Raw genomic sequence first — 56,786 nt, forward strand, 5'->3', positions numbered from 1 at the left:
GAGCCATGGCCTGTTCGTTTTTGGAAACTACATTTTTATCTGCCAGCAACTTGACATTTTTTAGTTCAATCTCTTCTGCTTTGACTTCTGCCTGAGCTTTCAGCAATTCAGCTTCATATATTTTCGGCATGATCTTAAACAACAACTGACCGGCTTTGACAGACTGGCCTTCATCTACATAAATATTTTGCAGGTAACCTTTTTCCTGCGCCCGGATCTCAATGTTGCGGACAGAACGGATCTGCGAAACGTATTCCTTGGTAAAGGAAGTATCCGTTTTTAAAGGGTTGGTAGTGGTAAATTTGCTGTCTTCTTTCTTCTCTTCTTTTTTTGAGGTACAGCTGGCAAGGTTCAGCAAGGCAATAGCAGCCGTGAACACGATTATTTTCTTCATGATATCAAATGGAAATTAAGTGAATAAATGAAAAACATCGGTTGGAGTGGCTGGAACAGCCATCATCATACCTGCGGATCAATCCGGGAGGTAGGTGTAATCAAATTTTTGTTAACCGATGTATCGTGTTGCTCAGATTCTTAAGACTCTTTGTCTGATGTAAATCGGAGATGTGTCACCGCAAAAGGGTGGAAAAGAGTTAAAATGTTTGTGGTAATCTTCCAGAATCAAAACGGGGAAGAAGCTCAGGTACCACTTATCTAATAAAAGACAGCTGTGATTTGCCAATCCATTCTGAACGTCATCTCCATTAAGGTGCTCCTCATCTAAGTCGGCCTCCTCAATTTCAGTAATATCCAGATCTGTAGTTGCAAAATTCAAAGGTTCGCTCTTAACAAGCGTATGGTGATGTGAAGAATGGCTAAAATCTTTATGGTGTGTTCCTGTACGGAAATCACTCCCATTGCACAGCAAGTGGGAAAACAGAAAGACGAAAAATATAACTATTCTCATTCGGGCGCAAAAGTAATCAAAGTATTGAAAGAAAAAAATCGAGGTTTTACAATTCTTAGCCGCAATTCAAATGCGAAAGCACTGGCGAGGGCAATACCTGATATAATTTCAATATTAAACGTTTCAAATCAGAAAATATGACCAATTTTGAACAAAAAAATTTCCGACAGCCATGTATCATATCAAAATAACTGACTTAAAACCATCCGAAAACTGCTCAAGAATCGGCGGACTTGCACACATTGATATGGAGGCCTACCCTATTTGTCCGGTTAATCAAAAACCGATGCTGCTCCTCATGTCACTAAAGAAAGACATTTTTGACAGTGGTTATGCTGTCAATCACCTGCTGGAAGACGAGAACTATTGCATCAGCGTTTTCTTGTCCGGAAATTCCGGTCCGGATGCAAATATTCCGTTCATGTATACCGTTAACAAGCCAGCAGAAGCGGAGAAACTAAAGAATGGTACAGTACGTGTCATTTTGCATAAGGATACCGGTATTGGCGTAGCGCAGGAAGATTCTCCAATTCCACTTCCGGCACAGCGCATCATACTGAGCAAATTCTCAGAAGAGGAAGAAAAGAATGACAATCCGGGAAGTCGAAAATGGGACAAAGGTTCCAGGTTAGCCCTATCTAAATTTGGTGCCCAGGTTCCTTATTGGGTACAGGAACCAATCAATATAGACCCTGAAATTATGAAAAACTTCGTTCCTGTTTTTAAAGGTTTTTTTGGGCCGGAGTTTACTTTGCAAATCGAAAATCAGTTGATCTCTGAAGTCAGTAAAACTCATGAGGGTCTACTTGGAAGCAATGGCATGGGTTATTTGTACCTGCCTACAAGTGTCAGAAACTTCATTAAAAAATATCAGGGACCGGTTGAGATCGGAAACTTCTTTATACAAAGCAGTGGGATATCATCATAAATGATCTTTAGTTTGCTAAATCTTGAGGTGATTTAGTTCATTCCTGATGGCTTCGATTTCATGCTTTAGTCTGATTTTTGCATCGTTAAGCTTTTCCAGATAAGACTTATGATCATCTGCATTTTGCAACATACTGATATGCCATTCCAAAGAATTTTCCAGAACCTCTATCAGCATCTTTTTATTATCCGGAAGCTCATTGGTCACATATCCTTTTGCCTCATAAAATGATTGTAAGATCTTCCATTCCTTTATATTTTTCTTTGGAGGAGTTTCAAAAGACATCGGCACTTTTATCATGTTAGCCCCACATTCCGGACAGATTACTTTCTTATCAAAATATTCGTATTGTAAGTATTGTATAATATCCACCGGAATCTCTTTTTTTGGCTTTACAAAGTAAAACCCATTTAATAAAAGAGACAATTCTCCTTTTCGTTCTGCCACATCCTTTGGATTGGGTTGTTTAAAGTTCTTTCTGCAAGCAAAACAGATATAATGTAGTTTGTATCTAGGTCCTTTTAATATAGAATATCCCATTATTCATTTTTTTCGATTCTATCCTGGTGTCTGCAAGTTACATTTTTGATTTAATTAAATATCCCCGAGATATTGAACTGCGTAACTCAGCCAATCCCCTGCTTTTCATCCTTTAGGGTTTCTTGTTTCGGTTGAAAAAATGCCACATCAACTCATTGACATTGACATCAGCGGTTGTCTTTCCCAGGGGGAAACCTATATTAAAAGGATCACTTCCCGGCCAGGTATGTCCCCCATCCTGAACCCTGACCAGCATTACTCCAGTCCCCTGAGCTCCAACTTCAGTGATCAGTACCGAAGTCCCATCCTTCTTATCTGTATCCATCAACTTTTCTTTTTTCAGATCCGGAGAAAGATGATTATGTGAAACCCAGTAGTTAAAAGTTTCCTGTGCAGAACTATAAGCACCAGTTTTTCCTTCATATTTAACAATCTGGTCTGCGGTGCCTGACACCTGCATTACCGCAATTTTTTTGTCCGAACGGTTAAAATATCTCACTGAATCTGGCAATGGGCCTCCTACGGAAGCAATGGCAGCAAAAGTCTCCGGCATTTCGGCTGCAAGACGGTGGCAAAAAAAACCTCCTCTGGATAAACCAGTAGCAAATACCGCTTTGTTGTTGATGTTATAATGCTGCTTTAAAGTGTCATTCAGTGCCCTAATGAAGCCTACATCATCGGTTCCATTTAAATATGACATCTCAAAACCTACATTCCAGTCGGCATTAATTCCGGCCGGGTAAACGACAATAAAATTAAGTCGATCAGCCAGTGCATTCATTCCGGAATAGAACATTTGTTCTGTAGCGGTCATTCCTCCTCCATGAAAATTATAGATAAGGGGATATGTTTTTTTTGCATCGTATGTCTTCGGCGGATACACGATATACTTTCTTTTTGCCTGTTTAAATTTAAAGGATTTCATCTGAGCACTTACAGTGTTCAGGGTGATCACGGCAATGAATGCCAAAAGAATGGTCTGTTTCATTTTTATGTTTTTTTGGTAAAACAAGCTTAAAATGAATAACAGGTCTTCTTATATGATCATTTCGTCAGTTAAAATGATGATTTTGTTAGTGGTATTTTAAACCGGTTCGGTTTTAACTGATTCCATTTTAAATTTTTCGGACGCTTTGCGAAAGGCTGAGGGGGTAACTCCTTTTACCTTCTTAAATGCGCTGTTAAAACTACTCAGGCTTGAAAAGCCAGATTCATAGGCGATAAATGAAATGTTATAATGCTGAAAACCTGGATCTGAAAACAAGGTACAGGCATGGGCAATTCGGTATTGATTGATGAAATGATTAAAATTAGATTGGTAACGGAGGTTAATTGCCATGGATATTTTTTGAGTGCTGACTTTTAAACGGCTACTTAATTTAGTCAGACTGAGATCGGCGTCTTTATACAACTCCTCATCAACCACCAGCTTCTTTATCTTTTCAAAGATTTCTTCAGTTTCAGTCTCGCTCAATGGTGTGGTCTGATATTTTGCAGCAGATGGACCATCCAAATATTTTTTCCTGATATATATCCATGTGATTCCATAGGCGATTACAGAATACAATACCGGCCCGATGATGTAAGGGATTTGTTCTTCCATGATATTCAGTACATACACCAGCCAGATCGCGGTTAATGCGTAGCACAAAAGAAGTAACCACTGTAGCTCCAAAGTGTTGCCGGTTTCTTTTTTAACCTGTTGTATGTATCGGTAACTCAACAACAGGTAACACAAATAATGGCCATAGTAGAGACAAAACATAAGGACAAACACCCAGGTTGGCGTCGTTTTAACCCATTCCCTGCTGACCATTACCGCAGCAGACAATGCGAATAAAAATGGAAGGAGATGTAAGGAAAAATGTTTTTTCAATTGAAAAGACTTATTCAAAACGGAACAGCAATAACAGTAAAAAAGGGGGCCAATGAGGAGTAAAGCAGCAAGACCAATAAAGATAAGTTGGAAATCAATCTGCTCAGCAAATTCAAGAATAACGGATTTACCAATGCGAAATGAGAGTACAAAGAGAATAACGCTAAGAATTCTATTGGAAATGCGCTTACCTTTTGAAGATGTCCATAGGTAAATGCCAAGGAAAAAACCATGTAAGACACCGAGTCCACTAATTAAAACAAGAAACAAGTTTGTAATCGACATCATATAAACTCAATGATAATTCTCTGCTCAAATTTAAGATTTCGGTTCTATAAACATCGCTATCTTAAAAAATCTTAAATTTCATTAACTTTAACCATTGATTAGCCTCCTGGAAGCAGGAAACACCGAATTTCGCTGTCGGTTTTATCACAACAATATGCAAAATTAGAATGTAGACTTTTTCGGGAAGCTTTAGCTGATGAACGAATTATCGGAACCCAACTTACCTTAGAAAAAATAAACATGACCGATATTCAACTAAACAACAAACTTTATTCCGTTGAAGCGCTATCACACATTACACAGCAACTCATTGACTGGGATTTTCAACCGGTAACAGGTATAGGTCTCTATACAAAGATAGAGCGGTATGCTCATCTTGAAATAAAATTATACCTGTCAGATTCTTACGATAGCAGGGTAATATGGAACACAGATGAAACCTACTTCCCTTATGACATCAGGATCGGCAAAGCCATTGAGAAATATCTTTTGTTCTTCACCAATTACTTGTCGGCTTTAAAAGGTAAAAGCGTCCAACTGATTTTTGAAATCACCGACGGGACTTATCACCTGGTAGACTCAGACGACAAAACTTATGGGTATGCTGTTTTATATGCCCTGGTTGACTGTTTTGACAAAACATATTACAAACCGGATGAGCTTAAGATAGCGCGAATAGCGGGGATAAAAGCGGAGGCCAGGGCATTTTTCAAATCCCAAGGCACGCGCTTCACTGTTGAAGAACTACGTAGATCATTAGAAAACATTGCACTAACCAGAAGTGTAAAAGAACTGATCCATGACCTATCCCATGAAGAACTCAGTCTTTATCTCGAAACCTGTGATCAATACCGGTTAAATCTGCGCATAAAGCCTAAATTATCAGAAGAAAAGATTGCCTGGTTTAAAGCGCACAAAGTGATAGTTGGATATAATTGTACATTATCCTATATCGGTCTCTGGCATATTGCAGTTGCCAGCAGAAATGCTTATTTTTTTGCTCGTTATTTTGGTCTGTATAACGATCCTGAATTAAAGAAATATATGGACATGTACAAACCATAACAGGCATCCGGATAAAACAATATTTACCTATGAATCTGACCGCACAAATCGCAAAACATTTCAGAGAAGTTCATTTTGGCGGAAACTGGACTTGCTCAAACCTTAAAGACAATTTAGCAGCGCTCAGCTGGCAACAGGCAACCACTAAAATTCAGTCGCTGAATACCATCGCTGCTCTGGTATACCATGTAAACTATTATGTAAGTGCAGTGCTAAAAGTATTACAGGGAGAAACCCTAAATGCCAGGGATGAATATAGTTTTAATCACCCTCCTATCCATTCTCAGGAAGATTGGGAGGCATTACGGGTGAAAGCATTAACCGATGCGGAGCACTTTGCCCGGTTAATTGAACAATTGCCTGAAAGTAAGCTTTGGGAGAATTTCGAGGAAGAGAAGTATGGAATTTATTATAGAAATCTCCATGGAATAATCGAACATACCCATTATCATTTGGGGCAGATTGCCCTGATCAAAAAGATGCTGACTGCTTAGCTATTCCTCCAAATATTCCTGATGGGCAAAACTAACAATTCTCGTTGCTTTCCATTTCCCATTGATATTTTGCCAAAGCGTCATAAATTTAGCTTCACTGCTTAACTCCTCCTGTCCGCCTTTCTTTGTGGCATAAAAACGATGGATCCCTGTTTCTACAGCTCCATAACCTCTAATCGGGCTTACTTCCATGCTTCCCGCAACAAGCTCTCTTCTGACCTTTCTGTCGCTTTTGAAAGCCTCTTCAAAAGAATCCATGTTCTGCTTATAATGCGTTAATCCACCCTGATCGTGATAAAATTCAATATCCTGAGAAAAGATCTCCTTTAAGGTCTTCAGGTTACGCTCATTAAAAGCATCAAACATCACACTGTCCAGGTGGGCAACTTTTTTATACAATTCCTTTGAAACAGGAGGTAATTTATTTACTTGTGCCATGGTACTGAATGACATAAAGCCAAACAAAACCAGGAAAGTAATTTTCAAATCATAAAAGCTGTTCTTTTTCATACGTGCATATGGTCTAAGTTTATGCCAGAAGCAACTCATTAAACAAGTCACTAAAAACCAACAAGTTAATTTTAAAAAATAGAAATATCCTGTTCAATAACGGACAGTACCCGTACAATCCTGAACATCATCATCGGCCATGCAGGCATTGAGTTTTCGAGCAACCTGATCACAAAGAAACAGATCCTCAGTCATGAACGAACAGATTCAGTTCAACTATTCCTGAAATATCACAAAGTATCAAAAAATTCAGCAAATAACAGGTCATATACCACGAACGTTAATCTCTTCTCTTACTTTATATCCTGGTATCGTATATTGAGGACATTCACAACATAACTGATATGAAATTTCCACAGTTCATTAAATATGGTTCCCTTCTGATGTTCTCTCTTTTTGTTTTTTCTGTACATGCTCAGGAAGCCCCTATCGATATCAATCAGAATTTAGACAATTACCTTATCAGGCGTACTTATGAGGATACTGCAAATTTCAAATCAAAAGACATCTATGCTGTTCGCTATTATAAGTCCGATAAAAAGGGAAAATTACCTGCACTGGTTTCTTATACGGAATACTTACCAGATGGCAGGATAAGGACTAAAAAATATAAAAACACCCAGGGAAACATCATAGAAAGTTATCATTATGACCAGTACTTTGATAAACTGCTTTTAACAGAACGCAATGAAAACAATAAGCTCAGTCAGTACAATCATTTGTTCTATGATAAAAAGGGAAACTTAACTGAGGAATTCGGATATAAAATTTATGGAGGGAAACGCTTTGAATATGAATCTTATTCGAAGTATAAAATTCAGTATTTAAAGAACGAAACCAAAGTTGAAATCATTGATTACGACAATGATTTTCGGATCAGCCCCGGTAAAAAATATTCCTTTTTTCCTGGTTATATCACTAAATATTCGCCACAATACCAATATAAACGGGAGACATTTAAACCCATCAACGGTACCTTAAGAAGAACAGAAGCTAAAGGTTTTATATTTGACGACCGGAATGTTGATTATACCTATGACAAAAATGGTTTTATCACCTCCGAAATATGGTACAAACCGGCAAGCCAGCTGGAAAATAAAACCGAATACTTTTATTCAGCAGATTACAGGGAAAGAATAGAACAGCAATATCACATGCGGGGGACGGAAAAGTCTTTAAAAACGACCAGAAAATATGACGAGTTGGGTAATTTAGTGTTCGACCAATCCATTGAGTACACTGGTAACCCAACAGGAATTGACCATTACGAATACCGCTATGATGAGAGGGGAAACTGGACGGAAAAGACCAGTTATTACCAGCCTTGTGAACATAAAGTCTTAGGAAAGAAGATGTTTATCTCTTTTGAAAGACGTGAGATTCAATATTACAAACCTGAACAGCATCCGGCAACACTCAGCCTCCGGACCTTTCCAAAAAAGGCAAGAGATCTAAAACCTAAAATCCCTGAACTGGCAGCTGAAAAGGAAAAAACAAGAAAGAAATCTGATCCCGAACAATAAAAAAACGCCCATGATACCATGGGCGTTTCTAAAGTATCATGTACTTAGCTAAAAATTGTTCGTAGCTAAACTTTTCCTTAACTAAAAGCGGCAAATGCCGTACTGAAATCTCCGATCAGGTCATCAATATCTTCAATACCTACCGACAAGCGGATCATTGAATCAGGAATGCCCATTTCATCGCGTTTCTCCTTACCCAACTCAAAGAAAATCGTTTGTGCAACCGGAATTGCCAGGGTACGTGTATCGCCAAGGTTGCTTGATTTGATCACCAATTTCAATTCATTGAGGAATTTCAGACAATCTACCCCATCTACCAGGGTAAAACTCATTAATCCACCAAATCTCAAAAACAAGCGGGAAGCAAGTTCATGCTGAGGATGGCTTTTCAAGCCAGGATAATACACCTGACTAACCAAGGGATGATTTTCAAGGAATTCCGACAACACTGCTGCATTGTTACAGGCACGGTCTAACCTTAAGGCAATCGTTTCTGAACCCACTGAAATACTATGCGCTGCTTCCGGGGAAAGTGTTCCTCCCCCATCTCTCAAACCTCTTTTTCTGATTTGAGTGATGCCCTGCATTTCCGGACGGATTTGTTCTCTGATAATTGGAGCAATATTTGGAAATCCAAGCCAGTTAAATAAACCAGTATCAGTTATACTGCCGCCTAATGCGTTTCCATGACCACCAATATATTTCGTTAGTGAGTTGATCACCAAACTTGCTTTTACCGCTACCGGGCGAAACAAATAAGGAGAAGTCATGGTATTATCTACCATATAAATGAGTTTCTTTTCTTCGCAAAAATCACCAATTGCAGCAAGGTCTGAGACCTGGGTTGCAGGATTTGCAATGGTTTCCACAAAAACCATTTTCGTATTTTCGCGGTATGCATTTTTAATCTGCTCCACATCTGTAGAATCTACAAAGGAAATCTCAAGTCCCAGGTCTATATACGTCTGCATCACACTTCTGGTATTCCCAAAAAGGTAAGAGCTGGCAATGATATGGTCGGACGACTTTAGTAAAGCCAGTATGGTAGAAGTAATCGCAGCCATTCCTGTCGAAAAAGAAACAGTGGCAAGTCCCTGCTCCATTTGTGTCACTTTATTTTCAAGCGCAGTGGTGGTTGGGTTCCCCTGACGCGAATAAGCATATCCTTTAGTCTTGTTCTGAAAAACATCTACCAGTCCCTGCACATCATCGTAGCCCCAGGTTACGGCATTATGAACTGGTTGGTGTATGGCTCCGAATTCTGGCTTCAAAAGACGGTCTGAATGAAGAATGGTCGTTGTAAATCCTTTTTTATTAGTCATTTCAATAGATTAAAGAGGCGAACTTCTGCATTTTATTTTAAAAAAAAGACGATTTACCTTTATTTAGCTTCGTTTTTTTGCTGAAGGAGATGTCCACGCCTTGCTTCAAAATCCTGCTGCTCCACAGGAAGCAGAGCCTGACTGAACAACAGGCTCAGTTCGGCTGAATGTTCAGCTGGTTTTTGTCTGGCAAGATCAAAGTGGTTGAACCTTGTCCAACACAAAGCTTTCAGCCTGGTTTGCTTTTCATCATACATCCGCATTTCAACAACCAGTGCCCTGGAATCATAGGAAATGAGCTGGGATTCAATCGTAATGCTTTCCATTGCAGCCGCTGGCCGGAAGTAAGCAATCTGATGAGAAGAGATCACCCAGCCTAGTTTTTCTGTGGCAATCAAACCAAATACGTCCAGTCCGTAATCGTCAAGCAATTGATCTTCCCTCGCATTGATAAAGTAATCAAGGTACTTCGCGTTGTTAAGGTGATTAAAAGGATCGCAGTCCTGGAACCTTACTTTTCTGGTGTTAGCTAGTATTTTTTTCATATCTCTTGTCTTGCATACCGATCGGTATGCTGGTGTATAAAAAATTTTAAGTGATGGTTATTTCTTTTAAAAGTTGAGCGATCAAGTCCATCATATTCGCCACATAGCATGGATCTTTGTGTATCACAGACATGAACACACCTCCTTCTATCATGCAATAAATGTTCTTTCCCAGTGCGACAGCATCAGCATCTTCTTTGATTTCTCCCTGTTCTATTCCCAGTCTGATCATGTCTATGAGACCATTTTCCAGTTTCAGAATGATCTTCTTTACCGCCTCAAAAAGCTCCGGGTTATTGTTATTGGCATCTGTGGCCATATTCAGGATCGGACATCCCCCCTCTTCAACGATCAGGCTATAGTAATCCCGGTAATAGCTGATCAGCATCTCCAGTTTTTCAACTGCACGGTCATGGCTTTTCATTCGCTCTGCCAGCGGATCGATCACCTTTTTTACGTTTAACCTGAATGCCTGGATGGCAAGGTCCTGTTTATTCCTGAAATGGAAATAGAGCGCACCTTTAGTCAACCCGCTGGCCTCAGTCAGATCGCTCAATGCAGTCCCGGAATATCCTTTTTTATTGAATATCGGGGCCACCTTTTCAAGGATAAAAGAATGTGTTACTGTCGAATCTCTTTGCAATGTTCCGGTGATTTGGAATAAAGATAATAAAAATACCGATCGGTATGTTACTCTTTTATGATCTTTTTTTGTTGTGGGAACTCAATGAAGTCTTCGCTTTGAAACAATTATTCCATCTTCATCAGCATACACAAAATGCCCGGGAATAAAATCAATATTGGCGAAGTTGACAATTACCCCAACATCCCCTTCATTTTTCTTGCCACTTTTTAAAGGGATAACATCCAAAGCTTTCAGTCCTACAGGTAATTTAGAAACGGCCACACTATCTCTGATGCATCCGTAGATAACAATTCCGTTCCAATGGTTGCTTATGGCCAACTCCGCAATGTTATCACCCATTAAGGCACATTTTTTGGAACCACCACCATCAACTACAAGAACTTTTCCCATCCCTTCTTTCTCCAGTGTTTGTCTTACAAACGGATTATTTTCAAGGCATTTCACAGTTACGATTTCACCATGAAACGCTTTTGTTCCTCCAAAATCCTTTAAACCAATGGGTAAAGCCACACTAATTTCATCACTAAATTTATCGCAAAGGTCTGTGGTTTCAATTTTCATATTTTACATTATTTATTATTTTAATAACTACTTATCTCCTATTAAGTTTTGGATATTATTTATTAGGCTCCCATAAACAGCTGCGATTTTTTACCTTAGCAATCAGGTAGGCATGATGCAGTCCAAAATGATAAACATCTCTTCCTGAAAAATATGAGCATCTTAACCATCGCAATTATCCCCATCCTTTTACTGACCTTAGGACTCTGTTATTACGTATTTAAAAAGAACAGCCTTACTACCTCAGACAGAGAGGCACTTAGAAATGTATCTTTACCAATAGCTCCGGCCGAAGGTTACGCTGTCACTTTATCCTGTATGAATATCAAGGGCATCTATCTGCTTATCGCTGCTGTCCTTTGGACCATCACTTTAGTCCTCGGCCTGCTTGCAATTGCTCACTCGGAGACCATACCTTTTGCCCCCCGCCTAATGGGATTGCTGGATCATTTAACTGATATTGAAGCCCTGAAGTACAGCCCCATAATTTTCATACTGATCTTTCTGTACCTATACTATCACAGAAAGGTGGTTGAATGGGAAAATGGATTGCTGATCTCTTTCCGCCCGACAGAGATTGAAGCCTTTGAAATCAAGAGATTACACAAAGCACTGACCTATATCTACCTGCGGTCAAAGGATAAAACATGGGTGCTCACACCAAGGACTTCCGAAGAAATGAGGAGGTTCAGAGATCTGAGAATCATGGCAGAGCAGACCGGCAGGAACGAGCTTAAAGTAGAGAAATTAAGACAAAACCTGCTTAGATCAGGTGCAAGAGAAGAAAAGCTTAGCGGGATTTCATTGCACCTGATGATTGCAGGGTTGGCTTTGCTGCTTTGTTTGGTCGTTACAGTGGTGATGCATCTTTAATGATTGATCAGCAGGTCATGCTCAACATGGATCTGTTTTAAAAAGTACGCATCATGAGACACCACCAGCAGTGTCCCCTCATATTCATTAACCGCAGCAGTTAAGATTTCTATATTTTGGATATCCAGGTTATTGGTTGGTTCGTCCAGAATAATGAGGTCTGGCGCCTGGTTGCCAATGGTTAAAGAACATAACATCAGACGCATTTTCTCTCCCCCACTCAATGCCCGGCAGGGTTTATCCCAATCTTCCTTTGTAAACAGAAACCGGTTCAAGCGGATCTTTATTTCATGTTCCTGTAAAGCGCCGGAGTTAAACTGCTCTGCCTGTTCATAAACCTTCAACTCAGGATTGATCAAAGAATAATCCTGGTCCATATAAATGGCTTTAACCCCGGCCGAACGTTCCATCCTTCCGGATTGAGGCTCGAGCTGGCCTAAAATCATTTTTATCAGTGTGGTTTTACCAGAACCATTTTCTCCTCTAATGGCCATTCGCGCTCCACTGCTGACCTGAAAACTAAGGCCCTCCTTCCATAGCGGCTTTGAATCATAGCCAAAATTTAGGTCGCGGGCATCAATCAATATTTTTCCCTTATGAAGCCCGGAATGGTTAAAGTCCATTTTCATTTTGTCAATATCAGACCGTTCTTTCCGCAGCTGACCAAGCTCATGGGAGATCGAATCGATCTTTTCTGCATGAACCCCTTTCATCTTTGAAGTACTCTTCTCTGCATTGTTTCTGAGTGTATTCATAAAAATGGCAGGAACACCGGCCTTCTCCTGCTTTTTCTTTCCGCGTGCATCCAGCTTTTGCTGTCTTTCCAGAGCATCCTTCTCTACTTCCTTTGCTTTACGAAGGGCTTTTTCTTTACTTTTCAGCGCCTGATTTAAGGCCTCAGCTGCTATCGTTTTTTGTGCGGTATAGAAATCGTAATTGCCCCCATAAACGGTAATACCATGCTGTCCGAGTTCAAAAACAACGCTTAAATGGTTCAATAAGGTCCTGTCGTGACTAACCACCACAAAAGTTTTTCTGGCAGACAGGATATCGTTATATAATCGTTCCCTGCTCCAGGCATCTAAATGATTACTGGGTTCATCCAGTAACACGATTTCCGGCTGGTGTATCCGGATTCCGGCCAGAAAAACCTTCGTTTTTTGTCCGCCACTAAGGTTTTCCATTTTCTGATCCAGCCGCAGTCCATCCAGTTTCCAATGGGCAAAGGCTTCCTGACAACGCTCTTCAATTGCCCAATCGTTATCAAGGAGCGCGAGATTTTCATCCGTCAGCTGTCCATCCAGGATTTCTTTCAGTGATTTCAGCTTATCCTGAACCTGCAGGGCCTCTGCAACAGTATAATCATTAAATTGACCAAAAATCTGAGGCACATAATATGGCTTTGAACCCGTTTTCACAGTTCCTTTTGAAACCTGTAAATTTCCGGCCATAATATTCAGAAGGCTGGATTTTCCAGCACCATTATTGCCAATTAAGGCGATTTTATCATATTTATTGATCACCAGATTTAAATCAGCATACAATAAATCTCTGTTGGGATGTAAGTAGGTAATATCTTGAAGAATAATCATAATTCCTTTCTTTTGAGGTGAATAACTATAGAAACCCATTAGCTGGCTTCCATTATTTTCCGGAAAGAAATCTGATCTTACATGAGGTACTGTTGTTTTAAATTACGCTACAAAGATAAAAATAATGGTGTAAATTCAGCGATTTAAATCTGACTCCCCATTTCCATGTTATATCACCTGTCTGAGTACTTACGTCAACATTATGAAATCCCTGGTATAGGTTTATTCCAATACATTACCTTCAGAACTGCACTGGCCATTATTTTATCCCTTGTAATTACTACGGTTTACGGCAGAAGAATGATCAATTATCTGCAGAATAAACAGGTAGGTGAAACGATCAGAAACCTTGGTCTTGAAGGACAGATGCAGAAACAGGGAACCCCTACTATGGGCGGACTGATTATTTTGCTGGGCATATTGGCACCTACCCTATTACTGGCCAATTTAACCAATATCTATGTCATCCTTATGATCGTCACCACTGTCTGGATGGGCGCAGTTGGTTTTCTGGACGATTATATCAAAGTATTTAAGAAAAACAAGGAAGGACTGGCCGGAAGGTTTAAAATTGTGGGCCAGGTGGGGCTGGGTCTGATCATTGGCTGTACCATGTATTTCCATCCCAATATCGTTGTACGGCAAACGGTTCCTGAGGGAAAAGGCACCGCATCTTCGGTTCCGATGATCCTGCGGCAAAAAGGGAATAGTTATTATTATTCTCAGGATGTGAAATCCACAAAAACCAATGTTCCTTTTTACAAGCAGAACGAGTTTGATTATGCGAAAGTTCTGAAATTTACCGGAGAGGGATACGAAAAGTATGCATTACCCGTTTTTCTATTGTTTACCGTGCTTCTCATTACCTTTGTTTCCAATGGGGCAAACCTCACCGACGGGATTGATGGCCTGGCAACAGGCACTTCTGCAATCATAGGCATTACCTTAGGTTTACTGGCTTATGTTTCCGGAAATACCGTGATTGCTGACTATTTAAACATCATGTACATTCCTAATTCCGGAGAACTGATGATTTTTGCCGGAGCTTTCGTGGGTGCATGTGTGGGCTTTCTCTGGTATAATTCTTATCCTGCGCAGATTTTTATGGGCGATACCGGAAGTCTGGCCATTGGTGGCATCATTGGTGCTTTCGCGATCATGATCCGCAAGGAATGGCTGATTCCGCTCTTGTGTGGCGTCTTTTTAATCGAGATCATTTCGGTGGTCATGCAGGTGAGCTATTTTAAGTATACAAAGAAAAAGTTTGGAGAAGGCAAGAGGATATTTTTGCTGGCTCCCCTCCACCACCACTATCAAAAGAAAGGATACCATGAGGCAAAAATTGTTATCCGCTTTTGGATCATCAGTATTTTGCTGGCCATTATCACCATCATTACTTTAAAAGTCCGGTAATGCTAAGGAAACCAGTCGTCCTTAAGAAAAACAAATCATCCTCAGAAAATGGAAATACAATCAATCTATCAGGAAACCATAAAATTCGCAACCGCTAAACATTTAAGCCAAAACCAAACCATTCCCGGGACAAATCTCCCATATGTTGTTCACCTGAGCAATGTGGCAATGGAGATTTTAATTGCTTCGCAACACAGTCCTGGCTTTAAGCTGGACTTTGCCATAAAACTCGCCCTGCTTCACGATACACTGGAAGATACCGATACCACATTTGAAGAAATTTCTAATGTATTTGGCCTGGATGTAGCAGAGGGTGTTCTGGCCTTAACAAAGGACAGCAAGTTGCCCAAAGCAGAAAAAATGCCGGATAGCCTTGCACGGATTAAGAACCTGCAAAAGGAAGTATGGGCTGTAAAACTGGCAGACAGGATCACCAATCTGCAGGTACCGCCAAGCCATTGGGACACCGCAAAAAAAACTGCATACAGGAATGAAGCCATTCGCTTGTCAGAAGAACTGAAAGGTGGAAACGGCTACCTCGAAAACAGATTGCAGGAAAAAATAGTGGCTTACGAAAAATACATTTCCATTCCAACCTGATGATTTTATGCTCACGTAGACCCATTGTAGATGCCTGTTTTCCACTAATTTCTTAAGGTCATCGTAAATTGCCGTCATAAACCTATGATGTCATGATAATTAGAATTACCCAAATCGAAGGACCCATCTTTGAAGAAGAGCTGAACTATATGGTCCCTCCTGAAGGGCAGTCATCCGGCAGCCTCACTTTTGTGCTTTATCAATTTCATTCCAGAACTTTTTTTGGCGAAAGCACTTACAATAAAGTTAACCCGGTCTTCTTTATCGCTGGCAGCAAGCATAAAGTCCCCAGACAGAAGTGGACAAAGGAAATGGTTGAGTATGCTCAGATGAGAGAAAACACGATCCCCAGGATTCCTAAAAAAGTACATTACAACTTTTTCGGAAAAGCCTTATTTACCTTGCTATTTGCAGTCCTTCTCTTTTTAGGATTTCAGGTGTTCCGAAGTATTTCTACGCTTAAAAAAGAAAAAACAGAAGAAGCGGTACTACTTAGTGATCCGAAAGAAAATGATGTTTATTATGGAAACCTTACTGAGTTTGCCAGTAATGGCACATTAGAAAGAACGGGATGGACCTGGATGAAGGTAGTTAAAATAGAAGGCAACGATTACCTCGTTTCTCTTGGAAAAGAGATCAGCGAGGGCCTTAAACCAGACAGCAGCCCCTCTGCTGGTTTTGAAACAGAAACCTACCGGTTAAAACTGAAAAAAGGACAGCAATTGAGCTTTAAATCGGTCGACAATAACTTTAGTTTTTCAGCAATGAAAAAGCAATAAACCAGGAAAAGCTGCCTTAAACCGGGCAGCTTTTCCTCGTCAAAAATTGATCGGCTTATTTCATTTTATTGAAAACGTACCTGGCAATTTTCCATGCTCCATTTTCTTTCTGCAAGACAAACAGCTCCCTGTTTTCTTCTTCTCCCTTAACACCTGTGGCATGGATCAATTGTGTTCCTCTGGAAACTGTTCTGGCAAAAGCATAATCTTCGCTGACCACAACGATTTCATCGATCTGAAACTTAATGTTCAACTGAAGGTTTTTGAACACGAATTCATAGGCACCTTTCAATTGTGCCTGACCAATAGCTGAAGGACCTCCCTGCGGCATAAATACGCCATCCTGAGTATATAAAGGCAATACCTTGTTCACATCTGATACATTTAAGGCGTCCTGATAGTTAAAAAGTAGTTTTTCGATTGCTGTTTTTGCTGTTTCCATGTTGATAGTTTTTTTAGAATTGTGATTTAATTGTTTTTTGTCCTGAGCGTTGGCATTGGTTAAACCTGTTGTAATCAGCAGGCTTAACACTAAAATTGATTGCTTAATCATGTCTTTATTTATTTTATATCGTGATGACGATTTTGCCATTGGCCTTATTGCTGTCCATCAGTTCATGGGCTTCCGCAATCTGATCAAAAGTAAAAGTGGCCGTTCTTAAAGAAGCCATTTTACCGGATGCGACCTGTTCGGCAATCAGGTTTAAGGGCGTTTCTGTTAATGGATAAGCTTTGGTACCCAGAAGTCCGCTTAATGAAAAACTGAGTTTCACGGATTGTCCCAACTGGCTCATGAGGTTTAAATTTTGCAGTACAGGCGCACCACTCAACAAGCCAATAACCGTTACCTGCCCAAAGGCTTTTACTCCCGCAACAGTATCCAGAATGCCATCGCTACCAACAATATCCAAAGCATTGTCTGCCCCATCCGGAAGGATTTTCCGCACCTCTTCTGAGACATTCCCATTGTCAACAATCACATAATCCACACCTAACTGTTTCAGACGAAAAGACTTGTTGGCATCTCTTGTGGTGGCAATGACCTTTACTCCTTTAAATTTTGCATAGAGGATTGCGGCTGCTCCTGCGGCGCTGGTTCCACCTTTAATCAATAAGGTTTCTCCCGCAGTTACTTTTAAGACCTTATCCAGAACAAGCGCAGCAGTACCAAAAGATTCCGGAATTGCGGCCAGCTCTTCATAAGAAATATCGCTATTGATGGCCAGAACATTATCGGCCGGAGAGACTACATATTCCGCATAGCTGCCCTGGCGGTTCATGCCCAGTCCGCCCATCATGGTGATTACTTTCTGACCGGGTTCAAATCTACCGGATTTATCTTCTACCACTTCACCGGCAGCCTCGATTCCTAAAACAGTTGGAGCAGCAACAGGCCCCATGATTCCCTGTCTTTTATAGGATTCCATTTTGTTTAATCCGAAGGCTTTGATTTTTATTTTTACGGTACCTTCTGTAGTTTGAGGTTCTGCAATTTCCCTGATGGTCAGGACTTCCGGTCCGCCGTTTTTTTCTAATATGATTGCTTTCATTTTATGATGTTTTAATGATTAATTGATTACATCACAAAGGTGGGGCAGCCGCTCCGGACTACCCTATAAGCTATCGTAAGAAAGAACCTTAACCTAGATTAAGGTTTTTACTTCGAAACCAGGTCTTTCCTTATTTTACTGAGAAATTCGGGGGTAATTCCAAGGTAAGAAGCAATTTGGGTATTGGGAAGTCTTTGGGACAGTTCGGGATATTGTTCCAGAAACTTAAGATAACGCTCCGTTGCACTCTCACAAAAAGATTGCAGCAAGCGGTTTTGAAGTTCTACAAATTTGTTTTCAATAATGACCCTGAAGTTCCGGTCAAATTTTGGATTATTGACATACAGGAAAAGAAGATCAGGTCTTTTGATTTGAAGGATGTGAGCCGGCTCAATCGCTTCTATATATAATTCACTGGGTTTTTCGGCGTGGAAACTTCCAATATCTGTAGCCCAGTCGTTCTCAGTCACAAACTGAATGTTGTGCTCCCCTCCTTTTTCATCTACTTTGTAGATTTTAAAACAACCGCGCACTACAAAATTGTAATGCTGACAAACATCACCTTCCTGCAAAATAAATTGCCTTCTTTTTATTTGTCTTTCAGATACCCTGGGTAGCAGCATCGCCATATCATCAGCATCCATAGGTAAGTAATCCTTAAAATGTTCAATTAATGGGGCAATGTTCGAAGGGATTAGATCAGGTAGGGTCATTTATGATTAATCTTATTTATCAGTTTTTTCGTTTTCAATATAGTTTTCAACGATCTTGAGGAAATCATCTTTTGAGAGAAACTGCTTAAAGAAATCTGCTAAGGATCCTCTGTTGGTTACCTCAGAAAAGAAAACCTCATGATCGGTTCCAAATACAGTCGGATTTTCCTGGTTCTCATCAGATAAACAGATATAATAATGATCAGGAAAACCATAATCATAAGTAATCAGCATAAAGTCGGGCTTAGGATCCGTTGAAACCTTATAAATTTCAGTCAGATCAACCTCGTCTTTGTCAATGAACATATCGTTCCATTCTTCAAAGTCAAAGGTTCCTTCACGAAATGGCGTAAAAAGCTGGTTTCTAAAAAATGCCTGTCCATAAGGAATTTCATGATCTGAGAAAAAATGACCGATCAGTTTTTTATAAAAATCCTGTTTACTGTCCTGATAAAGCTGTTTATTTTCTTCATAAAATTTGTCGGCTCCATAAAGTTCATCAGCATAATCATCACCGTATAAAGGGTGATTAAATGTGATTGCTGCTAAATCCTCCTTTAAGGACAGCCCTTTAACATGGTCGGTGTTTCCACCCAAACGCCTGATTTCATTAAGAATTTCTTCTTTCATATCTTATTTTGAATTTCTCTTATTCAGTTCCATTGACCAGCCATTCGCTGACCGGGTGATTTGCATTCAATAATCTTGCCTGAATTGCATTATTCCCATCAGACGGTCCTATTTCCACCTTAATTAAGACGTTTTTTAAACCGCTTGTGTCATGACCTGAGGGATTTCCCAGCGTTGTTTTGCTGCTTTCATTTTGATGTTTTTATCCTTTGCAGGATCGTAGCTTAATACTTCCTGATATTCATTGTTGCAAACTTTCTCCACGATTTCTTTCGTTAAAGCACTTGTTTCAGTCCACATACCTGCAAAAGTTTTCAACCTCCAGAAAACCATTATTGCGATCCCTTTATCACATAATGCACTCTGACAAATCATCCTTGCTTTTTCAGGGATTTCAACGAAGGAGGCAATGTTAAAAAGTGTCATTGCATCAGGGCAGTTCCTGACCTTATTCTCAAATACTTCATCAAACCAGCCATCTACCTCTGATTTTTCATAATATACATAGGTTTCTTCACCTTTCGTAGCATCCAGCATAAAGGCCGGAGTTGGCGGTTCAGTTTCTCCCCGACTGCTAACCGGATCAAAATGAAGGCTTGATTTTTTATAAAACCCTTTTTGAAAACCGGCCAGAATTGTCTTCATCAGCAGAAATATCCGATTGTCATCTTCATTTTTGAGTTCCGTTTTTAAGCTATAGACCAGGTATTCATCCGGCTGTGCCAGCCAAAACAACATCAATGCCGTTGCTTCTGCACATTGTTCATGCTCAGCAATCCATTGTAACACTTCCGTACCATCATCCCAATTGTGATGCTCTGCTAAATAATGTAATTCTTCCGCTGTTAAAAGCTGGTCGAATTTTTCTCTGCTCAGTTTATTTCCGATTCCTTCATAAAAGTTATCGTCTATAAACTGCTTTTTCTCCGGGGAAAGTCTGGTCATCAGTTCTCGCATTTATGGCTGAAATAAACCAAATGTAGGATAAAAAATCATTTGGTTTAAGGCCGCATGACCTGGGTGGGATCGATAGTCCCCTTGTAGTATTCGAAATGTTCGGATCGTTTTCCATCTGCTTTGGTACGAACCACTGCTTTTACAAGGAAGGACTGGTCATCAATCCAGCGCAGCTGATCTACCGCCCATTTGCTGCTTTCAAAACTCCGGTGGGCGGTTAACAATTTTGAGGGATTTTTTCTGCTGTTCAGCTTTAATACCCCAATCATGCAGCGGTTTGGTTGGTAAACCTCATTGTAAAAGTAAAGCAGGTATTTATTGTTCACAGAAGGGATTGGCGTTTCTACCGCTCCATCCCCTATGGAGACGATGCTATACCAGAAATTGGTCAGGCTATCGATCAAAATCATGTCACTAAAGCCCAGGTGTTCAGCAGTAGAATTACTGGTCAGCGCATACATATTCAGCTTTGGGAAATAATTCATGAACTCATAGCCTTTGAAACCATCCTGCCCGGAATTGGGATCATATTTCTTTAGCCAGTAAGTCTGGCCTTTGGCTGTAATCAGGAACTTTGACTTCGTTTCTTTGAGCTTGATTTTTGGTTGCATTTTACCCTGACTATACTGTTCGTATACCAGGGCCGTTGTTTTTTCAAAACTTATTTTTGGCAACTTTTCATAGTCTTCCATATAGCCAACATTCACCTGTTTTTTTGCCTGTGAAAAGCTATTTAAGGAAAGTAGCAGCAATAAGAACAGTATATTTCTGAAAAGCCCCATACCCATTTTTAAGATCTTAACAGCACAACTAGACGTGCTGATCAAAAAGAATCGTGTTGCCATCCGGATCGGTTACCATAAAACTGGCTGGCCCTGAAGTACTTTCATCCGCCCCTCCGGCAATTTCAATGCCTTTACTTTTCAATTGTTTCTGAATATCCCTGACATCATCAAACCCGGGAACATTTGCCGCATTCTCGTCCCACCCGGGATTGAAGGTCAGAATGTTATTTTCAAACATCCCCTGGAACAAGCCAACCAGGGCATTTCCATTCTTCATGATGAGGTAATTCTGTGCCAGAGATCCTGCAAAGACGCTAAAGCCAAGATTTTCATAAAATGATTTTGAAGCGTTAATATCCTTAACACTCAGGCTGATTGAAAATGCACCTACTTTCATATGTTTTGTATTTGGTTACCCTAAATAACGACTAATATTCCTCAAATGGAAATGCTATAAAATATTCGCCAGTTTGATATGCTGCAGCAACATAATCGTCTTTCCGTCTTTTATTTCGCCCTTAGCAACCAATTCCATCGCCTCGTCAATGTGCATTTCCAGCACTTCAATTTCTTCCTGTTCCACTGCCACTCCACCGCCATCATTCACTTTCATGGACTTAGCATATTCCGCAATAAAAAAATACAGGATTTCGGTTACTGAACCCGGCGACATATACGCTTCAAAAACCTTTTTAACCTCAGTAATTTTATACCCGGTTTCTTCTTCTGTTTCCCTTCTGATGCAATCTTCAGGATTGTCTTTGTCCAGCAGTCCGGCACAACTCTCAATGAGCATCCCGGTTTCATTGCCATTGAGAAAAGTAGGCAACCTGAACTGCCTGGTTAAGATCACTGTTTTTAATTCCTTGTTATACAGTAAAATTGTAGCACCATTCCCCCTATCGTAAGCCTCTCTGTTCTGGGTTTCCCAGGTTCCGTTTTTTTTAAGGTATTCATAAGTGATTTTTCTTAAGGTATACCAGTTATCGGATAAAACGATGGTCTCAAGGATATTCACTCTGCTATTCTGCATGGGGAACTTCATCGAGGTGATAATACACTTTCAGTCCTCTTTCCAGGGCAATTCTGACATCTTCATCCGCACCTTTAGAGGCCCCCTCAAGACGCAAAACAGCATCACATTTCATCAGCAAACGATGTGCTACCGGATATAAAATCTCTTCATAAGCCGCATCGCCAGGATGTGTTGAGCCGGCAAGTTCAAGTAAAGGCAATGCCACCCATTCTCCTATCATCGGAATATGGCCCAACCTGAACAAAGGAAGTGCTGCAGCTTCCAGTCGGCTGAGGTTTTGTTGCATCAATATAGGATCGTCGTTGGTCCCGCTACGATAAGGACCTGCAATTAGTATAAGCATATGGTATGTCTTTTCTACAAAACACGGGAACAAAACGGAAGGAAAAAATAATATAGTTTAAGAAATTATTTTCTTTTTGCCTTTATTTCCCCGGATCATACTCAGAAACTCTGGTGTGATCCCAAGGTAAGAAGCAATTTGTTTTTGTTTAACCTGCTGTGCGACTTTAGGGTATTTGATCAGAAAATTATGGTAACGTTCCTCTGCAGAAAGTGAAAGCTCCTGAATTACCCTGAGCTGTTCTCTGATGTATGCATTTTGCATGATGATCCGGAAAAACCTTTCAAATTTCGGAACCGAGAGGTACAGACGGTCCAGGTCCTCTTTCTGAAGTTGTAAAATACAACTGTCCTCTATGGCTTCAATATTTAACATGGCAGCCTGCTCATTGACAAAACAAAACATGTCGGTTACCCACCAGTCTGCGACAGCAAACATGATGGTAGATTCTTTTCCCGTTTTATCCAGGTAGAAGGCCCTCAATGTACCTGATTCCACAAAGTTGATCTCCTTGCAGATCTGCCCTTCTTTAAGAATAAAGTCTTTTTTTGAAACCTGCTTTTGCTTTAAGAAGCCAACAAAATGGGCTTCTTCTTCCGGAGTCAGGTTAATATGTTTACTGATATTTTTTAGAATAAGTTCGTGCATCAGCTGCTAATTTACGTTCTTCATTACGGAACTTATCATGGCCCGCGTCAATTAAAACCTTTCTGGGTTGGTAATGAGCTTTTCCTATGAAAACCGCATGGAGATCCGCAAAACTAGATCAAATAAATCACATACAATTAACATCAATTGAAACCGTGTGTTTTTTCTTTTTTATAACTTGCTCAAAAAATTACCTGTGAAACAATCATACCGCTTACAAAAAGTAATAAACATGCTGATGATCGCTTCATGACACGAAAAAAAACAATGATATACCTATGCAAATACCAGAAAATTGTATCCGGATTTTTCCGGAATATGAAGATGTTTTTTATGATGACCTGGAAAATCATAAAAAGTACTTTCTCCCTTTATGCTCTATCAATTTAAAGTTCTTTTCCCCTGAAAAAGATCAATGGCTACATTTTGTATCCGTTAAAGAGATTTACGATGGCCGTGTGGGTGAAAACAGCATTCCTTTTCACACCGACTTTACCAAATGTGATATGTTTGGCTTTGACCTCATTGATGGCAAATATAAGTTTGATGCCAGCTGGGATTATTTTACCGTTTCCAAAGAAATTCTCCCCGGCAACTATGCTCAGGAATATACAGAAGCTGAGATTGAGTATAATTTCAACGACAGCATGTACCAGTTAAAGAAGGCCTATTACAAAAAATACGGAAAGATCTACGATCTGGACTTCAACAGACCAGGTCTGGGTGTTTATGACATCAGGAAACTGGAGCGGTTAAGGCAACTGACTCCGGAAGACCTGCACAGCGACCAGCATTCAGATTATCTATCAGAGCGGATCAATGCTAAAATCAACGGTGTACTGGAAGAAATCAATGTAGAAAACCTGCCACTCGAAGAGGCTGATTTTGGAGGCGAAAACCTGATGGACAAACCTTTTAACAAGAACAAACTTTTTAATTACATCGGTTGTATGGAGGGTTACGATTTTCAGGAGCATGCCGCTGATCAGGTGTTTCTATTCCATGATCAGGAACTAAATAAAGCAGTGATTTGCCTGGAATATACTTAGTTGTTCCACGATCCTGATAATTAAACACCAGGATCATAGTATAATTATTCCGGAGAACTGGTATATTCGCGACAATTATGGGTTACGCAAAAGAAAGAGGAAAGCTGGAAAAGTTATTGACAAAAACAGCTGGTATAAATGTATATGATGAGAAAAGCCTGGCTATTCTTGTAGATAGCTATGAAAAATACTCACATACAGTCAGGATTCTAAAAAATAAAGAGCCTGAGTTGTTCACCGAGTTGTATACAAATGAATTACAGGAAATAAAAGCAGGTAGAAAAACGCTTAAAGAGAGTGATTCAGATGAAACACGTCAAAGCAATTTCACGGCCTATAAAGAGACCATCGTACGTGCTTTGGAAAAAACCATTAAAACGACTAACGAGACCGTTTAATCCTTCACAGGACATCAGTTAAGATGATATATTTACCCAACCGGGGATTTGAAAGCCACTCTGAAGAGTGGCTTTTTTCATGTTAAGCTGGCTGGAATCCCCCTGTTATTTGTCGCAACCCTACACCTTAAATTTCCGGGTTAACCTGCATTTTTGAATTGTAAAAATCATCATGTTCAACCTTTAGAACTCAAAAGATGCTACTTCAAAACAAAACGGCCATTATATATGGCGCAAGCCCCTCGCTTGGTGGTGCCATTGCCCGATCCTTTGCCGCTGCCGGGGCCGAGGTATTCCTGACCCATAAAAGAATAGAAACCGCCCAAAAAGTTGCTGACGAAATCAATGGCCTTCATGGTTTCGCTGAAGCCGCTGAAGTGGATGCACTCGATGCGGATTCGATTGTTAAACATTTAGCCAGTGTAAAACAAAAGACGGGACATATAGACATCATCTTTAACCTCATTGGCCTGAAAGACACCCAGGATATACCACTACTGGAGATGGAGCTATCTGACTTTGAGCGTCCGGTACACATCGCCATGCGCACACAGTTCCTCACCGCCACTGCGGCTGGCAGGATCATGATGGAACAGGGGTCAGGTGTAATTCTATCGCTTACGGCTACACCCGGAGGCATTGGTTACGCAAATGTAGGTGGCTTTGGTCCGGCATGTTGCCTGATAGAAAGCTTTTCAAGGAACCTGGCGGCAGAGCTTGGTCCCTATGGTGTACGTGCCGTTAATATCCGGTCGGCTGGCTCTCCGGACTCCAGGCCTTTTAAAGAAGCATTGCAAAACCCAGGCGAAGAACTGAACAGTTTCTTTCAGAAACTTATGGACGACACCATGTTAAAGCAGCTGCCAATGATGGAAGACATAGCGAATACCGCTGTTTTTCTGGCTTCTGATATGGCTGCAAAGATCACAGGGGTGACCATAGATGTTACCGCCGGAACAACAGCGGCATTAAATTATAAAGTAACTAAAATTCCATTTTCGCAATAACAATTGCGATATTGGGATCACGATGCAAACGAGAATTATAAAAGTCCGCCATCCTCTTTTGAGGCCATTCATACAGTCTTTTCTGTTTTTCAGATCAGATGGCAGCAACGTCGTAGACTATACTACTTTCCCCAATACGAACCTTTGCCTTGCCATCTATAAAAACAACACCATCGATTACCAAAAAAATGCTGTTCTCAACAGATGTGAATTAAACACGGGCGGAAATGGTTATCAAAGCCGTCTGTATGGCTTTCATCAAAATCCATTTCAGGTGCGGGTCAATGCTGATTTAGACCAGATTTGTATTTTATTTCATCCTGGTGCTTTGAGGGCTTTTAGCCATGAACCCTTCGAAAATCTGCTTCCATTGAATCAGGTCTTTGAGGCGGTTTTCAAAACCGGTTATTCCAATTTTCCGGAACAGTTATTTAATGAAAAGAGCACGTTAAAAAGGGCCGACCTGCTGGAAGAATTCCTGGAAAAGCAACTGATGAGCAAACAACTTCATACCAAAGTCAATGAAGCCATCTTTGTAATCAATGCCATTGGCCCGGAACAAATGAGTGTAGAACGTCTTGCCAAAGAACTGAACATCAACCCTTCTACACTATACCGGCTGTTCTCAGCAGAGATCGGGCAAAGCCCCAAATCATTCCTGCAAACACTACGTTTCAGAAAAGCATTGACGCGCTTAAATCCTGCTGAAAAACTGGATTTAACCAATATTGCCTACCTCAATAATTATTACGACCAGGCACATTTCACAAAAGAAGTAAAGGCCCTGGCAGGTGCTACTCCCAGCCAGCTGAAAAGACGCATTTCTATTGAGCAGGATCAGCTCATCTGGTTGTACAATAAGCAGGATTAACCAGCACATCGCTGCAAGATTTTTACAATTTTGGTAATCTGTTTTATGATAACTTTACCCCTTAGTCATGGTAAATATGAATCTTGAGACAAAGCACGTTCGCCCTTTTTTATTAGCAGTACTTCTATTCATTCCCGCAATGCTTCTCCCCTTTTGCGTATTCCCACAACTGAAAAAAGAGGCTAAGGCACCTGATTCAGCGGGCATCCGGCGGATTGCGGACTTTGCCAGGGTATGGGGTGTAATTCATTATTTCCATCCGAATATGGGAAAGGGAAAGCTCAATGCAGACAGCCTCATGATTGCTAATATCGGGGACCTGCTCGCTGATCCCAGCGCCCAAAATTTAAAAAAGTCACTGGCTACGATGTTATCGGATCTGAAAGATCCTTACTCTAAGTTGCTCAATGACCCTGACCCAAAATCAGCAGCGCAAAAAAACACCAGTACGCAGTATCCAGCAGAGGCCTTAGGGAATTACCAACTGGCAAAAAAAGAATTATACCTCGCTGTTCCCCAGGAACTCTTTCTTAAACAAAGGGTTCCGGATTCCATCATTGGTAAACATAAAGCCATCCGTTCTTTTGTCATAGATCTCAGGAACAACTCATTAAACGCTGATCTCGGATTAAAGCAATACATCCGATTTGTTCAACCACTGATCGCAAGCCTGATCAATAGTACCCTGATTTTCCCAACCTCACGTAGTTTTTACTATAAAGGATTGATGAGACAGGACTATCCACATGACCTCAGCATCCGGTCGCCTGATGAAAAGGGATTTATTAAAGATCAGTTACAGGTTCATAACGGATTCAGGAATATTTCCGAAGGTGCTTATCTCCTGCCAGCCAAATCGGTCAGTTTACCTGAACAGGCCCGTTTTTGTTTCCTCGTTAACAGAAACGTCAATATCAATACTTTGAGGTCATTGATGGCATTGCGCAACAGAAATTTATGCCGTTTGATTTTTGTTGGAGAGTTACCAGAATATCTCCATGGTGATTCCTTCCCGATGCAATTATCCGATGGTTTATCCCTGCAAATCAGGACTTCGGAAATGATCTATGAAGATGGAACTCTGGGAACTTTTCCTGATTTAATACTGAAGGACGATCCTGAGACCCTCCTGAAATCTGATTTGCAACGTACTGCATTTAAACTCCTTCATACTCCACTAAAAAACACAGCTGAAAAAACGATCGAGAACACAGTCTACATCCGCAAACCTCAATACAGTTACCCATCGGCTACGGTTCCGGATGCCCGGCTCAGGTTACTTGGTCTGTTCAATTTTTGGAACAGCATTTATTACTTTTCGCCAAACAAACACCTCATTCCTACTTCCTGGGACCTCAGCTTAACCTACTTCATTCCTAAGTTTCTGGAGGCCGATTCAGATTCCAGTTACTTTATGGCTTTAATGGAACTAACCGCCTCCATAAAAGATGGGCATAGCATTTTAATAAAAAATAAAATCGGCCGTACACCTGCAGGTATCTTTGATGGTAACCTCCCCCTGCTCAGCAATTCCCTTAACGGAAAAACATACCTGACGGCTATTCTCCCGGACAGCTTACAACAAAACGCACTGGCACAACTCAGAACCGGCGATGAAGTCCTTGCTATTGACCATATTCCGGTAGCACAGCACTCCAAAGAATGGAGCCGCTTTATTGTTGCTTCTAATGAGGCTGGCTTTAACAGGGAGTACGATGCCACCTGGTTTGCTGCAGGTTCTGCAGGTACTGAAGCCGTCATCACCACGCGGAGAAATGGAATTGATCAGCAGACCTCACTAAAAAGGATAAAAAGAGATGATTATTATAACTTAAGGGGTAAATTGGTCAGAACACCCGCTGTCCCTGAACTCTATCCTCCATTTTGCAAAATACTACCTGGAAACATTGGCTATCTCAGAATGAACAGGATCTACTCCAAAGAACTGGACAGCATTTCCAACCTGCTAAAAAATTGTAAAAGCATCATTGTTGATGCCAGAGGTTATCCAAAAGATGGTAAAATCGGAACTGCACTCGCTGGTTATATTGCCACAAAACCGGATACCGTAGCCTACAATGTGTTCCCCTTTGTCATCAGTCCGGATTTGTCGAAAAATGCAACCATCATCGACTATGAAATCATTAAGCCCAATCCAAATCAAAACCTGAAACACAAAAAATACTATGTATTGGTGGATGAAGGGAATCAAAGTCAGGGAGAATGGAACATCATTGCTTTACAAGGTGTAACCAAGGCCACCACGATTGGTTGTACCACTGCAGGGGCCAATGGGATGGCGGTCACCATTAATTTTCCAGGCGATTACTTTTCCTTCTTCTCTGGTTTTGGAGAGTTTTATCCTGACCATACTCCAAATCAAAAATCAGGAGTAAAAATAGACATTCCGGTAAAGAGAACACTGGAAGGCCTGATTAGCGGAAGAGATGAGGTGATGGGAAAAGCTTTGGAAATCCTAAAGGATCAACGATGAGCAGCCTTTCTGAACTCCAGAGGACTCATTCCGGTATGTTTTTTGAATTGCCTGCTCAAATGGCTTTCATCAGAAAAGCCAAGCTCATGCGCAATCTGACTGATCGTCAATGCACTATGGCTAAGGCGTTGTTGTAACAACCTCATCTTATAATGTGTGATATAAGACTGGAGGCTTTCCCCGCTGAACTTTCGAAAATACTCACCTACATAATTCGCAGAAATGTTAAAATGAGCAGACAGAAAGCTGACCCTTAGTTTTTCAGGGCTATTGATGTGTTGCTGAATATGAAGCAACATCCTGTTGATGAGCGGTTCTGAATCCAGACCTGTGGCCGTATTTCCGCCACCATCAGATACATTTCTGGCAATGATGTTTAGAATAAGCGTGACAAAATGCTGAAGGTTTTCTTCATGATAGGACTGTTTCTGCTCATACTCTTCCACCATGCTGTTCATCAGTCCGCTGATCATCTTACAATCTCCTGTCCTGGTGACCATTAATTCCTGAAAGCGGTTATGGTGGTAAAAAATATGTTCCAGTTGTTTGAGCCATTGAGAAATTCTTGCCTGGTCCTGGCCATTTTTCCATTGCCCAAGGAAAACTTCTGAGAAGCGGATAGAGCAAAAACGTGTATTTGTTTTAATGTCAAATCCCCGGCAATCCATTGGGGTAAAGAGAAAAATACTTCCCTTACTATAGGGATAACTATTCTGGTTTAGCGTGCGTGTTCCTGAGCCTTCCAGGATTTGTACAATTTCAAAGAAATGATAGACCAATGGCCGCTCATTCCAGCATTCCATATCCGATACATACAACTCAAAAGGCTGGCGCAACTGCTTATTCTTCATGACCTCCAAAATTACAAAAGAAACCCCGCTTTGTCACTGTTCTCCTCTTTCCCCGGCTTGTAATTTTGAGTTCAACAAAAATAGTTATGAAAAGTTTAAAAGAAAAGCTGTTATCTCCTCTGAATACCCCGGTAATGAACTTCCGCAACCGTGTGGTAATGGCCCCAATGAGCCGGCGGCGTTCAGAAAAAGGAATCCCCAGCCCGTCCGCCCCTGTTTATTACGGACAACGGGCAGGAGCCGGTTTAATCATTGCCGAAAACAGTGCTGTTGCTGCCAATGGTGTTGGGTACTTAAATGCTCCTGGTTTATACAATTCCGCTCAGAAAGCAGCATGGAAAAAGGTAGTTGAAGAAGTCCATGAGAGAGGAGGAAAGATTTTTGTACAGCTCGTTCATTCCGGTAGAATAGGACATCCGCTGAACCAGGAGGGATCGGCAGCTCTGGTTGCTCCTTCAGCTGTACAGGCCATAGAAACGATAAGAATCCCGGGTGGTGGCCATTTGCCGATGCCAGAGCCGGAGGTGTTGAGTATTTCGGGTATCCGTGACCTGGTCGATGCGCATGTACAGGCCGCAATCAGTGCCATAGAAATTGGCTTCGACGGGGTTGAGATACATGGTGCCCATGGTTTTCTGCCGGAGCAATTCCTGCATCCCCATACCAATCGCAGAACCGACCAATACGGAGGCAACATCATCAACCGCAGCCGTTTCCTGCTGGAGATCATGGAGGGGGTATCTGCTGCCATAGGCAGGGAACGTACCGGCATCAGGCTCTCCCCTTTTGCCACCCTGAATGACCTTCCAGCATATGCGGAAGAAAGGGCAACACATGAATACCTGGGCGATGAATTACAACGGATGGGCATTCTCTATATCCACCTCTCCGATCAGTCTACAGGTGGAAATCCACCGATTCCGCTAGATTATATTGTGTCACTGAGAAAACGTTTTGAGAACCTGCTGATTCTCGCTGGTGGTTATACCGCTGAATCCGCCGAAGCCGCATTACAGGCTGGCCTTGCAGATCTGATCGCCTTTGGCAGACCTTTCATCTCCAACCCTGATCTGGTTCAAAAGTTTCGCCATAATGCCCCTCTCACTGCCGGAAACAGCAATACTTATTATGAGGGAGGAGACCATGGTTATATCGATTATCCGATAATTTATAAAGAATAAATATTTTTTTGTCCCCATCTTTAAGATTCAATCGTCATTGCTGCAAAACATTAAAATTTACAAACGATGAAAGAATTCTTATTAATCTTCAGGCTGAACAATGCTTCCAATGTGAAGCCCTCAGCTGAGCAAATCCAGGAAAGAATGAATTGGCTGGCAGGTATTGCCGCTCAGAACAAGCTGGCCGACAAGGGGAACACCCTATCTACACTGAATGCAAAAACAGTAATGCCCGATAATGTAGTAACCGATGGCCCTTATGCGGAAATCAAGGAGTTTATCAGTGGTTATATCATTGTAAAAACAGAGACGATTGAGGAAGCTGTGGAATTTGCGAAAGGCAACCCTATCTTTAAACTGGGCGGTAATATAGAGGTAAGAGAAGTGCTTTAAGCGTAATGGCAACAAGTAGAGATCAAGCGCTTATCCCCCAGTTGTTCAGACTGGAATACACTAAAATGACGGCAGTCCTGTGCCGTCATTTTGGATTGGAAAACATAGCTGTTGCAGAAGACCTTGTGAGTGAAACATTTCTAAAAGCAACCGAGGTATGGGCTTTGAATGGCCTGCCGGAAAATCCAACGGCCTGGTTATATACTGTGGCTAAGAATAAAACCAGGGACTACCTGAAAAGGAATGCGGTCTTTGAAACGCAGGTCAAAAGAGAGGTTAAGCCGGAAGAACGGGAGCCTGACTGGGATTTCAATGAAGAAAGCATTACTGATAGTCAGTTGGCCATGATTTTTGCGGTTTGCAATCCCGGAAATTCTACTGAAGCGCAGATTTGTCTGGCTCTTCAGATCCTCTGTGGATTCAGTATAGAAGAAATTGCAGATGCTTTTCTCAGCAAAAAAGAAACAATTAAGAAAAGGTTGTTCCGGGCAAAGAATGTCCTTCGTCAGGATAATTTTCAGATCAGAACATTGCAGGAAACTGTAATTACTTCCAGACTTGATGCTGTTCTGAAAACCTTATATCTCTTGTTTAATGAAGGTTATTTCTCAAAGTCTAACAGCCAGCTCATCAGAAGAGAACTTTGTTCAGAAGCCATCAGGCTTACACTTATCCTCACAGAAAATGCATGGACCAATGTTCCTAAAACCAACGCCCTTCTGGCTTTAATGTGTTTCCAGAGCTCCAGACTGGATGCAAGAGCAGGTGATTCGGGAGAAACCATTTTATACGAGCGGCAGGATAAAAGTTTATGGAGTCAGGAGCTGATCGACAAAGGGAATTATTACCTTGTCAATGCCTGTTCCGGAACGGAAATCTCAAAATATCACCTGGAAGCCGGCATCGCCTATTGGCATAGTACCCCAACTGATCAGCATAAATGGCAACATATTTTACAGCTGTACAATCAGCTTATTCTGATCGAGTATTCCCCTATAACTGCGCTGAACAGGACTTTTGCCTTCGCCAAAGTTTATGGGAATGAAAAGGGAATACAGGAAGCAGAAAAGCTGAATCTCAGGGACAGCAGTGGGTATTATGCATTATTAGGCTATCTCTATACCGACACCGCAGCGGATAAAGCAATTGATCTCTATCAGAAAGCCATTGACCTGACAAAATCTCTCCCGGAAAAGAAAACGCTAAGGAGCGCAATGGAAAAACTAGATCAACAAAAATCAGATGACGATGAATATTGAAAGCTTATTCAGGCCATTCCGCCTGAAATCATTAAATACAAGAAACCGCTTTGTAATGTCACCCATGACAAGGTCGTGCTCTCCTGCCGGAATTCCGACAGCAGATGTTGCAAATTATTATAGAAGAAGGGCTGAAGCAGAAGTAGGCCTGATCATTTCCGAAGGAACAGTGATCGACCGTCCATCGGCTGCCAATGAACCTGATGTTCCTGATTTCCATAGGGACCAGTCGCTGGCCGGATGGCAGAAGGTTATTGATGGCGTACTGGAAGCTGGTGGACAAATGGCGCCGCAGCTCTGGCATATAGGAATCCAGGAAAATCACCATTCAGGATGGTTGCCCCCTGCCCCTTTTGAAGGCCCATCCGGGATTGGAAATGGAAGGGCCATGACAGATGCCGACATTGCAGATACGATTGCTGCTTTTGGCCGCTCGGCTGCACATGCCAAAAAAATGGGCTTTAACAGTGTGGAGGTTCAGGGCGCACATGGTTACCTGATAGACCAGTTTCTCTGGGAGAATACGAATAAAAGAACCGATTTTTTTGGTGGTAAAACTTTAGCAGAGCGCAGCAGGTTTGCCGTAGAAATCGCAAAAGAGATCCGAAAGCAGGTTGGAGAAGATTTTGCATTGATGATGCGGTTATCCCAATGGCGGTTCAGTGATTACCACAACAAACTGGCAAAAAGCCCGGGAGAGCTGGAATCCTTATTGATACCGCTTGCAGATGCAGGCATCGACATTTTTCATTGCTCAACACGCCGGTTTTGGGATCCTGAGTTTGAGGGATCTGACCTCAACCTCGCCGGATGGGCAAAAAAACTTACAGGAAAAGCCACCATCACCGTTGGCGCTGTGGGCCTGGATAATGATGTGACCACCATCTTTACGAGCGAAGGCTCCAACCCTGTTTCTATTGATGAGCTTATTCGAAGAATGGACAACAACGAGTTTGATCTGGTAGCAGTAGGCAGATCGCTCTTGGCAGACCCCTATTGGGTTCAGAAGGTAAAGGAAAACCGGATGAATGAATTCCAGGGATTTGACAAAGCAGCATTGGGCAGATTGGTTTAAACCAATCTGCTTTTCAGCACCTTTTCTGCTACCGTCGTTCCTATGGTCTCTTTAATATCAAATACTCCTTCTTGCCCATGAGCGGCAGCGTGTATGATAAAGCTAAACAGAATCATACAAACAGATTTCATTACCTCCTGGTGCTTAAATTACATTTTATTATAAATCACATAATTAATCTATTGAATCGCTATTCCTTCATTTAAAATTTTATAAATTTACGACAACAAGAACATTTATATGAGCATTAAAATCAGGGAATGGCAGGTTAATCTGCTCAAAAAAACGACCTCTATATTGGTCGTAATGCTCCTAACCGGCAATGCCTTTTCTCAAAAGATCAATACTTCAGTCAGGGTTAAGATCGGAGAATCGGACTTCGCTTTTATCAATAAGGTAAAAATTGTAGACTTAGAAACAGGAGTACCAGTATTGCTGGAAGACCGGAAATATCAGATTGAAAACCCCAGTCAAAAGGCAACACTGGAAGTCAAAGACGACTTGATTGAGGGGACCCTTTCGGTTATGGAGCATATCAGCCTTAAAACCGATTATATCATCTCCAATTCTTTGGTGGTATCCTATAAAAATTATGAAAGAAAGCAGCTAACACTAGAGGTTTACCGGGATAAAGAAGTCATCCGTTATAAGGGATATTATCCCAATCAGACCATGAGATCGGAAGGTTGGACCTCAATAAATAAAAATGAGCATTTTGGAAATGGAATTTCGAAAACCTATTACGAAAACGGAAAGTTGGAAAAGATCAGTAATGACATTACCGGACTCGATACCACCTACTATCCAACCGGAAAAATACAATATGTTACAGGGCCAAATTTTGCTGAAGATTATGGTAAAGACGGAATCATCCATACCAAACAATATTTTAAAAATCAACTTCGCTATATAGAAGATTATAAAGCGGGAAAGCTAAATACGCGCAGTTATGAAAATGCAAAGAAGGAAGAGGTAAAGGAATATTACAAAAACGGAGTTCTGGATGGACAGGAAATCCTAAAAAGCATTAACGGATCAAAACGGATTCTGACCTATAATAAAACCGGGAAGCTCATCAAAAATGAGCCATTCGAGGTCGCTCAGGATCAACTTTAGAAAATATAAAAACGCTTAAAATACCGCATTGGTTGATGAAACCGAATCATCTTTATGGTTCCGGATATGTGGAAGAAACCAAAAGTACCAAGCTTAATAATTAATGATGCAATGATAAGAGTAGATTTTGATGATGATGATTTACAATATAAATCAATTGATGCGGGTGGTGGTAATATGTATGATTATCGGGGACTGCCGTTTACAGGGACTATAGTAGAATTTCATAACAATGGAAATTTAATCGGGGAAACCGAATGCAAAAACGGATATACGAATGGCTGGCAAAGGCTCTATTACAGCACCGGGCAGATAGAACGGGAATATTATGTGGAATGTAACCGGAACTATAAAAGCTATAAGTGTTGGGATGAAGTCGGTAAATTACAGATGCACATTGAATATGATGAAAATGGGAACGAAATCTCTAAACTTATCTATAGGTAGGTTCTTACTTATCAAAAATCAGCCCCTGGAAGTCACTGGGATGTTTCTGATCATATTATTGAACCTGATGCTGATCCTGAGCGCTTGCCATTCTGAGGAAGACAAGCGCAGGAAGAAGCAGAAAGAAGAACTTGTATTACCTGTAACGGGAACTAAAATGGGAATAGGATTGATCCATTTTAACACGAATAAACCCCTTATGCTATACCAATCAAAGACAGATACCCTACCTTACGATTCGATACAATTTGTAGCCCGGAAAACCGGCCTGAACAAAGGCCGATGCGACTTTCGAACAAAACACCTGGGGGATAAACTTCAACCTTATATCCTATCCGAAGGAGACTCTGATGCCGATGCTAAATCAAATATAAATATGGGCTTGATACGTTTTGTCCCACAGCTGGTGTTTAGGGTCATCGACAAAACCGATGATGGAGTTCAGGTTTTAATCAACGAGAAGACCTATGAAACAAGCTTTGTACGGGTAAATCCTAAAAAAGATTTACGGATAAATATGGATGACAATGGTGGTTTCTTTGATCCGAATTTTAACCAGTCCAGGATCCCTGATTGGTTTTATTACGAAACCTGGGAGCAGGCACTGAAACGGGCAGCCTTTATCGATTATGATCCTAAGGAACTGTATGACAAACCTAATGGTAAAAAAATCCAAAAGAATGAAACTTACCAGTTAAAAGTCGATATCGTACAAGATGACTGGATCAGATTTGTAGATAATTACACTGAAAAATTTCATGGATGGACAAGATGGAAAGTAAAAGACAGCATTATAGTTCAGATTACATTAAATGGCGGGTATGAATAGTGTTCATAATGATACAAAGATGAAAATTAAGTTATGTTGCTACGGATTACTGCTGGTATTGTTTATTTCCTGTACGCAAAAAAATGGTCACACAGCCAGAGGTAAGGAAACCGTCATTACTGCGGATAGTACGTTAAAATGGGTAGATTATCGTTTTGGTGAGCTGCCACCTGTTGGATATTATATGGCCATGGACAGCATCATCCGGAAATGGGGCATCCGCTATGAACGTGTGGAAGGTGGTTGTGATGTGAGGCCTGACGAACAAAGAGTGTACGAAAAAGACAATTATAAGTACTTCCGCATTCTGGAAAACACTTATGGTGAAAACTGGCGGGAGCGCTTCAATGCCGAGGTATCAGCATTGGACCGTAAATTTCAAAAGGACAAACAAACCTATAAAAAACAATGAAACTGATTTATTTATTACTCCTTTCTATCATCACTCTTAATGTTTCAGGACAGTCGAAACCAATCAGCATTATCCCTTTTAAACTGGAAAAAAACTGTATTTACCTTTATGTTAAGGTAAATGAAAAAGACAGTGTTAAATTTCTGTTCGATACCGGTGCAAATGGCTCAGTGATCAATAGCCAATCTGTTAAAAAATTAGGATTAAGCGTTGACGGAAAATCAGAAAACAAAGGTTCAAACGGAACCAACACCGTAGAACAAAGCAATGGCAACAAAGTAAGCTTTGGAACAATCGAAAGAAAAAAAGTAGATTTTGCACTCATTCCATACGATACTGATGCCTTTGATGGCGTATTTGGAACTGACTTAATGAAAGGAAACACCGTTGAAATTGATTACAATAAAAACGAAATCAGATTTTTTAAGGAAGATGATAAAGAAGTTGATTATTCCTCCTATGAGAAAATGAAACTTCATCTGGTTGATGATTATCCTGCCGTTGAAAGTAGTTTTACCGTAAATGGACTAAAATATTCCGGGCTATTCGGCCTTGACAGTGGTGCGGATGATATACTGACCCTCGCCTCTCCTTTTGTACGTAAAAACGACCTGGTTCAAAAAATGAGAAAGATAGGTGCCGCATCTTTTCAGGGTTCAGACGGTTCCACTTACGAAATGCCAATTGTTTTATGCCCTTCAATAGAATTCTCCGCTAAATTTCTTTACAACATTCCTGTTTCATTATCTGCTTCTGTTGATGGGATTGATGCTACAGATAAAATGGCAGGATTTTATGGAAACAGTTTTCTGAAAAGATTCAATACCATTATCGACTTTAAAAATCAGCTGATCTATTTTAAACTAAACCGTAATCTGTATACGGGCTTCGATTAAACGGTTTTTGAGTGGGAAACCTGCTCAAAATTAATCCAGCAGGTAATCAACAACCGCATTTTTATATACAGGTTTCTGCACCTGCAGTTTGAGGTTTTTAATGATCCTGAGTGGCCCCTCGGCAGCAAACATATTGATCAGCCATGGCGGCAAAGTTCCTCCGGGATCTACATGTATTGTGTATTCTATGTTTACGTGGCCAGCTCCTGCCGGGCTGATGATCCATTTCCCTTTGGAATCCTGGATTCTTACTATACCTTTCTTTTCAGCCACATATCCCTTTACGGCTGGTCCATCTATGGTAACAACCTTTGTAACTGCATTTTGGCTAACCTTTAAATGTGCCACAAAATCCCGGTTCTGTAAAGGCCAGGGCAAACTGATTTCTGAATAATAATAAATTTCATCAGGGGAAACTCTTTTGATCAGTGTGCATGATTTTGTATGGTATACCCAATCTACAGCAGATTCCACATCCATCAACAAGGCCACCACCTGTGATGCAGTTGCTTTAACATTACATTGTGCCTTTACCGCTTTGATCCTGGAGTTTGGCAATACCCCGGTATAAATCTTTATCCCCTCTTTTTCGACTTCGGGTATCCAATTGTTTTGCGCTGCAACAGGAATAAACTTAGCAGTTAACAGCAAGGTGATCAATAATACTTTATGCATTTTTGAAGTTAAAAGTATAGATAAGGCAAAGGTGTAAATTTTAATCCTGTTTGAACTCCTTTAATGTTCCATCCGGATTAAACTGAATGAAATAACGCTCCCTGGTGCCATCAATGTTCATCGGATACCATTCGATCCGATGCTTGTAGATGGTAATGTAAGTATGGTCACTTGCCTTCGCTCCTTCAATATGGGAAGCTTTTTCATTATAGATACCCGTTACTTTGGCAACGTTAGAAAACGGGATACTATTCAGCGAAACCAGGTTGCTCTTTACGTCGTCTTTTACAGATAATTGCTTAGGCTTGGGTGCAGACCACTTACCTGCATTGTATTCATAACTATCTACGTACTTAGGGTTTTCAGGATGCTGAAGCATGACCGTGATGTGGCCATCATTATAAAAATTAATATTCAAATAAATGAAAATTTCCTTTCCCAGATATTGGGGTAGTTTTTTTAAGTCGTTTTCGGCTTTTGTCAGCTGATCAACATTCGTTAAAAAACCAATTGCTTTCCCTTCAACATGTTGTTCTGTATAGGTACTGGTATGTGTTTCTACGGTAGTACTGCTGGTGGTTTCGGTTTGTGTATCAAAATGGTCTTCATTTCCGGCGGGTTTAGCCTGCGCCGTTTTATTGGCTATAGAATCATTTGGCTGAAACGTTTCCTCGACACTTTTCGAGATCTGCTTACAACTAAAGAGAATCTGGCTGCAAATCATTAGGGCAATTAACTTCTTCATACGGTTTAGCTTAATTCATTTAAATCACTGGCGAAAGCAATCCGTGTAGGATCGGATTTGAGGTAAAAAATCTCCATATGTTCGACTTTTATACTGTTTAAATCCAGCAGGTTTACAATCTTTTTTATATTTCCGTTATACGTTTGCTGCTTGTCGTCGGTATATTCCAGCTCGAAACGAATCATAGGCTGTTCGTTAATATAGGTTCCTGTCTGACTGGCACTGATGAGTCTGGCATTTGTCCTTACTCCTTTAAACTTAATTAAAGGGCTATTGTCCCTGTAATCTCCCCCCAACTTGTTAACCACAAGATCTACTAAAATCCTGTAAAATAAAAGAACCAGCGGACAAACGATTAGTGGGTGCCCAAAACTCATAAACCTCCAGCCCATACCATGACTTTCGGATTGATAGGCATAGACATAATATCCCAGCAGAACGACCAGGATTGCCAGCACACCCAGGGTTCTGAACAAGACAATTTTGGTATGTATTTTCACTATGGTACCTGAAAAAATAAAGTAGGGAATACGTTTCATTTCCTTATCAATCAATAGCACTACCTTTTTCCCAACCTCATAACGACGTTCAAAAGGTTTACTGTCTGTCACACCAGACTTCTGCACAATTTCTGTACCTACCAGGTTTTTAAAGGCCAGCTCCAGCAGATAAGTATCCATTTCTGCTCCTGGCCTGGTTACCTTTTTTACACTTAAAATCCGGGCCTCTCTAGGTTCTCCTTCCTTTTCCAGGTACTCAATATTCTTTTTGGAAGTAAAAACATTTAACACCCATTTTTGGTAAAAGACCACCAGGACAACAATCCACATGATGATGGATGCCGCTAAAATAAAAAGGGAAAGCCAGGGGTTACTCTCTCTGAGTCCGTTGATGTCATCCTGATTAGTCGTAGAATAATAGATGATCATGGGGAATGGAATGGCAAAGAAAAGGCTATAAATTGTCCAGAAAATTAAAGCGCCACGTTTCATCTTTTTACAAATTAGCAAGGATTGATCAAATACCAAATAAAGCTAGCAAATAAGGAATACGCTCAGAAATTAATTGTTCTTTTTTTCATCTCGTCCCTGATCATGTTTCCCAATTGCCGGATGGCCTGTTCTATTTTTTTGCTCCACAGGTTACTACAACTCATCCGGATATAGTTTGTATAATCTCCACGGTTGGAAAACAGGCCTCCCGGAGCAATCTGAATATGCGCTGCGATTGCCTTTTGATGAAGTACAACTGCATCAACTCCTTTGGGCAATTCAATCCAGAGTACCAGGCCACCTTTCGGTCTGCTCACTTTGGTTTCTAAAGGAAAGTATTGCGCTATGGCCTGTAAGGTCAACAACATCAGTTTGTGCAACTCAGGCCTTAACCTGCGCAAATGGCGGTCGTATGCTCCTGTATTTAACAGTTGCAACAGCGACAACTGAACGACACTTGCTGTAGCCACATTGGTGACCGCTTTCAGTCTGATCACTTTCTCTGTAAATCTTCCCGGAGCACACCATCCGACGCGGTATCCGGGCGCTACAGATTTAGAAAAAGAAGAGCACAACATCACCCATCCATCCTCATCGTAGCTTTTTATATTTGAAGGTCTTTCTGCATCAAAGTGGAGATCCCCATAAATATCATCATCAATAATTGGTATCCTCTTTCGCTTTGCAAAGGCCGCGATATCTCTTTTCTTCTGATCGGACAGCATCGCTCCGTTGGGATTGTTAAAATTAGAAATCAGTACACAGGCAGCCACCTGATGCTCCTCACATACCTGCGCCAACTGATCGAGGTCAATTCCCGATAAAGTATCTCCCGGAAGTTCTACTATTTTCAGCCCGAGTGCTTCAATCGTCTGAAGGATTCCGTAGTAAAAAGGCGTTTCTACAACGATGGTATCCCCTTTTTCGGCTACCGCTCTCAGGCATAGGTTTACAGCTTCCAATGCCCCGTTTGTAATGACCACATCTTCTGCATGGAGTGCGCCAAACCATCGGAAAGACCTCCCGGCGATTGCCTGTCTCAGCAAAGGATTTCCATTGGCCTGTTCGTATAATAAATGTGCGCCTGTCAGGTCTCTTGAAGCATGTTGCAGACTTCGTCTGATCGCATTAAGCGGCAAAAGGCCCGGGTCCAGCACCGCATTAAAAAAAGATATAAAAGATTTGTGCTCCTGGCCTTCCCTGCTGATTTCGTGTAAAAGCGGATTAACCCTCACTTCACTTGCAGCAGATACCCTTTTGCAGCTTTGTGGTAAATCAGCATTCAGGATAGATTTTCTCAAGACCACATAGCCTGAACGCTCCTTGCCCAGAATCAGGCCTTTATCGATCAGTAGCATAAAAGCCTTCAATACCGTACCTACACTCACCCGGAACCGCAAACTGATCAGGCGCAAAGAAGGAAGTTTCTGACCAACAGGATAAACCTCTGTATTGATTAATTTCTCCAGTTCATCTGCAATGCTCAGGTATTGAAACGCTTTCATCTGTTATACTTAAATAGTCAATTTCTGTATCTGTTACAGTTACTCAAAGCTATCTACTTTTACCTCATAAAAACAATGAATTTTAAAAACTTATACAAATGAAAAGAATCGGACTTGTTGGAGGAATCAGCTGGACATCTACCGTAGATTACTACCGTTATATCAATGAAGGCGTAAATGAACAACTTGGGGGACTAAATTTTGCAGAATGCATCATCTACTCCGTTAATTTTGATGATTTTCAACGTTTCAATGCAGCATACGATTGGGATTCGACTTTTGAATTGCTCGTTAGCGCTGCTGAAAATCTGAAAAAAGCTGGTGCTGAAGCCATTGTTTTGTGCGCCAATACCGCCCATATTGTGTCAGACCGGATTGCAGAAAGGGTAAATCTCCCGCTTATAGACATTACGACAGCGGTTGCAGACGCCATTAACAAAGTAAACCTGAAAAAAGTAGGATTACTGGGAACCACCTATACGATGGAATTGGATTTCTATAAAGACAAACTGATAGCCAACGGAATTGAGCCCCTTATTCCGGAAAGTCAGGAAGACAGGGATTATATTGAAGATGCCTTAAGAAATGAATTGGGACGAGGGGTACTGAATCCGGAAACCAAAAAGAAATACCTGGCCATTGTGCAGCAGTTGATAGACAGAGGTGCAGAAGGTATCATTTTGGGCTGTACAGAAATTCCGTTGTTAATTCATCAGGAAGACATTGCAGTTCCTGTTTTTGATACGACAATGATCCATGCTGAAGCTGCAGTTGCCTTTGCAGTAGCAGCTGACAAATAAGTATTTCTCCCTTTATCACTCCGGAAAGGGTGATCCCCGACCCTTTCCGGTTATTTACAGGAGCTGACATTGATCTGATGTTGTATTTATATCAGCTGTATTGCCCGGCAATCAGGCCTCTGCCGGTGTGGAGACGCTATGCCACTCATGCTCAATTTCTGTCATCAATAAGGCGTGGTCAAAAACAACGGATCCTTTTGGAAAGAGGTGCTGATCTTCAAAAAAACTGGAGCTGACCTGTGACACCTCCAGGGCTCTCATTTCCCATCGGTAAGTCTGTAGCTTAAGACCGTCAAATTGCTTTTTATTTGGAGAATACCCCAAAGAACCCTTTTCGAAAAAAAGAGAAGCTTCATCTAAAGTCTGAAATATAGAGTTCTCAGTCAGAAGCTCCACTTCTTTTGCATCAATAGAAACACCTGTTTGATCAGCACTTACAAAATCAATATGATACTGACCATTTGCTTCTTCTACATTGAATTTTGCAAGATGATGAACTCCGGGAAACAGCCAGCCACCGACAATGGTATTGAGTCTTAGCGAAGTGTCCCTTCTGGGGATATACACCCCTTCCCTAACCTCCCCGCCTTCATCCCACTCTACTGCAATCCTGTGCGCTCCGTTTTCTGAAGAAACACCAACTAAATCAGGAAAACCTTTCGGCTTTATATTTTTCAGGCGGATTAAACAAATGCCTGCAATTGCCTTGTCTTTATAAATTTTAGGGCGAAACGGAAAAGGGAGCAGCTGTTGTACTACCGCCGGATCAGCAGTATAATTGATCAATATCCTTCGTTCAATGTTACCGTGTATAGTAGGTATCTTCATTGGTATATAAAATAAATGAACTATTTTGTCCCTAAACGAGCTACCCGATTGTCAACCTTTTAATTAACCAGGTATTTATTAAACAAACGATTTATGAAAGAGTTTTTAATGCTGATCAGAGAAAATGCGGAGTACGGAGAAATGACTGCTCAGCAAATGCAGGATGACGTCGAAAAACAGATCAAATGGGTAGAAGAACTAATGGCGAAAGGCAATTTTAAGGATGGAAACCCGCTTAATCCTGATGGGGCACACGTTAGAGGAAATGTCATTACCGATGGCCCTTATGTGGAAAGCAAAGAGTGTATCAGTGGTTATTATTTTCTGCTGGCCAATTCTTTGGAAGAAGCAACTGAACTGGCTAAAGGATGTCCGTCATTAGCGCTTGGCGCCACTGTGGAAATCAGAGAAATTATTCAGGTTGAGTTATAAAGAAAATATTCCTCAGTTGACAGCGCATCTTTTCCGCGAAAATTCGGGAAAGATGACTGCTGTTTTATCCAGGATTTTTGGATTACAGCACCTTGAACTCATCCTGGACATCGTTCAGGATACCTTTGAATCTGCCCTGACCAAATGGCGGTTCAGCGGAATCCCGGATAACCCTTCCGGCTGGCTGATGAAAGTTGCCAGGAACAAAGCCTTAAATGCAGTTAAAAGGGCACAAAAGACCGAATCATTTTCTACTGAACTATTGCGGTCCGCATCAATTGATCTGGAAGAACAATTTGACATGATCTGCTCAGACGATGAAATTAAAGACAGCCAGCTCAGGTTGCTGATCATCTGTTGTCAGCCTGTATTTTCCACCAGAAATCAAATCATCATCACCTTACACATCTTATCCGGGTTTGGCGTTCCTGAGATTGCCAATGCGCTGTTGATGAAACACGAGGCAGTAAAGAAAAGCCTGAGCAGGTGTAAATCATTGCTTAAAGAAAGAGCTGATTTATTAAATGTCCGGGTGCTGCTTCCTTCAGAAGAGCAGACAGAAACTTTGCTTCGCATTTTATATTTAATTTTCAACGAAGGTTACAAAACAACAAGAGCTAAAAAGGGCATCAATAACGACTTATGCTATGAGGCCATCAGGTTAACTCAGCTGTTATCGGACCACAAAAACGCCTGTTTCCATCAGGCCAATGCCTTGCTGGCTTTAATGTTTTTTAACCTGTCGAGGTTTCCTGCCCGTTTAACGGAAGCCCTGGAATGGCTGAGCCTGGCCGAACAGGACCGGACACGCTGGAATACGAAATTCATTCAGGAGGGCTTTTACTACCTGAACATCTCTACTCAATCTACACAACTTCACCGCCTTCATCTGGAAGCCATTATCGCTTCTTTGCATTGCACAGCTCCCGATTTTAAACAGACAAACTGGACCAGGATTGTATATCTCTACCAACAGCTGGAAATCCTGGAACCTAACTCCCCCTATATCCGGCTAAACAGAATTATTGCGCAAAGTTATCTGCAGGAAGCCGCAGCAGGAATCAGGGAGATCGATGAATTGGAAATGAACTCAGGGCTACAAAAAAGCTTCCTTTTCTCTGCCACCAAAGCCGATATCTACCAAAGAACCGGAGACAAAGAAAAAGCAATCACCGCCTATGAACTGGCATTACAGCTAAGTAACGCTCCTCTGGACAGGAAATTCTTACTACGCAAAATTGCAGCATGTAAATCGGACAGCAATACCGGTTCGGCATAGCTACAGCTAAGGTTTACCGCTTAAAATAATTATCTTCGCGTTTTGATACATAATATTAGGATATGAAACTGGAAGAACTATTGCTGCAGAGAAGCGAAAACAAATGTGAATTGTGCCAATCCGGAGATACGGTTAGCGTATATGAAGTACCTCCACAGTCAAAGAGCAATGAGGACAACTGCATCATCGTTTGTGGTAAATGTTTATCACAGATTGAGAATAAAGAAGAACTGGACAGCAAACACTGGGCATGTTTAACAGGAAGCATGTGGAGTGAAGTTCCTGGTGTACAAGTGGTTTCCTGGCGTTTACTGAACCGTCTCAGCAATGAGAGCTGGGCAATGGACAACCTGGACATGATGTACCTGGACGAAGAAAGGTTAGCATGGGCAAAGTCTGCAGGTCTTGAAAATGCTGCAGCAGCAGAATTCCATAAAGATTGTAACGGCGCTATTCTGGAGGCAGGTGATTCCATCGTTTTAATAAAATCACTGGATGTAAAAGGTTCCACATTAAATGCAAAAATGGGAACAGTGGTAAAAAATATCCGTCTGGTAGAAAACAATACCGATCAGATTGAAGGTAAGATTGAGGGTCAGGTGATTGTGATCCTTACAAAATATACGAGAAAACAAGGCGCTTAATTAGTACCATTGTTTTCCGAAAAAGGCTGATCATTAATGAAATGATCAGCCTTTTTCTATTGATAGGCATAGCGGACCTGACCATCCTTTACCAAATGATATTGGCCGGGTTTGCAATTAAATCTTTTAAGAAATACTGCTGGTTAACTCATTTTAACGATTCCAGCATTCGGGCGAGTTCAACCGGCATACTGATCATTGCATCATGCCCCGTTTTCAGCTCCAGATACTGCCAATCCTTACCGGCCTTTGCTTCCTCAGCAAATGGCTTGATGGCACGGAGTTCCGGATTTGTACAGGCAATATAAGTCAGTGGCAAACGATTACCGTATGGATGTTTAAGTACCAAACGTTGTGTAAAAGTTCTAAAGGGCTGATTTGTTAAACGTTCATTCACCCATTTGATATCATCCGGATTCGTAAGACCGAAGAACTCAGCCGACAAAAAAGGAAGGCTCAGGCCTTTGTCAAATTCTGTAGCGGATTTATTAAAACTCATGCGGATATCTTCCGGACTCACATCCATTGCACTTTGCCCGTTTTTCATCAGCATGGCATCAAGGAATACCAATTGCGACAGCCTTTCCGGAACACGGTCTGCAACACCGGCAATCACTGCCCCGGCATAGCTATGACCGACCAGAATGACCTTGTGCAGGTCTTCCGAAAGGATCAGATTGACAATATCTGTAATGTGCGTATTCAGGTCAATGTTGCTGTTTAAGGTGTGCTTTTGCGCTCCCAGTCCACTTAACGTTGGGGTATAAACGACCTCTCCTTTTTCCTGTAACTGTCTGGTCACTTTTTGCCAGCACCAACCTCCATGAAAGGCGCCATGTACCAATACAAAAACAGGTGTTTTTTTCTCCGTTTGGGCATTGGCCTGAAAAACGATGAACAATAACGTGAGCAGGAAGTAAAATGACTTTGCATTAATTAATTTTATTTTCATAATGATTTATTTTGTGAGAGCAAAGGTCGCCAGCCACATCTGGTCACACAATAACTCACCCTAAAGTGAGTATCAATTCTTATTCATTATGTCGAGTAAACTAAAACCGGGAACATCAAATGCCAATAACCTATTGGTACTCAGCTGCAAATGTGAAGTCAATGAGGTACTGCGAAACATTAGTACTCGGTGGAAGATGCAGATTCTCCATAGTATTGCCAGAGACGCCCGTCAGTTCAGCCTTCTTAAGAATGCTTTTCCCTCCCTATCCGATCAGATATTAGGCAAGCGGCTTTCAGAACTGGTTGCAGAGCAGCTCATTGATAAAACTATTGTAGAAGAAAAAGCACCCATGAAAATCATATATACTCCCACTACAAAAGGTATGGAGTTACTAAAAATCATTGACGATTTGCACCAATGGGGCTTGAAGTGGGAATGATACCAGGCTAGGCCATTGTTTCTTCTTCTTCTTTTGCGATAGGAAGCATCAGGCTGACCAGTCCCATGCAAAGCCCAATTGGCAGCAGGAAATCAAATGCGAAGTCCATAAAACGCCCCAGATACTCTTTCCCTGTATATTGTTGAAAATCAGAAATATAATTTTCAGAAACAAACCACCAGATGATCAGACTAAAGAAAAGGAAAGGGGTTGCAAACCGGAAAAACACATTGGGAAATAGTATCCCCCTGGCCTCCAGGGCAAGAATTACAAAACAGTATATGATCGTGAAAATAAATACTCCGGGACTGCAGCTGGCAAAAAAGTACAAAGCATATAAAGAGTCAGAACTTGCGGTACAGACAATGATCGCTAACAGGGACACCAATAAAGCGATCGTACACACTCTTGAGGTGGATAGACGTTGTGGCTTTCTCATTTTTATAAACTGTTTAATTAGACTTTAAAATATAACAGCGATTGTTCTCCTTACAGATGATTGCAAAAGGCATCGTCTTTCCTCTAAAATACTCGAGTGAGTGAACATACTTAGGTGGTTGTTTCCCCACAGATTCATTTAAAGTCATTCCTGTACTCACTTTTAAAGTATCTTTTCCCATCATGATATTTAAATAAGCAGTTCCATCCCATCCCTCATATCCTTTACTATCTTTACGGAAATTAGCCACATACAGGTACGGATTAGGTACACCCAGCTGATCCAGGTTTAATTGTCTGATGGTATCGAGGCTCTTTTTTTTCTCTCCTCCGGGCATCGTCTTCAGGTCTTTACCATAAAGTGCATACCATTTGTTCCGAATTAAGAAGATGGCCTTATCTGTTTTTGTATCATAATATTTTCTTTTTTCCCTTTCAGTAGTCCCATTCCCCCAGAGCATTTGATAGCCAAAAAGCTGAACAAGCTCCGCATCCCTGTAAAGGGTTTCATAACGTTGTTGTAAAGCCTTAGTTCCTAGTTTTAAATCCTCATTTACCGGTAAATATTCCCGCTTTTCCTGATGACCATCTAAAAACCAGGAGTAATAATAGTTCGGATGAATAATGTATTCTCTGTTTAAGCTGATATAATAATCCTCAACCAGCAACGAATCCACAAGGCGACCACTTGAATCAAGCCTGTAATAAACATTCCCATCGCTATAATTGGTTTCTTCTTTTACTGTATTTAACATGACCATTCCGGTTACCGGATCCATCAGCGGAGGAAGAAGTCTACCCCTATCCAGGTTATTGGCAAATAATGACTTAAGCTCCAGATGAGCATTTTTAGCACCCGAATCCAGAGGCAGATAAGCGGCATATTGAGCGGGTGTCGGGGGTTGATCTATCGTGTTCCTAAATGCGAAATGGAAAAGATGGGTCAGCAGAAACAATCCACCAATGACCACAAGCAACATTGCATTTGTTTTATAGGGATTCCTTTTCTTCGATCCTTCCATTTAATTCGTCTTCTAATCAGATACTAAGTAAGTATAATTATTTTTTCTTTCCCGGATAAAATCAATAAGCGTAGCTATTAAATTGACAAATGATCACAATCGGGTGCTAAACGCGATGGTATCCGCATTTTAAAAAACTTTTTCCTTATTATCATTGTTACCAATTTATTTCTCACAATAATACTACTTTTACCTCAACCATAATTAAAAATAAAATGAGCAATACCACGACAGACTTAAAAGAAATTCCTGCAGACTGGGATAGTTATTTCAGCCGGGTAAATGACCTTCCGGCTTCTATCCGTTTAAACCTGGCCTTAAACCAGATCGCCCCTATTCCCGGTTTGTCAAAACTATTGTGGTTTGGCGTCAAGCTACAAAAACCAGATGAAAATGGATTTACAACCAACGAGGAATTCCAGACCATTTGTGATATTGAAGATGCGGTAGATGCAGCCTTAACCAAAATCAATGCCTTGTTTACCGCAGCATTGAAATCTGCAGGCAAACTGGAATTGTTCTTTTATGCGCCAACAAACGAAGGATATGAAAGCCTGGTCCAACAGGCTATGATGAGTTTTCCTCAATACCAGTATGCGACAGACAGTTTTGAAGAGCTGGACTGGAAAACCTATTTTGAATTCCTGTACCCCAACCATTACGAATACAAGTGTATACAGAACGGAAAAGTATTGAGACAGCTTCAAAAAAGCGGAGATGTGTTTGAGCTGGAACGCGAAGTAGACCATTGGATTTATTTCAATTCAGAAGAGGACATGAAAGCGTTTAGTGATGAGGTTAACGGATCCGGATTTAGGGTCTTGTCGCAGGACAAACATGACCGTGAAGACTTCCCTTATGTGCTCAACATCTCCAGAAAAAACACCGTTTTGCCTTATGAAGTGAATAATTATGTCTGGGAATTAGTAGAAACAGCAGAAAAACACAATGGTTCTTATGATGGCTGGGGATGTCCTATAGCTAAATCTGAAGAATAGTTTTTGCCAGATTGATCACCCGTTCAGTTCCGGTATATTTTCCATGTTCGTCGGAGAGCTTCACCACTTCTGTCCATTCCCCATCTTTAGGATGTGCTTCGGTCATTTTAATGACGATATTCATCGGATCGGGACCGGCATCATTGGTGAGGTTCGTCCCTATTCCAAAAGACATTCCTATTTTATCCCGGCAGTAGTCTGCAATGCGGGCTACTTTTTCATAATTTAAACCATCGGAGAAAATAATGGTTTTGGATTTAGGATCTATGCCCATATCCTGATAATGGCGGATCACTTTATCCGCAAACAATACCGGATCACCACTGTCATGTCTTACCCCATCAAAAAGTTTAGAAAACATCTTGTCAAATTGCTTAAAAAATACTTCGGTAGTGTAAGTATCTGATAAAGCAATCCCCAGGTCTCCACGGTATACATTTACCCAGTGTTCCAGCCCCATGGCATTGGCCATTTTAAAGCCATACCTTGCTGCATGAAACATAAACCATTCATGGGCATGTGTCCCGATAGGTTTGGTCTGATGAAGCATCGCCATATGGACATTGCTCGTTCCGATAAAGGAACCTGCTCCATACTGACTCAGCGACTGCAAAACAAGCCGGTGAACCTGATAAGAATACCGCCTGCGGGTACCAAACTCCGCCACGGTTACCCCTAAGTTCCTCAGGCTCTCTATCTTTTTCCGGGTAACTTCAATAATCTCTTCATTGCTGATTCTTTCTGAGCCACTGAGGACATAAAACAATTCACAGATCATGGACATTAACGGGACCTCCCATAGGATAGTCCGGTACCACAGGCCTTCTACATGAACCTCCAGCTGATCTCCCTGTTGTTCTATACGTACTTCTTCCGGATTGTAACGGTAACCTTCCAGAAAATCAAGGTATACCGGATCAAGGTAAGGACAAGTAACCTGCAGGAAATGCTTCTCTTCTTTACTGAGTTTTAGTGAGGCCATTTGATCTACGGCTGCCCTCAGTGCTTTTGAAAAGCCCGGAGGAAAAGAATGCTTGCCACGATTGATGAATTTATAGCGTGCACTTGCACCTGGAAACAAGCGGATTACGCCTTGTTGCATGGTGATCTTATAGAAGTCGTTATCAAGAATCGAAGAAAGTGCGGCCGTAGGGTGTAATTGCATCATTAGCTGTAGACAAAGTTTATTCCAAAACTACCGATTTTGTTTTATTTCTTTTGATCTGCCGCAATGATGATGATCAATGCAAGGACCTCAGTTTTATCTGCCCTCTTCATGCGTTATGCAATAGAAAAGCCTTTTTTACTCCTCAGAGATCGGTTTCTGGCAAGAAAAAAAACAGAAGCGCTTGTTTTATAACAGAATTTACCCTTAATTCGTTTCGGGAAAATATTTAAACCTTATACATCACCACAATTTCTGTTATTAATTTTTTTATAGAATAGCTATATTATGTCACCAAATAAACGTTTGAAGGTCGGCCAGGGTCAGATCAGTGGATACATCTCCATATTTTTAGCCACCCTTGCCCTGCTGGGAATTTTCTGTTTCCGCTATCCTGAGCAACTTACCACTCCTGAATTTCGCGAAATCTATACAGAAGAAGTGGTAGAAATGATGATGACTGTAGGAATTATCGCTTCCTTCTTTTTTGCCTTACTCAGCCTGATTTTAAGTAAAAGGATCAAATGGGCTTTAACCGGAACTTCGATTGCGGCTACTGCAATTGTACTTGGTGCATTTACTGTTCAGGGAAGAAGTGTAGAAAAAACCAACTGGCACTTCGGTCTGGACTGGATGATTCTGGACCTGTTACTGATGACCGCCATTTTTATTCCACTGGAACTGTTCTTTCCTAAAAACAAATCTCAGACTAAATTTCATGAGGAATGGAGAACTGACCTGATGTATTTTGTGATCAGCCATTTATTTATTCAGTTTTTTGGAATCGTAACACAAAAACCTGCCGTTTTATTCTTTGGCTGGATCGGATTGGAACAGGTACATTTATGGGTACAAAGCCTTCCTTTCGCCCTGGCCCTGTTTCTGGCTTTCTTTACAACGGATCTCTTTCAATATTGGGCACACCGCTTTTTCCATACCCGCGTATACCTATGGAGGTTCCACTCTATCCACCACTCTACACAAAGTATGGATTGGCTCGCCGGCAGCAGGACACATTTTATGGATATCTTCTTTACCAGGGCAATGACCTTCATCCCTTTATATATCCTTGGGTTTTCGACGACTGTTTTTAATGTGTACATCATTTTCATTGCCATTCATGCGGTGTTGATTCATGCCAATACCAGGATCAATTTCGGACCATTGAAATACATCTTCACCACGCCTCAATACCACCACTGGCACCACTGTGAGGATCCTAAATATTATGGGCATAACTTCGCTTCCATTTTTCCTTTTATCGACTGGATGTTCGGCACCTATTATCTTCCGGGAAAGAAATGGCCTGCAGGTACAGGAGTACATGAGGCACAATACCCGAAAGGCTTTGTCAAACAGTCGATTTACCCCTTTACCAAAAGTCCTTTCGATACCGATTTGAATATGGAAGAACGCAGTGACCGATAAGCCTTGAGGAGAAATCAATTCTATTCTGAAATTAAAAAACAAAATTAAAGAGAAAAAAAACATAAGGTCCTGGATATTATTTAAAAACGAGGGATGAGCGCATTGTTTTTCCAAAAGAGGGATGTAATTTAGTAGTAACAAACTACTTAAATCAACCACCACTAAACGAGAAAAACAATGAAAATCTTAAAAGTAATCTTAGGCGGGATCGTACTGATTGTGGTACTGCTCCTGATTGTTGCCTTATTTGTTAAAAAGGATTATGCAGTAGAACGGGAAATCACCATCAACAAACCCAAATCTCAAGTGTTTGAATACATCAAACTCCTGAAAAACCAGGATTTGTACAGTGTATGGCTTAAAAGGGACCCTGCTGCAAAGAAAGAATATAAAGGAACGGACGGTACCGTCGGTTTTGTAGCGGCCTGGGAGAGCAAAGATAAAAATGTAGGTAAAGGAGAACAGGAAATCATAAAAATCACAGGAGAAGAAAGGATAGATATGAAGCTTCGCTTTAAAGAACCTTTTGAATCAAATGATGATGCTTATATGATCACTGAATCGGTTTCAGAGACCCAGACTAAAGTAAAATGGGGCTTTAAAGGAAGAATGAAATATCCGATGAACCTCATGCTGTTGTGTTGGGATATGGAAGGAATGCTTGGTAAAGACCTGCAAAAGGGGTTGGATGATTTAAAAGTGATCCTCGAAAAGTAGTATCTTAGAGACATGAAGCAAGTCATCCTGGACCTTTCCGGTAGTAAAGTACAACTTTTAGAAGCCGACGCGGAGCTCTCTTTCAGACCTTTTATCGAATACCTGAGAAGAAGGGTAAAAGAAGAGCAAACGATCAAGCGGTCTTATTATGAGCTGACACTGGCGGAGTTTGAAAAGGAAAAAGGCTGCGAAGCGGATATTCCACTGGAAGATGTTCATCAGTATGAACTCCTTTTAGAATACATCTATGCCTCTCTTTCCCCTGCCCAGGAAGATGATAAATTTGTAGCCTGGGGGATGTGTTTCCCACTTCAGCCCATCACCTTTTATGGGACAGATTCCCTGTATGAGTTGTTAAACAACAAAAAAGCAAGTGAAGAAGATTACTTTAAATCCAAAACTACTGAAGAATTTCACAGGGAAAGGTTAAGGTATGTCTATGCTTTTATTCTGCAAAAATTATACAAGTTCCACATTCCTTTGCCAAAGGAAAAGTATCACTCAGGAATCAATAAGGAAACCGGTTTACTGAGTTATTATCAGGTCAATGTCAACACTGATTTCATAGAAGTTAAAGTAAAAGGAAAACTGCCGGAACTCGATTTTCGGCAGATCCATGAACACCTTGCTGATGGCGTCGGATACGAAATGCTGGAAAGTGTGCTGCCATTGAACTTGTTTCAGTTCAGGGGTTTTTCTATGCTTACCGTACATGATGTAACCGCTAAACAAGCGGTAGAAAACATCAATAAAATACGGTTCAACCGTAGCTCAGGCGAAAAAGAAGAAGATTATGATGTCGTTATCCAATCCTTAAAAACGCTACTTCAGAATAACCGCATTGAGTTCGACCTCTTTCCTTTTGTACGGGTCAATAACAAACCGGTATTCGGCTATGAAAAAGGAGGTACGGGAATTTTATTCTCTGTATGGGGAGAAAAAAGACTTTCTCCGGAGACTTTCCAGCAATTGGCCACAGCATATTCTGACAAACCCAATTCCTTCTTTTCTCCGGATATTACAAAAGAGAATCTGGAACAATTTGCATTTCTGGTCAGCTTCATTGAATTAGGGGTCAGGTCTATGGCCTTAATCCCTTTATTTTACAACCATGTTTTGGTGGGTGTTCTGGCGATGCATACTTATGAAGGCGAATTGTTTAATGAGTCGGCATTGGCCCTGCTGGAACCGGCAATCCAGCCATTGGCACAATTGCTGCAAATTTATATTGATGAGTTTAACCTCGAAATAGAAGGGATCATCAAAGAAAAATTCACTTCTATCCAGCCTTCGGTGCAATGGAAATTCAATGAAGTCGCCTGGCATCACCTCCATAATAAAAAGAAACACCTGCCTGAACGAACAGAGTCCATCTATTTCAATGATGTCTATCCTTTGTATGGTGCCATTGACATCAGAAATTCTACCATTGAGAGAAACAGCGCCACCAGAGCTGACCTGGAGTATCACCTGAACCTGGCTTCGGAAACACTGCAATCGTTAAAAACCGGCCACAACTCTTCCCTGATGGAAGAAATGGTCTTCAATTGCAGAAAATGGCAGGAAGGACTCCATCAGGAACACTGGAACACCACCGAGGAGAATAACCTGAACGGCTTTCTGAAAACGGAACTGACAGATTATTTAAACCACCTTGCCCAACAGGACGCAAAAACAAAGAAAACGGTAGATAAATACCTGGAACGCGCCACCAAAGCAGATGGCGAAGTGCATAAGAACAGGTATGCACTGGAAGTATCCATGCAGATGATCAACAGCGCGGTAAACAATTATTTTGAAGCCGAAAAAGAAAAACTCCAGCAGTCTTATCCCTGCTATTTTGAGAAATTCAGAACGGATGGTGTGGAGTACGACATTTATATCGGGCAGTCTATTGCTCCCGGAAAGCCTTTCAACCATTTTCACCTGAAAAACCTGCGGCTCTGGCAGCTTTCTTCGATGGCGGCAATTGCAAAACTCACCCATTCCCTCCTGCCGGGAATGCCAAAGAAACTGCAGACCACACAACTGATCTTCGTACACAACCAGACCATAGACATCAGCTTCCGTTCAGACGAACGTAAATTTGATGTGGAAGGTGCGTACAACATCAGGTACCAGATGATCAAAAAGAGGATCGATAAAGTTTCTGTCAGCGAATCGGGTGAACGCCTGACACAGCCGGATAAACTGTCGATCATCTATTTTAACAAGAAAGATGTGGAGGATTACCTTCCATTCATCAAATACCTGCAGGAAACAGGAATCCTTCAGCCCGAACTGGAAGAGCTTAACCTGGAAGATGTGCAGGGCCTGAGCGGCTTAAAAGCATTGAGAATCGGAATTGTTCAGGAATAATTCCGGAATTATGATAATTTCATGGTAAACATATTGTTTGAATTTTATAGTTTTATAAAATGAACCATACCGAAACCATTGAAGAATTTTATCAGCGTGTTCCACAAGCCAATGCCTCCGGTCATCGGTTAAACAATGCGGGAGCAGGTCACTTTAATGTATATAGCCGTAACCATTGCAGAGTCCAGGCCCCCTACAGCCGCCGTGATTTTTATAAAGTCTCCCTGATTATTGGGGAAGGAATACTCCATTATGCAGATAAATGGATCGCAATTGACCGCCCTGCCCTTCTTTTCTCAAATCCGGTGATCCCCTATTCCTGGGAAGCATCGTCAGAAAAACAGGAAGGTTGGTTCTGCCTGTTTACCGAAGCATTTATCAACGCCAATGAACGTAAAGATGGCCTGCAGGACTCTCCTTTATTCAAAATCGGTGGTAATCCGGTCTTCTTTATTGACGAGATACAACAGGAAGAAGTTTCTGCTATTTTTAGAAAAATGGCTGCAGAAATGGACTCTGAATATACCCACAAGTATGATTTGCTACGCAATTACCTCCACCTGATCATTCATGAAGCCATGAAAATGCAACCGGCAGGAAGCTTTGAAAAACATGCCAATGCGCCCAGCAGAATTACCAGTCTGTTTATGGAGCTTTTAGAAAGACAGTTTCCGATAGATAGCCCTGAAGAAGCATTACGCTTAAAAACAGCAAATGATTATGCGCAAAGTTTATCCGTACATGCCAATCACCTGAACCGTTCTGTAAAGGAAGTGACGGGAAAAACGACCACTGCACTGATTTCGGAACGCATTACCAAAGAAGCACGGGCACTCTTACAACATACCGACTGGAACATTGCAGAGGTAGCCTACAGCCTCGGCTTTGAATACCCGGCCTATTTCAATCAGTTTTTCAAGAAACATACCGGAGTAACTCCCGGCGATGCACGAAGCATGGCTGTTTGATCATCATAAGAATCATGACTGTTTGATTATTATAATCATCTGTTTGAATCCTATAAACAGCCCATTTCCTTTTCCCGCTAATTTTGATTCATAAAATAAAACGATATGAAATACAGAAATCTAGGAACAACAACAGAAAAATTATCGGCTATAGGTTTGGGATGTATGGGCATGAGCTTCGCTTACGGACCAACTGATGATACAGAAAGTATCGCTACTTTACATAAATCACTGGACCTGGGGATTAACTTCTGGGATACTGCCGATATGTACGGCAATGGCCTGAATGAAGAGCTGATCTCCAAAGTACTGGTTCCAAACCGGGATAAAGTATTTATTGCCACCAAATTCGGTTTCCGCTTTAAAGATGAAAATGCAGGAGCAAGCAATGTGAACGGCACCTATTTTGACGGCTCTCCGAAATGGATCAAAATTGCAGTAGAAAACAGCTTAAGGCGTTTAAATATTGACACCATCGACTTGTACTACGCCCATCGGATTGATCCAAATGTGCCTGTTGAAGATACAGTAGGTGCCATGGCAGAACTGGTGAAAGAAGGAAAGGTACGGTACCTTGGCTTAAGTGAAGCTTCGCCTGCTTCCATCCGGAAAGCCCATGCCATCCATCCTATTGCAGCGCTGCAAAGTGAATATTCTTTGTTAACCAGAGATGTGGAAGGAGAAATCCTGAGCACAGTAAATGAACTGGGTATTTCTCTTGTCCCTTATTCCCCATTAGCCCGTGGCCTGGTGATCAATACGACAGACATCAGTAGCTTGCATGAAAGTGATTTCCGCAAAACTTTACCGCGATACAGTGGGGAAAATCTGGAAAACAACAAATCTTTATCCAATGATTTTGCAGCACTGGCTAATGATAAAGGCTGTACCCCTGCCCAACTGGCAATTGCCTGGGTATTGGCGCAGGATGATCAGATCATTCCTATCCCGGGGACTAAAAAAAGGAAATATCTGGAAGAAAATGCAGGTGCTGTG

At 41.2% G+C, this 56,786-nt stretch carries 64 protein-coding genes (2 of these 64 only partly in view); 33 read left to right on the plus strand and 31 right to left on the minus strand.

What is annotated here, in order from left to right; genetic code table 11:
• Positions 1–394 carry the beginning of an efflux RND transporter periplasmic adaptor subunit gene (locus BUC20_RS06135; protein WP_073228705.1) on the minus strand. 689 nt of this gene lie to the left of the window's left edge, so the window shows 394 of its 1,083 coding nt (coding positions 1–394); it begins with the start codon at positions 392–394; its stop codon lies off the left edge, out of view.
• A gap of 132 nt (positions 395–526) precedes the next feature.
• Entirely contained in the window at positions 527–907 is a 381-nt protein-coding gene (locus tag BUC20_RS06140; protein ID WP_073228708.1) for a hypothetical protein, read from the minus strand.
• Positions 908–1,079: 172 nt separating this feature from the next.
• Here BUC20_RS06140 and BUC20_RS06145 point away from each other — a divergent pair, with 172 nt between their 5' ends.
• Positions 1,080–1,835, plus strand: coding sequence for a hypothetical protein (locus tag BUC20_RS06145; protein ID WP_073228711.1), 756 nt, complete (start codon positions 1,080–1,082; stop codon positions 1,833–1,835).
• Between the two features lie 15 nt (positions 1,836–1,850).
• Here BUC20_RS06145 and BUC20_RS06150 read toward each other — a convergent pair whose 3' ends face one another.
• The 3 genes from BUC20_RS06150 to BUC20_RS06160 all read right to left on the minus strand — a co-directional run bounded on the left by BUC20_RS06150 (position 1,851) and on the right by BUC20_RS06160 (position 4,251).
• Positions 1,851–2,375 carry a hypothetical protein gene (locus tag BUC20_RS06150; protein WP_073228714.1) on the minus strand — a complete coding sequence of 175 codons (525 nt, stop codon included), beginning with the start codon at positions 2,373–2,375 and terminating at the stop codon, positions 1,851–1,853.
• A 112-nt stretch (positions 2,376–2,487) separates the two neighbouring features.
• Positions 2,488–3,363, minus strand: coding sequence for a CE1 family esterase (locus tag BUC20_RS06155; protein ID WP_073228717.1), 876 nt, complete (start codon positions 3,361–3,363; stop codon positions 2,488–2,490).
• 96 nt (positions 3,364–3,459) lie between these two features.
• On the minus strand, positions 3,460–4,251 hold the full coding sequence (locus BUC20_RS06160) for a helix-turn-helix domain-containing protein (protein ID WP_159441058.1): 792 nt from the start codon (positions 4,249–4,251) through the stop codon (positions 3,460–3,462).
• A 528-nt stretch (positions 4,252–4,779) separates the two neighbouring features.
• Here BUC20_RS06160 and BUC20_RS06165 point away from each other — a divergent pair.
• Both BUC20_RS06165 and BUC20_RS06170 read left to right on the plus strand, forming a co-directional pair.
• Positions 4,780–5,604: a hypothetical protein gene (locus BUC20_RS06165; protein WP_073228722.1), complete on the plus strand. Its 825-nt coding sequence runs from the start codon at positions 4,780–4,782 to the stop codon at positions 5,602–5,604.
• A 29-nt stretch (positions 5,605–5,633) separates the two neighbouring features.
• Entirely contained in the window at positions 5,634–6,098 is a 465-nt protein-coding gene (locus tag BUC20_RS06170) for a DUF1572 domain-containing protein (RefSeq protein ID WP_073228724.1), read from the plus strand.
• On the opposite strand, the gene BUC20_RS06175 is transcribed toward BUC20_RS06170, so the two are convergent.
• Positions 6,099–6,608, minus strand: coding sequence for a nuclear transport factor 2 family protein (locus BUC20_RS06175; RefSeq protein ID WP_159441059.1), 510 nt, complete (start codon positions 6,606–6,608; stop codon positions 6,099–6,101).
• A 344-nt stretch (positions 6,609–6,952) separates the two neighbouring features.
• Here BUC20_RS06175 and BUC20_RS06180 point away from each other — a divergent pair, with 344 nt between their 5' ends.
• Positions 6,953–8,131: an RHS repeat domain-containing protein gene (locus BUC20_RS06180; protein ID WP_073228727.1), complete on the plus strand. Its 1,179-nt coding sequence runs from the start codon at positions 6,953–6,955 to the stop codon at positions 8,129–8,131.
• Positions 8,132–8,208: 77 nt separating this feature from the next.
• Here BUC20_RS06180 and BUC20_RS06185 read toward each other — a convergent pair whose 3' ends face one another.
• From BUC20_RS06185 to rraA, 4 genes are all read right to left on the minus strand, one after another.
• Positions 8,209–9,453, minus strand: a complete 1,245-nt coding sequence (locus BUC20_RS06185) for a cystathionine gamma-synthase family protein (protein WP_073228730.1) — start codon at positions 9,451–9,453, stop codon at positions 8,209–8,211.
• A gap of 59 nt (positions 9,454–9,512) precedes the next feature.
• Entirely contained in the window at positions 9,513–9,998 is a 486-nt protein-coding gene (locus BUC20_RS06190) for an acyl-CoA thioesterase (RefSeq protein WP_073228733.1), read from the minus strand.
• Between the two features lie 46 nt (positions 9,999–10,044).
• On the minus strand, positions 10,045–10,641 hold the full coding sequence (locus tag BUC20_RS06195; protein WP_073228735.1) for a TetR/AcrR family transcriptional regulator: 597 nt from the start codon (positions 10,639–10,641) through the stop codon (positions 10,045–10,047).
• 81 nt (positions 10,642–10,722) lie between these two features.
• Positions 10,723–11,205 (minus strand): ribonuclease E activity regulator RraA, encoded by a 483-nt coding sequence (gene rraA / locus BUC20_RS06200; protein ID WP_073228738.1) that lies wholly within the window; start codon positions 11,203–11,205, stop codon positions 10,723–10,725.
• Positions 11,206–11,358: 153 nt separating this feature from the next.
• Between rraA and BUC20_RS06205 the strand changes: the two genes are divergently transcribed.
• Entirely contained in the window at positions 11,359–12,078 is a 720-nt protein-coding gene (locus tag BUC20_RS06205) for a hypothetical protein (RefSeq protein WP_073228741.1), read from the plus strand.
• On the opposite strand, the gene BUC20_RS06210 is transcribed toward BUC20_RS06205, so the two are convergent.
• A complete protein-coding gene (locus tag BUC20_RS06210) occupies positions 12,075–13,670 on the minus strand; it encodes an ABC-F family ATP-binding cassette domain-containing protein (protein WP_073229540.1) in 1,596 nt (531 codons plus the stop codon). The genes BUC20_RS06205 and BUC20_RS06210 overlap by 4 nt on opposite strands.
• 165 nt (positions 13,671–13,835) lie before the next feature.
• Between BUC20_RS06210 and mraY the strand changes: the two genes are divergently transcribed.
• From mraY to BUC20_RS06225, 3 genes are all read left to right on the plus strand, one after another.
• The gene (gene mraY / locus BUC20_RS06215) at positions 13,836–15,083 is read left to right on the plus strand and encodes a phospho-N-acetylmuramoyl-pentapeptide-transferase (protein ID WP_073228743.1); all 1,248 of its coding nucleotides are present in this window, start codon (positions 13,836–13,838) and stop codon (positions 15,081–15,083) included.
• Between the two features lie 48 nt (positions 15,084–15,131).
• Positions 15,132–15,683: an HD domain-containing protein gene (locus BUC20_RS06220; protein ID WP_073228746.1), complete on the plus strand. Its 552-nt coding sequence runs from the start codon at positions 15,132–15,134 to the stop codon at positions 15,681–15,683.
• Positions 15,684–15,775: 92 nt separating this feature from the next.
• Entirely contained in the window at positions 15,776–16,462 is a 687-nt protein-coding gene (locus tag BUC20_RS06225) for a hypothetical protein (RefSeq protein WP_073228748.1), read from the plus strand.
• Positions 16,463–16,517: 55 nt separating this feature from the next.
• On the opposite strand, the gene BUC20_RS06230 is transcribed toward BUC20_RS06225, so the two are convergent.
• The 10 genes from BUC20_RS06230 to BUC20_RS06275 form a co-directional block, all read right to left on the minus strand.
• A complete protein-coding gene (locus BUC20_RS06230; protein WP_159441060.1) occupies positions 16,518–17,015 on the minus strand; it encodes a YybH family protein in 498 nt (165 codons plus the stop codon).
• A gap of 13 nt (positions 17,016–17,028) precedes the next feature.
• Positions 17,029–18,012: a zinc-binding dehydrogenase gene (locus tag BUC20_RS06235; protein ID WP_073228751.1), complete on the minus strand. Its 984-nt coding sequence runs from the start codon at positions 18,010–18,012 to the stop codon at positions 17,029–17,031.
• A gap of 107 nt (positions 18,013–18,119) precedes the next feature.
• Positions 18,120–18,725: a Crp/Fnr family transcriptional regulator gene (locus BUC20_RS06240; RefSeq protein WP_073228754.1), complete on the minus strand. Its 606-nt coding sequence runs from the start codon at positions 18,723–18,725 to the stop codon at positions 18,120–18,122.
• 12 nt (positions 18,726–18,737) lie between these two features.
• Positions 18,738–19,355, minus strand: coding sequence for a hypothetical protein (locus tag BUC20_RS06245; RefSeq protein ID WP_073228756.1), 618 nt, complete (start codon positions 19,353–19,355; stop codon positions 18,738–18,740).
• A 135-nt stretch (positions 19,356–19,490) separates the two neighbouring features.
• Positions 19,491–20,300, minus strand: coding sequence for a DUF4274 domain-containing protein (locus tag BUC20_RS06250; RefSeq protein WP_159441061.1), 810 nt, complete (start codon positions 20,298–20,300; stop codon positions 19,491–19,493).
• A gap of 56 nt (positions 20,301–20,356) precedes the next feature.
• On the minus strand, positions 20,357–21,100 hold the full coding sequence (locus BUC20_RS06255; RefSeq protein WP_084528584.1) for a hypothetical protein: 744 nt from the start codon (positions 21,098–21,100) through the stop codon (positions 20,357–20,359).
• Positions 21,101–21,122: 22 nt separating this feature from the next.
• Positions 21,123–21,494, minus strand: a complete 372-nt coding sequence (locus tag BUC20_RS06260; protein WP_073228759.1) for a VOC family protein — start codon at positions 21,492–21,494, stop codon at positions 21,123–21,125.
• A gap of 54 nt (positions 21,495–21,548) precedes the next feature.
• On the minus strand, positions 21,549–22,130 hold the full coding sequence (nudK, locus tag BUC20_RS06265) for a GDP-mannose pyrophosphatase NudK (RefSeq protein ID WP_073228762.1): 582 nt from the start codon (positions 22,128–22,130) through the stop codon (positions 21,549–21,551).
• Positions 22,120–22,476, minus strand: coding sequence for a DUF4406 domain-containing protein (locus tag BUC20_RS06270; protein WP_073228765.1), 357 nt, complete (start codon positions 22,474–22,476; stop codon positions 22,120–22,122). Before BUC20_RS06270 ends, nudK begins: the two co-directional genes overlap by 11 nt.
• A gap of 57 nt (positions 22,477–22,533) precedes the next feature.
• Complete coding sequence (locus BUC20_RS06275; RefSeq protein WP_073228767.1) at positions 22,534–23,124, minus strand: Crp/Fnr family transcriptional regulator; 591 nt, start codon at positions 23,122–23,124, stop codon at positions 22,534–22,536.
• 278 nt (positions 23,125–23,402) lie between these two features.
• On the opposite strand from BUC20_RS06275, the gene BUC20_RS06280 reads away from it, so the two are divergent.
• The 5 genes from BUC20_RS06280 (at position 23,403) to BUC20_RS06300 (ending at position 28,943) form a co-directional block, all read left to right on the plus strand.
• Positions 23,403–24,173, plus strand: a complete 771-nt coding sequence (locus BUC20_RS06280) for a hypothetical protein (RefSeq protein WP_073228769.1) — start codon at positions 23,403–23,405, stop codon at positions 24,171–24,173.
• Positions 24,174–24,250: 77 nt separating this feature from the next.
• A complete protein-coding gene (locus BUC20_RS06285; protein ID WP_073228772.1) occupies positions 24,251–24,571 on the plus strand; it encodes a hypothetical protein in 321 nt (106 codons plus the stop codon).
• 197 nt (positions 24,572–24,768) lie between these two features.
• A complete protein-coding gene (locus BUC20_RS06290) occupies positions 24,769–25,578 on the plus strand; it encodes an SDR family NAD(P)-dependent oxidoreductase (RefSeq protein ID WP_073228773.1) in 810 nt (269 codons plus the stop codon).
• A 22-nt stretch (positions 25,579–25,600) separates the two neighbouring features.
• Entirely contained in the window at positions 25,601–26,449 is an 849-nt protein-coding gene (locus BUC20_RS06295) for a helix-turn-helix domain-containing protein (protein ID WP_073228776.1), read from the plus strand.
• Positions 26,450–26,525: 76 nt separating this feature from the next.
• A complete protein-coding gene (locus tag BUC20_RS06300; protein ID WP_159441062.1) occupies positions 26,526–28,943 on the plus strand; it encodes a S41 family peptidase in 2,418 nt (805 codons plus the stop codon).
• Here the strand turns inward: BUC20_RS06300 and BUC20_RS06305 are convergent.
• Complete coding sequence (locus BUC20_RS06305; protein WP_073228780.1) at positions 28,934–29,794, minus strand: AraC family transcriptional regulator; 861 nt, start codon at positions 29,792–29,794, stop codon at positions 28,934–28,936. The two genes, BUC20_RS06300 and BUC20_RS06305, sit on opposite strands and share 10 nt — an antisense overlap.
• 86 nt (positions 29,795–29,880) lie before the next feature.
• Here BUC20_RS06305 and BUC20_RS06310 point away from each other — a divergent pair, with 86 nt between their 5' ends.
• From BUC20_RS06310 to BUC20_RS06350, 9 genes are all read left to right on the plus strand, one after another.
• The gene (locus tag BUC20_RS06310; RefSeq protein ID WP_073228782.1) at positions 29,881–30,975 is read left to right on the plus strand and encodes an alkene reductase; all 1,095 of its coding nucleotides are present in this window, start codon (positions 29,881–29,883) and stop codon (positions 30,973–30,975) included.
• 66 nt (positions 30,976–31,041) lie between these two features.
• Positions 31,042–31,368, plus strand: a complete 327-nt coding sequence (locus BUC20_RS06315) for a YciI family protein (protein WP_073228784.1) — start codon at positions 31,042–31,044, stop codon at positions 31,366–31,368.
• A 5-nt stretch (positions 31,369–31,373) separates the two neighbouring features.
• Positions 31,374–32,627, plus strand: a complete 1,254-nt coding sequence (locus BUC20_RS06320) for an RNA polymerase sigma factor (RefSeq protein WP_073228786.1) — start codon at positions 31,374–31,376, stop codon at positions 32,625–32,627.
• Positions 32,617–33,702, plus strand: coding sequence for an NADH:flavin oxidoreductase (locus tag BUC20_RS06325; RefSeq protein ID WP_073228787.1), 1,086 nt, complete (start codon positions 32,617–32,619; stop codon positions 33,700–33,702). The genes BUC20_RS06320 and BUC20_RS06325 overlap by 11 nt, the downstream gene beginning before the upstream one ends.
• Before the next feature lie 240 nt (positions 33,703–33,942).
• Complete coding sequence (locus BUC20_RS06330) at positions 33,943–34,818, plus strand: toxin-antitoxin system YwqK family antitoxin (RefSeq protein WP_073228789.1); 876 nt, start codon at positions 33,943–33,945, stop codon at positions 34,816–34,818.
• A gap of 111 nt (positions 34,819–34,929) precedes the next feature.
• Positions 34,930–35,265 carry a toxin-antitoxin system YwqK family antitoxin gene (locus tag BUC20_RS06335; protein ID WP_143166716.1) on the plus strand — a complete coding sequence of 112 codons (336 nt, stop codon included), beginning with the start codon at positions 34,930–34,932 and terminating at the stop codon, positions 35,263–35,265.
• The gene (locus tag BUC20_RS06340) at positions 35,231–36,094 is read left to right on the plus strand and encodes a hypothetical protein (RefSeq protein WP_143166717.1); all 864 of its coding nucleotides are present in this window, start codon (positions 35,231–35,233) and stop codon (positions 36,092–36,094) included. The genes BUC20_RS06335 and BUC20_RS06340 overlap by 35 nt, the downstream gene beginning before the upstream one ends.
• Positions 36,095–36,113: 19 nt before the next feature.
• A complete protein-coding gene (locus BUC20_RS06345) occupies positions 36,114–36,506 on the plus strand; it encodes an FEKKY domain-containing protein (protein ID WP_143166718.1) in 393 nt (130 codons plus the stop codon).
• The gene (locus BUC20_RS06350; protein ID WP_073228795.1) at positions 36,503–37,402 is read left to right on the plus strand and encodes a retropepsin-like aspartic protease; all 900 of its coding nucleotides are present in this window, start codon (positions 36,503–36,505) and stop codon (positions 37,400–37,402) included. Before BUC20_RS06345 ends, BUC20_RS06350 begins: the two co-directional genes overlap by 4 nt.
• Before the next feature lie 30 nt (positions 37,403–37,432).
• Here BUC20_RS06350 and BUC20_RS06355 read toward each other — a convergent pair whose 3' ends face one another.
• From BUC20_RS06355 to BUC20_RS06370, 4 genes are all read right to left on the minus strand, one after another.
• Entirely contained in the window at positions 37,433–38,077 is a 645-nt protein-coding gene (locus BUC20_RS06355) for an START domain-containing protein (RefSeq protein ID WP_073228797.1), read from the minus strand.
• Positions 38,078–38,117: 40 nt separating this feature from the next.
• Positions 38,118–38,822, minus strand: coding sequence for a hypothetical protein (locus BUC20_RS06360; protein ID WP_073228799.1), 705 nt, complete (start codon positions 38,820–38,822; stop codon positions 38,118–38,120).
• A 5-nt stretch (positions 38,823–38,827) separates the two neighbouring features.
• Positions 38,828–39,814, minus strand: a complete 987-nt coding sequence (locus BUC20_RS06365) for a hypothetical protein (RefSeq protein WP_073228802.1) — start codon at positions 39,812–39,814, stop codon at positions 38,828–38,830.
• A 62-nt stretch (positions 39,815–39,876) separates the two neighbouring features.
• Entirely contained in the window at positions 39,877–41,319 is a 1,443-nt protein-coding gene (locus BUC20_RS06370) for an aminotransferase-like domain-containing protein (RefSeq protein ID WP_073228804.1), read from the minus strand.
• A gap of 98 nt (positions 41,320–41,417) precedes the next feature.
• On the opposite strand from BUC20_RS06370, the gene BUC20_RS06375 reads away from it, so the two are divergent.
• Positions 41,418–42,119: an aspartate/glutamate racemase family protein gene (locus BUC20_RS06375; RefSeq protein WP_073228807.1), complete on the plus strand. Its 702-nt coding sequence runs from the start codon at positions 41,418–41,420 to the stop codon at positions 42,117–42,119.
• A gap of 111 nt (positions 42,120–42,230) precedes the next feature.
• Here BUC20_RS06375 and BUC20_RS06380 read toward each other — a convergent pair whose 3' ends face one another.
• Positions 42,231–42,947 (minus strand): DUF2071 domain-containing protein, encoded by a 717-nt coding sequence (locus BUC20_RS06380; RefSeq protein WP_073228809.1) that lies wholly within the window; start codon positions 42,945–42,947, stop codon positions 42,231–42,233.
• A gap of 93 nt (positions 42,948–43,040) precedes the next feature.
• Here BUC20_RS06380 and BUC20_RS06385 point away from each other — a divergent pair, with 93 nt between their 5' ends.
• The 3 genes from BUC20_RS06385 (at position 43,041) to BUC20_RS06395 (ending at position 45,302) form a co-directional block, all read left to right on the plus strand.
• A complete protein-coding gene (locus BUC20_RS06385; RefSeq protein WP_073228812.1) occupies positions 43,041–43,379 on the plus strand; it encodes a YciI family protein in 339 nt (112 codons plus the stop codon).
• Between the two features lie 16 nt (positions 43,380–43,395).
• Positions 43,396–44,658 (plus strand): RNA polymerase sigma factor, encoded by a 1,263-nt coding sequence (locus tag BUC20_RS06390; protein ID WP_262497408.1) that lies wholly within the window; start codon positions 43,396–43,398, stop codon positions 44,656–44,658.
• Between the two features lie 62 nt (positions 44,659–44,720).
• The gene (locus tag BUC20_RS06395) at positions 44,721–45,302 is read left to right on the plus strand and encodes a PhnA domain-containing protein (protein WP_073228817.1); all 582 of its coding nucleotides are present in this window, start codon (positions 44,721–44,723) and stop codon (positions 45,300–45,302) included.
• 148 nt (positions 45,303–45,450) lie between these two features.
• On the opposite strand, the gene BUC20_RS06400 is transcribed toward BUC20_RS06395, so the two are convergent.
• Entirely contained in the window at positions 45,451–46,254 is an 804-nt protein-coding gene (locus BUC20_RS06400) for an alpha/beta fold hydrolase (RefSeq protein ID WP_084528588.1), read from the minus strand.
• A gap of 88 nt (positions 46,255–46,342) precedes the next feature.
• Between BUC20_RS06400 and BUC20_RS06405 the strand changes: the two genes are divergently transcribed.
• The gene (locus BUC20_RS06405) at positions 46,343–46,696 is read left to right on the plus strand and encodes a winged helix-turn-helix transcriptional regulator (protein ID WP_084528590.1); all 354 of its coding nucleotides are present in this window, start codon (positions 46,343–46,345) and stop codon (positions 46,694–46,696) included.
• 7 nt (positions 46,697–46,703) lie between these two features.
• Here the strand turns inward: BUC20_RS06405 and BUC20_RS06410 are convergent, their stop codons facing one another.
• Together BUC20_RS06410 and BUC20_RS06415 are read right to left on the minus strand one after the other, a co-directional pair.
• Positions 46,704–47,135 carry a hypothetical protein gene (locus BUC20_RS06410; protein WP_143166720.1) on the minus strand — a complete coding sequence of 144 codons (432 nt, stop codon included), beginning with the start codon at positions 47,133–47,135 and terminating at the stop codon, positions 46,704–46,706.
• A 13-nt stretch (positions 47,136–47,148) separates the two neighbouring features.
• Positions 47,149–48,156, minus strand: coding sequence for a hypothetical protein (locus tag BUC20_RS06415; RefSeq protein WP_073228822.1), 1,008 nt, complete (start codon positions 48,154–48,156; stop codon positions 47,149–47,151).
• A 215-nt stretch (positions 48,157–48,371) separates the two neighbouring features.
• On the opposite strand from BUC20_RS06415, the gene BUC20_RS06420 reads away from it, so the two are divergent.
• Positions 48,372–49,154, plus strand: coding sequence for a DUF695 domain-containing protein (locus BUC20_RS06420; protein ID WP_073228825.1), 783 nt, complete (start codon positions 48,372–48,374; stop codon positions 49,152–49,154).
• Here BUC20_RS06420 and pncB read toward each other — a convergent pair.
• Positions 49,138–50,319 (minus strand): nicotinate phosphoribosyltransferase, encoded by a 1,182-nt coding sequence (gene pncB / locus BUC20_RS06425; RefSeq protein ID WP_143166738.1) that lies wholly within the window; start codon positions 50,317–50,319, stop codon positions 49,138–49,140. The two genes, BUC20_RS06420 and pncB, sit on opposite strands and share 17 nt — an antisense overlap.
• Before the next feature lie 288 nt (positions 50,320–50,607).
• On the opposite strand from pncB, the gene BUC20_RS06430 reads away from it, so the two are divergent.
• From BUC20_RS06430 to BUC20_RS06450, 5 genes are all read left to right on the plus strand, one after another.
• A complete protein-coding gene (locus BUC20_RS06430) occupies positions 50,608–51,747 on the plus strand; it encodes a sterol desaturase family protein (protein WP_073228830.1) in 1,140 nt (379 codons plus the stop codon).
• 177 nt (positions 51,748–51,924) lie between these two features.
• On the plus strand, positions 51,925–52,464 hold the full coding sequence (locus BUC20_RS06435) for an SRPBCC family protein (protein ID WP_073228832.1): 540 nt from the start codon (positions 51,925–51,927) through the stop codon (positions 52,462–52,464).
• A 12-nt stretch (positions 52,465–52,476) separates the two neighbouring features.
• Positions 52,477–54,822, plus strand: coding sequence for a GAF domain-containing protein (locus BUC20_RS06440; protein ID WP_073228835.1), 2,346 nt, complete (start codon positions 52,477–52,479; stop codon positions 54,820–54,822).
• 59 nt (positions 54,823–54,881) lie between these two features.
• Complete coding sequence (locus BUC20_RS06445; RefSeq protein ID WP_073228836.1) at positions 54,882–55,790, plus strand: helix-turn-helix domain-containing protein; 909 nt, start codon at positions 54,882–54,884, stop codon at positions 55,788–55,790.
• A 105-nt stretch (positions 55,791–55,895) separates the two neighbouring features.
• Positions 55,896–56,786, plus strand: partial view of an aldo/keto reductase gene (locus tag BUC20_RS06450; RefSeq protein ID WP_073228839.1) — the 5' portion only. It continues 111 nt past the right edge of the window; only the first 891 of its 1,002 coding nucleotides appear in the window; the start codon lies at positions 55,896–55,898; its stop codon lies beyond the right edge, outside the window.

Source organism: Pedobacter caeni, from assembly GCF_900129215.1.
Classification (GTDB): domain Bacteria; phylum Bacteroidota; class Bacteroidia; order Sphingobacteriales; family Sphingobacteriaceae; genus Pedobacter; species Pedobacter caeni.

Excerpts from the sequence above, each read along its gene's own strand:
- rraA (WP_073228738.1), bottom strand. The coding sequence starts at position 11,205 with ATGAAAATTGAAACCACAGACCTTTGCGATAAATTTAGTGATGAAATT.
- BUC20_RS06430 (WP_073228830.1), top strand. The coding sequence starts at position 50,608 with ATGTCACCAAATAAACGTTTGAAGGTCGGCCAGGGTCAGATCAGTGGA.
- BUC20_RS06310 (WP_073228782.1), top strand. The coding sequence starts at position 29,881 with ATGAAAAGTTTAAAAGAAAAGCTGTTATCTCCTCTGAATACCCCGGTA.
- BUC20_RS06325 (WP_073228787.1), top strand. The coding sequence starts at position 32,617 with ATGAATATTGAAAGCTTATTCAGGCCATTCCGCCTGAAATCATTAAAT.
- BUC20_RS06330 (WP_073228789.1), top strand. The coding sequence starts at position 33,943 with ATGAGCATTAAAATCAGGGAATGGCAGGTTAATCTGCTCAAAAAAACG.
- BUC20_RS06250 (WP_159441061.1), bottom strand. The coding sequence starts at position 20,300 with ATGACCAGACTTTCCCCGGAGAAAAAGCAGTTTATAGACGATAACTTT.
- BUC20_RS06300 (WP_159441062.1), top strand. The coding sequence starts at position 26,526 with ATGAATCTTGAGACAAAGCACGTTCGCCCTTTTTTATTAGCAGTACTT.
- BUC20_RS06365 (WP_073228802.1), bottom strand. The coding sequence starts at position 39,814 with ATGAAACGTGGCGCTTTAATTTTCTGGACAATTTATAGCCTTTTCTTT.
- BUC20_RS06240 (WP_073228754.1), bottom strand. The coding sequence starts at position 18,725 with ATGACCCTACCTGATCTAATCCCTTCGAACATTGCCCCATTAATTGAA.
- BUC20_RS06165 (WP_073228722.1), top strand. The coding sequence starts at position 4,780 with ATGACCGATATTCAACTAAACAACAAACTTTATTCCGTTGAAGCGCTA.
- BUC20_RS06275 (WP_073228767.1), bottom strand. The coding sequence starts at position 23,124 with ATGCACGAACTTATTCTAAAAAATATCAGTAAACATATTAACCTGACT.
- BUC20_RS06445 (WP_073228836.1), top strand. The coding sequence starts at position 54,882 with ATGAACCATACCGAAACCATTGAAGAATTTTATCAGCGTGTTCCACAA.
- BUC20_RS06205 (WP_073228741.1), top strand. The coding sequence starts at position 11,359 with ATGAGCATCTTAACCATCGCAATTATCCCCATCCTTTTACTGACCTTA.
- BUC20_RS06185 (WP_073228730.1), bottom strand. The coding sequence starts at position 9,453 with ATGACTAATAAAAAAGGATTTACAACGACCATTCTTCATTCAGACCGT.
- BUC20_RS06440 (WP_073228835.1), top strand. The coding sequence starts at position 52,477 with ATGAAGCAAGTCATCCTGGACCTTTCCGGTAGTAAAGTACAACTTTTA.
- BUC20_RS06235 (WP_073228751.1), bottom strand. The coding sequence starts at position 18,012 with ATGAAAGCAATCATATTAGAAAAAAACGGCGGACCGGAAGTCCTGACC.
- BUC20_RS06270 (WP_073228765.1), bottom strand. The coding sequence starts at position 22,476 with ATGCTTATACTAATTGCAGGTCCTTATCGTAGCGGGACCAACGACGAT.
- nudK (WP_073228762.1), bottom strand. The coding sequence starts at position 22,130 with ATGCAGAATAGCAGAGTGAATATCCTTGAGACCATCGTTTTATCCGAT.
- pncB (WP_143166738.1), bottom strand. The coding sequence starts at position 50,319 with ATGCAATTACACCCTACGGCCGCACTTTCTTCGATTCTTGATAACGAC.
- BUC20_RS06395 (WP_073228817.1), top strand. The coding sequence starts at position 44,721 with ATGAAACTGGAAGAACTATTGCTGCAGAGAAGCGAAAACAAATGTGAA.
- BUC20_RS06415 (WP_073228822.1), bottom strand. The coding sequence starts at position 48,156 with ATGGAAGGATCGAAGAAAAGGAATCCCTATAAAACAAATGCAATGTTG.
- mraY (WP_073228743.1), top strand. The coding sequence starts at position 13,836 with ATGTTATATCACCTGTCTGAGTACTTACGTCAACATTATGAAATCCCT.
- BUC20_RS06145 (WP_073228711.1), top strand. The coding sequence starts at position 1,080 with ATGTATCATATCAAAATAACTGACTTAAAACCATCCGAAAACTGCTCA.
- BUC20_RS06295 (WP_073228776.1), top strand. The coding sequence starts at position 25,601 with ATGCAAACGAGAATTATAAAAGTCCGCCATCCTCTTTTGAGGCCATTC.
- BUC20_RS06150 (WP_073228714.1), bottom strand. The coding sequence starts at position 2,375 with ATGGGATATTCTATATTAAAAGGACCTAGATACAAACTACATTATATC.
- BUC20_RS06175 (WP_159441059.1), bottom strand. The coding sequence starts at position 6,608 with ATGAAAAAGAACAGCTTTTATGATTTGAAAATTACTTTCCTGGTTTTG.
- BUC20_RS06140 (WP_073228708.1), bottom strand. The coding sequence starts at position 907 with ATGAGAATAGTTATATTTTTCGTCTTTCTGTTTTCCCACTTGCTGTGC.
- BUC20_RS06155 (WP_073228717.1), bottom strand. The coding sequence starts at position 3,363 with ATGAAACAGACCATTCTTTTGGCATTCATTGCCGTGATCACCCTGAAC.
- BUC20_RS06320 (WP_073228786.1), top strand. The coding sequence starts at position 31,374 with ATGGCAACAAGTAGAGATCAAGCGCTTATCCCCCAGTTGTTCAGACTG.
- BUC20_RS06335 (WP_143166716.1), top strand. The coding sequence starts at position 34,930 with ATGATAAGAGTAGATTTTGATGATGATGATTTACAATATAAATCAATT.
- BUC20_RS06380 (WP_073228809.1), bottom strand. The coding sequence starts at position 42,947 with ATGAAGATACCTACTATACACGGTAACATTGAACGAAGGATATTGATC.
- BUC20_RS06280 (WP_073228769.1), top strand. The coding sequence starts at position 23,403 with ATGCAAATACCAGAAAATTGTATCCGGATTTTTCCGGAATATGAAGAT.
- BUC20_RS06285 (WP_073228772.1), top strand. The coding sequence starts at position 24,251 with ATGGGTTACGCAAAAGAAAGAGGAAAGCTGGAAAAGTTATTGACAAAA.
- BUC20_RS06290 (WP_073228773.1), top strand. The coding sequence starts at position 24,769 with ATGCTACTTCAAAACAAAACGGCCATTATATATGGCGCAAGCCCCTCG.
- BUC20_RS06255 (WP_084528584.1), bottom strand. The coding sequence starts at position 21,100 with ATGGGTATGGGGCTTTTCAGAAATATACTGTTCTTATTGCTGCTACTT.
- BUC20_RS06190 (WP_073228733.1), bottom strand. The coding sequence starts at position 9,998 with ATGAAAAAAATACTAGCTAACACCAGAAAAGTAAGGTTCCAGGACTGC.
- BUC20_RS06360 (WP_073228799.1), bottom strand. The coding sequence starts at position 38,822 with ATGAAGAAGTTAATTGCCCTAATGATTTGCAGCCAGATTCTCTTTAGT.
- BUC20_RS06340 (WP_143166717.1), top strand. The coding sequence starts at position 35,231 with ATGGGAACGAAATCTCTAAACTTATCTATAGGTAGGTTCTTACTTATC.
- BUC20_RS06355 (WP_073228797.1), bottom strand. The coding sequence starts at position 38,077 with ATGCATAAAGTATTATTGATCACCTTGCTGTTAACTGCTAAGTTTATT.
- BUC20_RS06345 (WP_143166718.1), top strand. The coding sequence starts at position 36,114 with ATGAAAATTAAGTTATGTTGCTACGGATTACTGCTGGTATTGTTTATT.
- BUC20_RS06435 (WP_073228832.1), top strand. The coding sequence starts at position 51,925 with ATGAAAATCTTAAAAGTAATCTTAGGCGGGATCGTACTGATTGTGGTA.
- BUC20_RS06225 (WP_073228748.1), top strand. The coding sequence starts at position 15,776 with ATGATAATTAGAATTACCCAAATCGAAGGACCCATCTTTGAAGAAGAG.
- BUC20_RS06350 (WP_073228795.1), top strand. The coding sequence starts at position 36,503 with ATGAAACTGATTTATTTATTACTCCTTTCTATCATCACTCTTAATGTT.
- BUC20_RS06400 (WP_084528588.1), bottom strand. The coding sequence starts at position 46,254 with ATGAAAATAAAATTAATTAATGCAAAGTCATTTTACTTCCTGCTCACG.
- BUC20_RS06220 (WP_073228746.1), top strand. The coding sequence starts at position 15,132 with ATGGAAATACAATCAATCTATCAGGAAACCATAAAATTCGCAACCGCT.
- BUC20_RS06370 (WP_073228804.1), bottom strand. The coding sequence starts at position 41,319 with ATGAAAGCGTTTCAATACCTGAGCATTGCAGATGAACTGGAGAAATTA.
- BUC20_RS06305 (WP_073228780.1), bottom strand. The coding sequence starts at position 29,794 with ATGAAGAATAAGCAGTTGCGCCAGCCTTTTGAGTTGTATGTATCGGAT.
- BUC20_RS06180 (WP_073228727.1), top strand. The coding sequence starts at position 6,953 with ATGAAATTTCCACAGTTCATTAAATATGGTTCCCTTCTGATGTTCTCT.
- BUC20_RS06315 (WP_073228784.1), top strand. The coding sequence starts at position 31,042 with ATGAAAGAATTCTTATTAATCTTCAGGCTGAACAATGCTTCCAATGTG.
- BUC20_RS06170 (WP_073228724.1), top strand. The coding sequence starts at position 5,634 with ATGAATCTGACCGCACAAATCGCAAAACATTTCAGAGAAGTTCATTTT.
- BUC20_RS06210 (WP_073229540.1), bottom strand. The coding sequence starts at position 13,670 with ATGATTATTCTTCAAGATATTACCTACTTACATCCCAACAGAGATTTA.
- BUC20_RS06375 (WP_073228807.1), top strand. The coding sequence starts at position 41,418 with ATGAAAAGAATCGGACTTGTTGGAGGAATCAGCTGGACATCTACCGTA.
- BUC20_RS06260 (WP_073228759.1), bottom strand. The coding sequence starts at position 21,494 with ATGAAAGTAGGTGCATTTTCAATCAGCCTGAGTGTTAAGGATATTAAC.
- BUC20_RS06420 (WP_073228825.1), top strand. The coding sequence starts at position 48,372 with ATGAGCAATACCACGACAGACTTAAAAGAAATTCCTGCAGACTGGGAT.
- BUC20_RS06230 (WP_159441060.1), bottom strand. The coding sequence starts at position 17,015 with ATGATTAAGCAATCAATTTTAGTGTTAAGCCTGCTGATTACAACAGGT.
- BUC20_RS06245 (WP_073228756.1), bottom strand. The coding sequence starts at position 19,355 with ATGAAAGAAGAAATTCTTAATGAAATCAGGCGTTTGGGTGGAAACACC.
- BUC20_RS06405 (WP_084528590.1), top strand. The coding sequence starts at position 46,343 with ATGTCGAGTAAACTAAAACCGGGAACATCAAATGCCAATAACCTATTG.
- BUC20_RS06410 (WP_143166720.1), bottom strand. The coding sequence starts at position 47,135 with ATGAGAAAGCCACAACGTCTATCCACCTCAAGAGTGTGTACGATCGCT.
- BUC20_RS06385 (WP_073228812.1), top strand. The coding sequence starts at position 43,041 with ATGAAAGAGTTTTTAATGCTGATCAGAGAAAATGCGGAGTACGGAGAA.